Here is a 57671-nt window from a genome sequence, read left to right on the forward strand (position 1 = left end):
ACGAACAACCTCCGGCTAATTTCATTGTATTTTCTTAGCCTAAAAGTGTCCAACTTAATTAGGGGGCTTTATAGAATTGTTGTACATGATGCAACAACTAATGGAAAAAGGTGAGATTTAGGTAGTAATTGTTGTACTTTCTACAACATCATTCAACCGCGAACATGAATTCATTCATCTAGTAACCTCAATTTGCCTATAATGCAATCCCAAATCTTACTTAACCTAGCAAAAATCCGTTGCAAACTACCCTAAATAAGGGAAGCATCGTCGCCTAATCCCAAAATAAAAAAAGGACCTTGTTATCTACACATGTAGACAACAACAAGGTCCTTTTCAGCGCTCTCCCATCTTCGGGAGGAGCTCTTCCACTTCCTAACCCCGATCATCGGGATCGCCGGCAGAGAACACCTTTTTCACATTATCCATGATTTCCTCAACTGCCTCACTCAGCATATCTGTTGGTGTTGTAGCCTCTTCCTCAGGCTGAGTAGGAATCGTATCGTTACATACGTGATCGAAATAATGACTTTTATCCATGCGCTAACCTCCTAATTGTAAACCAGGCTCGTTTGTTTGTTGTTTACTTATTCCGTATCCTTTATTCACCCGAACAGAAACTTTTGAAACATAGGTCTGAAAACCCTTGCCTAAACCCCATTATTGGAGTAAATTAAACCTATATGAACGAATATCAACATAAATAAACCAAATATGAGGAGAGATTAACCGATGGATATCCGCTACGCATCACACCCGAATGAAGTTAAGCAATTTGACACTGAACGCCTGCAAGCTGAGTTTCAAATTAACGCTTTGTTCTCACCTAATGAAATTAAATTGGTTTATTCCCACGTTGACCGTTTCATCATTGGTGGTGTCCTTCCAATTACGGGCGCACTTCAATTGCAAGCTGACAAGAAAGAAATGGCTGCAGATTATTTTTTAGAGCGCCGCGAGATCGGTATTATTAATGTTGGCGGCAGAGGCACGATCACCGTTGACGGTACGGTTTACAACATGGATTCCAAAGATTGCATTTATATTGGTCTTGGCGCGAAGGATATTACGTTTGCTAGTGATAACGCTGCCGAGCCAGCGAAATTCTACTTTAATTCAACACCTGCTCACCAAACATATCCAACGGTGAAAGTCGCCATCAGCGAAGCTACTCCTACTCATTTAGGCAGCATCAATACATCCAATGAGCGCACGATTTACAAATACATCCACACAGGCGGCATAAAAAGCTGTCAACTCGTTATGGGTATGACACTTCTGAAGCCAGGCAACATGTGGAACACAATGCCTTCCCATACACACAATCGTCGTTCCGAGGTTTACTTCTACTTTGACATGCCGGAAGATGCGGTAGTGTTCCACATGATGGGTGAGCCGCAGCAAACACGTCACGTAGTTATGCGTAATGAGCAAGCTGTCATCTCCCCAAGCTGGTCCATTCATAGCGGTGTTGGCACGAACAACTACACCTTCATTTGGGGCATGGCTGGCGAAAATCAAATTTTTGATGATATGGACGCCGTGGCCATGAAAGATTTAAAATAGTCGGTAACCTCTATTTAGAAACGGATGACACCCGATGAACCCTTTACGCAGATATGAAACCATTATGGAAATACTTCTGGCACAGAAAGAAGTAACGGTGAACGAGCTTAGCGAACGGCTGGACGTTACTGGTAAAACGATTCGCGAAGATTTGGCCAAACTCGAAGAAAAAGGGCTGCTTGTCCGCATTCATGGCGGAGCGGTGCTCGCTCAAAGTGATCAGCTTGGCATACTTTCAACGAAAGAGCCGATCATTAAGCATGCCGATCAGAAATCCGAAATCGCGACGATAGCTCTGCGATACATTCAACCAAGAGATATCATTGCCCTCGATGGCGGCAGTACAACACTTGAAATTGCTAGGCGGCTGGAGAATCAGCCGCTTACTGTTGTAACGAATGATCTATTTATTATCTCCGAGCTCTTGCATAAGGAAGAAATCCGTCTGGTTGTTCCAGGCGGCTACCGTCTGCGCAACATGCTCGCAGGTCCTGAAGCCGTGGACTATGTGAATAAGCTCAACATTCAGAAATCATTCATTTCTGCTACTGGCGTTCATTTGCAGCACGGCTTTACCATCTACACAAGTGATCATGCCGATTATAAACGTGCATTGATTAGATCCAGCGCAACGGTTTACGGCGTTGCCGATCATTACAAATTCGGCCAATGTGCCTTACGAACGTTCGCTTCCTTGTCTGAAGTTGCTATGATCCTAACAGACAGTGCCCTACCCGCTGAAATTGCCAAGCAATACCGTGATGCTGGTATTCAGATCGTAACTCAATAGTAAAAAGGAGTAACCTTCATGACACTTTTTAATTTAACAGGCAAAACAGCCTTCGTAACCGGCGCTTCCGGCGGTCTTGGTCAAGCCATGGCCATTGGCCTTGCTGAAGCAGGAGCAAATGTCATTGCTGTATCCTCTTCCGAAAGCGTTCAAACGGTAGAAGCCATCCGAGCACTAGGCGGCAAAGCCGAGCTGATCGCAGCTGACCTTAGCAACGAAGACATCCTTGAGGATGTTGTAAATAAAGCTAACGGTATCTACGACGGCATCGATATTCTCGTGAATAATGCCGGAATCATCCGACGTACGCCGGCTGTTGACCATGCACGTCAAGATTGGCACGATGTCATTGATCTGAACTTGAACTCTGCCTTCTTCTTATGTCAGCTAATTGGCCGTCACATGATTGAGCGCGGCAGCGGCAAGATCGTGAACATCGCTTCCATGCTAACCTACCAAGGAGGCATTAATGTTCCTGGCTACACAGCGAGTAAACATGCTATAGCTGGCGTGACCAAAGCTTTAGCGAACGAGTGGGCCGGGAAAGGTATCCAGATCAATGCCATCGCCCCTGGTTACATGACGACGAATAATACAGCTCCTATCCTCAAAGATGAGAAACGTACACAATCCATTACAGACCGAATTCCGGCAGGCCGTTGGGGCTCTCCCGAGGATTTGAAAGGTCCTGTTGTGTTCTTGTCATCGCATGCATCGGATTATATGAACGGACACGTACTGTGCGTGGACGGCGGATGGATGGCTAGATAGATGGGAATCGGTACGTTAGCCCATACCGTCGGCCATCTTCCATTGAAGCAATTAACAGAGAAGCTAAGCGGACGAGGCATTGACTTCGTTCAACTGGCACTCAGCAAAGCAATCAGTGATTTTGACACCAGCCTCGGTAGGCTCAGCCCTGCTCTGGCCAACCACATTGGCGAGCAATTCCACCGTGCTGGTATCCGGATTGGCGTGCTTGGCTGTTATATTAACCCGATTCATCCTGATCCCCAGCAGCGGCGTCATGAAATCAACCGGTTCAAAGAGCATCTGCGTTTCGCCAGAGACTTTGGTACCTCTATCGTTGCGACGGAAACAGCTGACCTAACGACGTACCTCTCACAGGATTCCGAGCTTTATGAGGCCATGGGATGGACAACCCTCAAGCAAACAGTTGAAGAATTAGCGGAAGAAGCGGAACGTTGGGGTGTCTTCATCGGACTCGAACCTGTTTTCACTCACACGTTGTCTAGTACTGAGAAAATGGTTCGGATTTTGGATGAGATTCCTTCCAGTAATCTGGGGGTTGTGTTTGATCCAGTGAATCTAATGCCACCTACTGCTGTTGAGTCACAAGAAATTTTTCTGGAACAGGCATTTGCTGCTTTCGGTGACCGTATCGTCCTTGCCCATCTTAAAGATGTTGTCATTCAGAACAACAAACGGCAAGAGGTACGATCCGGTAAGGGTATTTTCCAAACGAAAACGTTCTTAGAGATGCTGCACCGGGTAAAACCGGGGATCGACATCTCCTTAGAACAGCTTGCTGATGATACGCTTGATGAAACTTTTCAATATGTAAGAAGCCTTATGAGTTAAAAATAAGCCCTTTTCTCTCTATCATCAGAGGGACTGGGGCTTTCCTTTTTGAAAAGATGCCTATTTCTTTATATCAGGCTCTGTCATGACTTCATACGTGTTACCCAAATAAGACTGCAGCGCCTTTAACGCCGCAACCCCCACCGCAATGTCATCCTCTCCATTCCCTCCACTTACACCGACTCCGCCAATGACACTCCCGTTCACCACAATCGGAAGCCCCCCGACGAAGATAGCAAATTTACCAGGCATCATGGCATGAATACCAAATGCCTCACCATGGATGGTCGCTGGGCCACCGGGTTGATTGAACAAATGCGTAGAGCGCCTGTGACCGCTAGCTGTAAACGCCTTTGCTATGGCGATTTCAGGGCTCGTATTGCGAGCGCCATTCATTCTTTCTAACGCAATTAGATACCCGCCATCGTCTACGATACATATCGTTTCGGCTGCATTCGCTTCTATTGCCGCTTGTATGCCTGCTGCGATCATGACCCTCGCTTCCTCTACTTCAAGCTTAAAAACCGATTTCATAAGTCAATCCCTCCCTGCTTTACTGCCATTATGACGTGCGCAACAAACGCCTCTTCCATTCATATGGGGACGTGAAGGGTTTATGTCATGGTCGTCACTTGAAAAAAGATATTGTATTTCGGTGCGGGCAATTGTAAGATTATAAAAATTAAATCGATGTGTGACTGGCGTAAACATGGATAACCATGAGGGAGCACATCGCAAACAGCCGTACGCCTGGGCAAAGTATTTGATCCTTAATCAAATGCTTTTTTGTGCTTCTATGACAATTGAAAGGTCAGGTGGCTGTTTATGAAAATGGCATTCGTACTATTCGATGGAATGACCACGTTAGACTTCGCTGGCTTCTATGAAGCTATCACATGGATGGGGATTATGGGGGCCAAAGAGAACGTCACTTGGGATTTCTGCTCCAATAAGGAGGAAATTACGGACGACCGAGGCTTAACCGTTAAGGTAACACATGTCTATCCCGATCTATCGGATTATGATCTCTTGTTCGTACCTGGCGGATTTTCAACGAGAAGCCTTAGATTCGACTCTGCCTTCATCACTTGGCTTCAAACCTCAGCTAATGTGACTTACAAGGTTTCTGTATGCACAGGTGCTTTGTTACTAGGTGCAGCCGGATTCCTACATGAAAAAAAAGCAACCACCAATCCTTTCGCCTACGAGTTATTGACACCATACTGTTCCGAAGTCGTTAAAAAACGAATCGTCCGAGACGGAAATCTCTTTACCGGTGGCGGCGTTTCAGCCTCTATTGATTTAGGATTATTCGTCATTGAATCTCTTACTGATTCACTTTTCGTGCAGCAGGTTCAACAAAAGATGGATTACCCCTACTATCAAGCGGGACAGTTGTTTAAAGTGAATTTGGAGTAATAAGGTGTTTGGGTTGGTGTGAAAGTGAGTTCGAGTAAATGTGTATACCTGTAGCCAAGACGTATATGTTCAAATATTTGTTTACTTACTCGCTCATCCATGTAATGTTGTTGCATTTTATACAACATTAAGCGAGGGAATCCACATTTTCCTCGCGATTGTTGCACCAAATACAACAATTCCAGCCAAAAGTAGCATTTTAGCAGGAAATTAGGCTGAATTGTTGTACGAAATACAACATCTTCACTTTAGCCCAGGTGAATGGATAGGAATTGTTGTACGCTGTACAACAATTCTCTCCCCTATTCCCCACATCCACTGTAAACCTGGAAATCCACCCTCACTCGAGCCGAATCCCTATCTTCATCTTCCAAGCAATGGGTAAACTCCACTCCCGCCTGACCCAAAACAAATAAATAAGCCCACCCAACACTCATAAAGTGTCTGGATAGGCTTATCAGCATTATTTTTTAGGTTGTTCACGATTAACACGAACGGGTCTCTCGACCCAATTCTCACGATTCATGCGTTGAACCTGATTAATCGGATTCTTAAGATCGATAATTTCAACTGGTTTACCTTCCGCTTGCATGGTGGCTGCTAGCTTTTCCTTATAACCCGTTCCAGGCGCTGGTCCGCCACCCCCGTTGCGCTTACCCTTGTTCCAAACTTTACCTTTACTCATTTCACCACTCCATTTTTGTTTTAAGTGTAAAGGCATAAGAAGAAAAACGCAAATATTTACTTCCAATCCATTCGACTATCTTTCAAAGCGGAGTACCAACTCCTAGTCCATTCACTTCAAAGGCCCCATGCTTCGTATATTTACCTTAACGGAAATATGAATGTCAGCCTTTGATAGCGCTTCTCCCCAATGTTCCTCTACTTTCTTGTATTTTCTATATTCATGAGCCCGTGCGTTGAGACCAAGCCCGATAGGATCTATATGCTGCTCCTGTATCTTCTTGATGAGGTTCTCGAATTTCTTTTTCACTTGTTCAGAAATCAATCCCTCTAACTCTTTGCCATTCTTTCGCACATCAAAAGGGAACAAAAGTTCAGTAAGATCAACTGGCATTGTAATATTGATATCGAACCTAAACTTGTTCTGTTGGTATGAAGTCTTAACCTTCCTTTTCATGCTTTGAACCATAATACTTACATGGTCTGTTTGGATGGGACCACTCTTTTCACGCCCAGGAATCGTAAGTGTTAAGTTAACAGACTTCTTTGCATTTTTATTCAATATTTGAAGTAAAATGGTTTCCTCTTTGTCCAGAGAAGCTTTATATTTCCCTTTATGATCCAGCAGCGTTGCGCCAGTTAGCATGATCCGTTTGGCCTTGTCCAACTGAATTTCTGAGATATAGGGCGTCACTCCTTTTTCAAACATTTGCCAATGCAGATTCTGCAGCGTTGTTTGTACCGTCTCCGATCTAGCACTCTTCGTATCAATCATCCCCCGAAGCAATAAGGGTAAAATGGGTTGATCTTTCGGATTTAAGTACATAATGTCGGAAATAGGTCCATTAACAGCGATGATCCTTGGTGTTAATGGATTTTTCATATCGCGAAAGAAGACATCAAGCATCTGGAACCAATCTTCGTGCTCGAGGATGCGCTTTCCGATAAGCATGACCTGAACCTTTCTACCTGTAATTACACCTGGTGCTCGTTCATCCTGTTTTCCCCTTGCTTGTCGAATCGTTTGCGACTCTACTTTGACTATTAGATTTTCATTCTTAATACCTCTGCCGTGCACGGGATTATGCAAATAAAAAAGTAAGTTGTCTTCATTATCTAAATCCACCCCTAAGGCGAGATTGTTTGTAGCATTTTCCAAATCTAACCGATCTCTGCATCCAGGGACGAAAGAAACAAGCAAGAAGATGAATATAACATTCAGCATCCGCTTGTTCATAAGTGCTTCCTCCACTTAAATCGATCATGTATACTTACATATAAAAGTAAACAAACAGGGGCTATGTACTCAACACCCAAACCGATCTGACCAAGTAAAGTATTCATCTTTTCACTCTGAAAAACAGTAGGCATAAAGAAAAACGTGCCTACGGCAATGAACACCCATAGCAGCCGTAAATGATTACGGTGGTCTTGCTTTCCGATTAGCCAAGTTGTACAAAAAACACTCATGTACATCGTAGGTATCCAAGACAATGAAAAGATAAGAAGATAAAACGCGATAAATATGACTTCGATCCTTGATATAAATGTAAACTCGATCGTTTTCAATACATTGATCGTAGGTTCGTTGTATTCCATAATTTCATCTGTGCTGAAGTAGGCGAAACAGATAATGGTAATGAATAAATACATAAGCATTGTCAATGTATACGAGATAACAAGACCGATGGAGGCCATCCGCTTATTTTTGAGAAACGGATACAAGATAAACGTGGTTGAGAATCCGATATGATAATAAAAAGTGCTCGGTACCGCCGCGAATACAGGCTCCCATCCTTCCTTAAGTACAGGAAACAGCCGCAGCCAATGGGCATCCTTAAGCGGAAGTAAATACACAATAGGAATCCATAAAGATAGAAGCATAACCAATTCCACATATCTGCCCAAAATGCGAAGTCCGTTTCGCACAATGACATAAGTGGGAATGAGCAGCAGAATCATAATGATATAAGCTGGAGTTTGCTGCAAAAGATATTGTTTAACAATCAATACGGTATATACAAGCCCCGTGTATCCGTAGTAACAGAGATACAGGGCAAATAGGATGGCCACAACTTTGCCTGCCCCTTTACCCAAATACACTGTCACTAAATCCAGCAAAGTCCCGTCAGGATACCTTTTCATCACTTGTACGACGATTAAACTCGCTGCCATGGAAATAACCCAAACGACGATAAGAGCAATCCAGCCAGCCGTACCTGCTTTTTCGGATAATACGCGCGGCAGCGACAAAAAACCGATGCTCAATACCATACCAAAGTTGAGAAAGATATACTGCATGAAGGTGATTTCATTCAAGCCATATTTTTTCACTTGCTGTCCCCCTCCGAGTTAATCTTTTACTTCACTGTTCCCATAGCTCCTATGGTTGTCTTCACGGAAACATGAATGTCAGCTTTGGCCAACGTCTCACCCCAATTATCTTCCACTTTCTTGAAATGGCTATATTCATGCGCTCGGGCATAAAGCCCAAGCCCCATCGGATCAATTTTATCCGCTTGTATTTTGTGTATGAGACTTTCCAACTGCTTTTGTAATTGAATATTAATTTTATTCTCCAAATCTTTTCCTTGACTTCTCACATCGTAAGGGAACGTTAGCTCTGATAGACCAACGCGCATGGTAATATGGATATCGAATTGAAACTTGTCATTTTTGTAGGAAGTCTTGACTTTCGTTTTTATTTTTTCAGCATTTAGACTTAATTTATCTGTGTGGAACGGCCCGATCTTCACTTGTCCGGGAATGGGAAGTGTCAAACTAACCGCCCGCTTTGTCCTATTTTGCAAAATTTGCAGTAGAATACTTTCCTGTATGTTCAGAGAATCGGCGAAATTCCCTTTATTATCCAGCAGTGTTATACCCGTCATCGCAATTTGTTTATTCAGCAAGCGAACTTCGGAGATGTAGGGAGTTTGACCCTTTTCGCGCATTTGATTGTGCAGCTCCTGCAAAGTCGTCTTTACCGTTTCCGATCGGGTATTCTTCGTTTCGACCATATCCCTAAGTAATAAAGGCAGCATGGGTTGGTCTTTCGGATTTAAGTGAATAATTTCAGAAATAGGTCCATCGAAGGCAATAACCCTGGAAGTTAACGGGTTTTTGGGATCGCGAAACCAAATATCGGTTAATTGAAACCAGTTTTCTTGCTGTAGTATTCGTTTGGAGACCAGTACGACTTGAATACTTCTGCCCTGGAAAACGCCCGGCGCATAACTGTCCTGTTTCTCTCTCGACTGACGATTCGTTTGTGGGGTCACCCCAATTTCACGCGTTTTCTTCTCAGCACTTTGACTGAATACTGGTGATGTACTGTAAAGCAATAATTTGTTTTCTTGATCGAGATCAAATCCTACTAATAGGGCGAATGTGGCATCTTCCATATCTAACCGATCACTGCAACCAGCAGAAAGAACGACAAGCACTCCGAGAAGCATATTTTGAAACATCCGCTTGTTCATATGTTCTTCCTCCACTTAAAACGATTATGCGTCCATAAATAAATCAGTAAACAGCCAGGAAATACATATTCGATGCCAAAACCAATCTTTCTAAGAAGCTCATTCATACGATCACTTTGATTAAAAGATGGCATGAAAAAAAACGTGCCCACTGCAAGAAACAACCAGAGTATTCGAAAATGATTGCGGTGATCCTGCTTTCCGAGCAGCCAGCTAGTCGTATAAACACCTAAGTACATAGTAGGTATCCATGCTAATGAAAAAATGAGTAAAAAAAACGCGATAAACAGTATTTCCATCCGTTCTATGAACTTAAATTCAATGGATTCCAAAATATTGACCATGGGTTCGTTGTATTTCTGAATTTCGTCCGGGCTGTAATAGACAAAGCAGATTAACGTAAGGAACATATACCCGAACATTGTCAATGTATCGGAGATCATAATGATACTGGAAGCCTTCTGTTTGTTCTTCAAAAACGGATACAAAATAAACGTTGTAGCAAATCCAATATAAGAAAAAAACGTTGTAGGTACAGCCGAAAATACAGGCTTCCATCCTTCTTTTAATAAGGGAAGCAAATTCAGCCAGTGAGCATCCTTGAGCGGAAGAAGATACACAACGGGTATCCAACAAGAGATTATAACAACGAGCTCCGCATATCTGGCTAAGATGCGAAGTCCATTGCGCGTTATTACATAGGTTGGGATGAGCAGCAAAAGCATGACTATAGATGCCGACGTTTGCGGCAGCAACCATGCCTTCGTAATCAATACAGCCTGGGCGATTCCTGTGTAAGCGTAATAAAAAAGATAGAGGGCAAATAAACTAGCTGCCAACCTAGCTGTCCATTTCCCCAAATATCGTGTAAGTAGATCAAATAATGTGCCATCAGGGTGCTTTTTCATCACCTGAATAACAATTAAGCTTGCTGCCACCGTGATGATCCAGCCTATAATGAGCGCGATCCAGCCATCTGTGCCTGCCTTTTCCGCCAATATTCGCGGCATTGCCAGAAAGAATACACTCATCTGAATGCCGCTATTAAGACAAATATACTGCATAGTGGTGATCTCATTACCTGCAAATCTATTCATTTCCCATCACCCTCTGGACGATTTTCACCTTGCCTCCGCAATTGGGTCGCTTTTACCCCTAGTGGTCGCTTGCCCATTTTCCACAACGGTAAACGAATGAACGTATCTTTCCAATCGGCATAACGAACCGGCGCGAAAGGGGTGCCGTACGGCGTTCCAAGCGATTCGAGTGCAATTAAGTGTCCGATCATCGTCATCAAACCAATAACGATGCCCACTATACCGAACATGGCAGCAGCAATCATCATGACGAAGCGGATAAGTCGAACGGCTGCCACCATATCATAATTAGGCAGGATAAAGGAGGAAATTGCCGTAAAAGCAACGACAATTACCATGGTATTACTGATAAACCCCGCTTGTACGATCGCTTGTCCAATAACAATCCCCCCAACAATGCCAACGGTTTGCCCTACTGGGGCTGGCAATCGCACTCCTGCCTCCCGCATCATTTCTAAAGTCACCTCCATGAGAATCGCTTCAACAAAGGGTGGAAACGGCACCCTTCCTCTGAACTCACCAATCGTGAGCAGTAATTTCACCGGAATAACCTCGAAATTATAGGAGATGACGGCAATGTAGAATGCCGGTAAGAATATGGCGACGAAAAAAGCGAAAATCCGCAGCAGCCGTATAAAAGTAGCAATCGACCAGCGTGTGCTGTAATCGTCGATGTTTTGAAAAAATGATATAAATGACACCGGTGCGATCAACACACTGGGCGAACGATCGACGACAACAGCGAGTCTTCCTTGCAAGATCTGTGAAGCCGCAGCATCTGGTCTTTCCGTCGTTATTAATTGCGGAAATGGGGAGTACGGATTGTCCTCGATCATTTCTGCCAACTCACCAGTGTTAATGATGACATCGACATCAAGCTGCTCAATCCTATCTACAAGTTCTTTCAACATCTCAGGATTCGCAACATCTGCTAAATATAAGATAGAAACTAAACTGTTACCTCTTCGTCCAACGTTCATTTCTATAATTTTTAATTCACGGTTTTGAATATAGCGACGGATTAAAGCAATGTTTTGGGTTCCTGTTTCAACAAAACCTTGATGTGCTCCTTTTAAAGAAGCCTCAACCTGTGGATCTTCAATTGCCCGCTGCGGCCACCCTTGCGTTCCTAAAGCGTAGACTTCCGTTCGTCCGCCAACAAAGAGAATACTGCTGCCATGCAAAATGGCAGACTCAATTTGCTGCCAAGACAACAACGGATTGATTTGACCTACATTTATCGTGAAGCCATATTCCAAATCGCCGCTTCCCGTTTCAAATTGAAGAGGCCGAAGCACATTATTATTGATTGCGTTTTTATCTATGAGTCCATTCAAGTAGACTAGCGCCGCTTGGTCCCCAGACTGTTTGATTATAAAATGCCGTACAACCAGATCGGGAGTTTGACTGAACTGACTTTGTAAATAGGTTATATTTTGCACCAACGACACACTTATCGAGTCGCTAGGCGGCTGATTAATATGCTCTGGAATCGAACGATACTTCTTTTTTCCGAACCAGTTTGAAAATAACAACGAACTTCACCACCTCCCCCTTATTCTTCCTTTTAATATCCAAAATTATGTATTCATGATAAAGGCTGTACGTCATTGAAGCGGAAGTAAGGATACGATACCAATAGAAAAAGCAGCCACCGTTAATCGGTGTGCTGCTTCTGATTTACAAGATTGAGTTTATATCCATACGGCCAAACTTTACGTTAACATTTACCCTTGCAGCTCAAACGCTTTGGCTAATAAACGATAAGAATGAATGCGCGCATCCACATCATGAATCGGAGAAACGACCATAAACTCATCAGCTTTATACACCTCATTCAGCTTGAGAATCTCCGCTTTAACTTGCTGAGGAGTACCCACAATACGCTTGTGTTGGCGACCGCGTATTAGGGCCAAATCAGCTTCTGTATACGGATAATTCATTGCTGTTTCAACGGAAGGGAATGAGGGCAGCAGCGCGCCGCGGCCAAGGGAGAGGAAGAACAAATCCGTACTCGTCGCTAATCGATTCGCCTCTTCTTCCGTATCTGCACAGACAACTAAAACCGCTGCAAGCGAATGAGGCTTATCATTCAAAATAGACGGTTTGAATTCCTCGCGGTAAATCTGCAGCGCTTGTTCACAATCGGCATTGCCAAAAAACTGGGCAAAACCAAATGCAGCCCCTTGTTTAGCAGCAATACTGGCACTGTCATAAGAAGAACCGAGCAGCCAAATTTCTGGTGCTGTCGGAATAATAGGAGACGCGTGCAGCGCGGCAAAGCGATGGCTCGCAGGCAGCGAATCATATAAATACCCTGTCAAATCAGCAACTTGCTGCGGGTATTGATCTACGCTTGTGTATTTCCCCTCTTGCAGCGCTCGCGTTGAGATTGGCATGCCGCCTGGCGCACGCCCAAGACCAACGTCAATCCTTCCAGGATGCAGCGCCTCCAACAAACGGAAATTTTCAGCCACTTTGTATGCACTATAATGCGGCATCATGATACCGCCTGACCCTAAGCGGATCCGATTCGTTTTTGCAGCTAAATGAGCGATAAGTACTTCTGGGCTTGAGTGAGCAAGCGCCTCAGACGCATGATGCTCCGACACCCAGTAACGCGTATAGCCAAGTTTATCTGCCTCTTGCGCCAGCTCGGTCGTTTCAACTAGCGTTTGCGCGGCGTTGCGACCTTCTCCTATTTGTGATTGGTCCAAAATCCCCAATTTTAACATGCTCGATCACCTCCTTTTAACTGTAACATATTTAAGCACAGAATAGCAAAAAACAGCCGGAAGACTCCCGACTGTCTTTACGCATCTAGTTATTGGGCAAGTTGAACTTGATCGAATAAAGTCTTCTTCAGAAAGACTAATGTATCCGTTTCACCTAGCGGCCTTTCGTGAAAGGCTTGATAACCTTTACGTTCATACATCGAAAGCAGCCAAGGATGATTCTTCGACGTTGCAAGGACAACACCGGATGACAACAAGGTATCTCTGACGATGACCTCTTCCACATAAGTCAGAAGCCGATTGCCGACACCTTGATTTTTGAATTCAGGTAAGACAGCAAACCAATACAAAAAAGGCAGATCGGTCAGTTCTGGCAAATTTTTCAATGAAATGGTTGCTGCAATAGAGCCGTTAATTTCCAATACATAGCTTGTATTTTCTAAAAGGTTCTCACGAATCATGTCGATCTCCGCATTCGCGGCTCTAAATGTAATTCCTAGTTCACGAATTGACTCATAGGCGCCATCAATGACTTTGAATTGTTCTTCTGCATCATCAATTGTCGCCAATCGAAAAATCTCACTCATATTGGTCACCTTCCTAGTTGATATGGGCAGCAAGGTCTGCGTTAGCCGAAAACCTGGATAAAGCAAAAGATGAGATCTCTTGCTCGGTTGTGCCTTCCCTTGAAAGATCTGATAAGATCTCTCCAACTACACTTGCGAACTTAAAGCCATGGCCTGAGAAACCGCCCGCCAATAGGACATGAGCATGTTCCGGATGACGATCGATAATAAAATGTTCATCAGGAGTTAATTCATATTTACAAACGGCTCCCCGAAGCACTTGACCCGAAGCTTGTGGCAGAAAGGCTTCCAAGGCTTGCCGCAAATCCTTCTCATCCTCGGCATAATGACCGAACGGTTCGAAGGGCTGCCCTGGCTTCCAAGGCTGACCGGCATCATGCCGACCAATCTTGACGCCGGAACCGTCGATGCTAGGGAAGCCGTAGAACCCGCCATTTTCCGCACCCAATGTAAATCCCGGAAACCTAGCCGAATCATAGAGAGATTCATCTGAGTTGAACCAAGCGACAGCTTTACGAACGGAGCGAATCGGCAGGTGAATAATCGCATTTAACTTACTAAACCATGCGCCGGCAGATAGGATTAACTGATCTGCGTGATAAGCCCCATCTAGTGTTTGTACAGTAACGCCGCTCTTTCCTATTTTGATGCCTGCTACTTGCGTATTGACAAGTAGTCTTGCACCTGCGGCCAAGGCCTGTTGGCGATAGGCGCGTACGCAAGCTTCACTGTACAGAAACCCCGCTTCATGTTCATACAAACCTATGTAAGAATCTGGCGGATTTACGCCCGGCCAACGTTTACGAATTTCATCCGCGTTGAGCTGATCAACTTTTAGCCCAAAAGCAGCAGTAGACTTTAATTTGCTCCCCATATGAAGAGACTTGGCGGCTCCCATGTTCAGAACTCCGCTGCGTACAAGCAGCCGCTGTCCGCTGGCTTCCTCAAGCTCCTTCCACAGCCGGTCAGCTCTAATTGCCATTGCCGTGTAGGAGGAACTGCCTGCGTATGCATGACGGATAAGGCGAGTCTCCCCATGATGACTGCCTGCCGCATGGGGCGGATCAAATTTATCAATTAATAATACTTTCACCTTGTTTTTGGCCAAATGATATCCAGCACTCATGCCCATCGAGCCTGCGCCTATAACAATGACATCATATGAGGTTGGCATAAGTTACATTTCCTTTCTCATACAACCGCTGCGCGTAGTTGTTAACCGAATCATAGGACTCCTCCTCGATTATAGACCGTAACTTTTTTCTCCAAAAATGCGGTGAGTCTTTCTGCTAACAAGGTCAACCCCCAGTAAATAAAGGCTGCGGCAATATATGCCTCGAGAAATTTTAAGCTTACTGAAGCAACAACGCTTGCTTTGCCAAGGAGCTCCATCTGAGACACGGTGAAGGCCAACGATGACGTATGCAGAAATCCAACGAAAATATTGCACAAATTGGGTAAAATAACGCCAATCGCTTGAGGCGCTACGATTCGCCAAATCGCTTGAGGTGTTGTCATGCCAATGGCATGGGCGGCTTCGATTTGACCTCGATCAACCGATAAGATGCCGGATCGAATGATCTCCGACATATAAGCACCGGCTGTTATAGAAAATGCCGTCAACACAATAAGCAGAGAAGGAATCGATGACGATTTGAAACCCCATCCATAATACGCAGACAACCGATCAATGACGAGCGGCAGCCCAAAGTAGATAACAAAAATATGAAGCAGAATCGGCGTCCCGCGTAGAAAGGATACGTAGAAATCTAGGAGACGATGTACATATTTCACTTTGTAGATACGAGCGAAAGCCGTTACTACACCGATGCCGAAGCCGATAACAAGCGGGATGAAGGTCAGCACCAAGGTTAACGGTAATGCCTTTAATATTTGGAAAAAGGCTGTATAAATAAAAACAATATCGATTTTCATGTCCTCACTCACCCCGTTAATGGACGCTCATGCCTTTGCAGCCTGAACTCCGTCACTTTAAAAACTTTTTCCAAAATAAGTACAGTTACGTAATATATGATCGTTAAACTGATATAAACTTCCAACGTATGCGCCGTAGCCGCAATTAATGTTTGCCCACGCCCCATCATATCCATGACCCCAATCGAGAAAGCCAACGACGTATCTTTGAGAAAACTAATCACTGAATTTGCAAAGTTAGGGAAGGCAATAAGTAAAGCCTGTGGCGCAACGATTCGAGAAAAGGATTGCTTACCGGTCATGCCTACTGCATAAGCAGCTTCGGTCTGGCCCCGATCGACGGCATTGACAGCCGCCCGGATGTTTTCAGATTTGAAAGCGGCAATACTAAGGCCATAAGTAATAATCACGAAATAGATCGGATCCCATCGAGATATATTGATATCGATAATCTCGAGCAGCATCGGCAAACCATAGAAAACAAGGAATAATTGGATCAAAATCGGCGTTCCACGGATAAACGATACGTACACGATGGATAGTTGGCTAAGCACTGGAATACGATATAAGCGAGTTAGGGCAATCAGTGTACCCAGCACAAGACCTAATGCAAGTGATGCCACAAGAATGAGAAGGGTTAAAGGCAAGTAGTAGAGCAGCTTCGGCAGAAACTCCGCAACAAGCGTAATATCGAATGATTTCCCCATCTAGCTACCCACGGTATAGTCGGCTCCCAGCCACTGCGTACTTAATTTACCGAGTGTTCCATCTGCTTTGATGGCTTTCACGGCTTCGTCAATCTTCTTTTTCAGCTCTTCTTGATCCTTGCGTAAAATGAAGTAAACTTTGGAGTTGGACAGCGGCTCTCCGACTGTTTTTAGCTGCGCATCTACCGATTTATTAACGAAATCAATCGCAAACTGCGTACTAATCGAGGCATCCGCACGACCTTGCTTAATGAGTGATTTTGCATCCTCGCCTGCGCCTGTATAAACGATATTAATACCGGTGTTGTGTTCTTTATTATATTTTTCAGCCAGTACAGCCGCGTTGCTTGTTGCGGTTACCAATAACTTCTTACCTTTAAGATCATCAATAGATTTAACGGTATTGTTGTCTTTGTGAACGATAATTTTGTTCGGAAAAATATTATAGGCTTCATCATTGAATAGGAATTTCTGCTTTCTTTCCTCATTCACTTCCATTTGGTGTGCAATGAAGTCGATTTTATTCGTCTCTAAGCTCAGCAAAAGGTTCTTGAATTCCATCGTTTTGAGCTCAAATTCATACTCGGGAAGCCGCTTATCGATTTCTTTGACAAGCTCTACATCATAACCCGTAAGGTTGCCCTTATCGTCAATAAAGCAAATGTTCGGGAATTGTGTACCTGTTCCCACCACAATTTTTTTAACCCCTTTTGGCGCTGCTGTAGCTTGAGCTGCAGGTGCTGTTGTAGCAGCGGCTGTGGCTGCGGACCCGGTGGATGGGGACGTGCTGGCCGTTTTAGTTTGAGCCGCACATCCTGCTGCGAATGCAGCCGTAAGAATAAGGGATGAAAGCACCGTGAATTTTTTCATGATTAAATGCCTCCTGAGTACTGATATTAGATTTATGTATATATGACTATTCCTACGTTTTAACTATTTTTTTATCCGAAAAGAAAACGGGGTATTTTTCCCGTTGAAATGAAGACATGCCATGACGAATATTCTTTATATGTTACAGAGGATATTACAGAGGGTAATGACAGGCCGTCCAATGACCTTTCCGCAATTGGAGCAGCTCTGGCTGCTCCTCCCTGCACCTTGCCGTTGCTGCAGGACACCTGGTGTGGAATCGGCAGCCGGATGGCGGATTCGCAGGGGATGGAATTTCTCCTTCAATCGCAAACCATTCTCTTTTCCTCGTGGGATCAGGTGAAGGTATGGAGGATAGCAGCCCCTTCGTGTAGTGATGGGATGGATGAAGGAACAGCTCTTCACTTGGCGCAATTTCAACCAGTTTTCCTAAATACATCACACCGATACGATCCGATAAATGGCGCACAATATTTAAGCCATGGGCGATAAATAAGTAAGTTAACCCCAATTTTCTCTGCAAATCCTGCATTAAATTAACAATTTGTGCCTGTACGGATACGTCGAGCGCAGATACCGCTTCATCGGCAAGAATGAATTGGGGATGAAGTGCTATGGCTCTGGCGATACCAATTCTCTGCCTCTGACCTCCCGAGAACTCATGAGGGAATCGATCATACATGGAGCGATTCAAACCAACTAGTTCCAATAGTTCTTCCACCTTAGCGCGCTTTTCTGCTTTGCTTAATGATTCATGTACATCGAAAGGTTCGCCGATAATATCGCCAACTTTCCAACGCGGATTCACTGAACCGTACGGATCTTGGAAAATGACCTGCATATCGCGACGTGCTCCCTGCAGTCCTTTGGCCGAAAGCTCGGATAAATCCTTCCCTTCGAATAGAACCTTTCCTTCCGTCGCCCTCTCCAGCTGCAGCAGAACCCGGCCTAAAGTAGACTTACCACTGCCGGATTCGCCTACTAAACCGAAGGTCTCACCTTTCTTAATCGAGAATGACACGTCGTCAACAGCGCGAATATAGGTCTTTGAACGGTTAAACGTCCCTTTCCCTACTGGGTAAAATTTACTTAGCCCTTTTACCTCGAAAAGCTTCTCTGTAGCTGTCTCCTGTTCTCCTAACTCAGGAATGGTCAGATCATTCTTACCAGATTTAATAGCCGTATCCGCTGGCGTTGTATGCTGCTGCCAATCTTCGAGTTTGACTAAATCCTCCGAATACCAACAGGCGGCTAGCCGTCCATTCACAGATTGAAGAGGCGGGCTATCATTCTTACAACGATCCGTCGCAAAAGGACACCGAGGATGAAACCGACATCCTGTAGGGAGATCCGATAAATGAGGTATCGTTCCTTCAATGGAGAATAATCGGGAAGTACGATCACTATCCATCGTCGTAATCGAACGAAGCAATCCTCGTGTATACGGATGATGGGGTTTCGTGAACAACTGCTGAACGGTCGCCTGTTCCACGATCTGCCCTGCATACATCACGATAATGCGATCAGCCATCTCAGCCGCAATCCCCATATCATGTGTAATCAGGAGAATCGACATGTTAAACTCATCTTTAAGCTCCTGCAGCAGGTGAAGAATTTGCGCTTGAATCGTCACATCAAGCGCCGTTGTAGGTTCATCCGCAATAAGCAGCTGTGGATTACAAGAAAGAGCCATGGCAATCATTGCCCGCTGCAGCATTCCCCCAGACAGCTCGCCGGGGTATTGGTTCATCCGGATTTCAGGCTCAGGAATGCCGACACGCTTCAATAAATGAACGGCCCGCTCCCAGGCTTGTTCTCGATTGCCCTGTTTATGCTGAATGATAACCTCCGTGATTTGACTGCCAATTGTAAACACGGGATCAAAAGCAGCCATTGGCTCTTGAAACACCATCGCCATCTTCTTCCCACGTAATGCCCGAAGCTCTTTCTGTGACAAAGTGGCCAAATCATCACCATCCAGCACGATTTGACCGCCGGAAATCACACCATTCTCATAATCAATTAATCGCATGACGGATTTGGAAGTCACCGATTTGCCGCTGCCGGATTCTCCCACTAGACAGACAGTTTCTCCTGCACCAATGTTCAGCGTAATGTCTTGAATTGCCGTGAACGACCCTTTATTCGTTGTAAATTGAACACTTAAATTCTCAATCTCAAGCAGTTGTTTCAATTTGCGCCGCCCCCTTGCTATGCCCTTTTCTGCTTTGGATCCATGGAGTCGCGCAGTCTATCTCCAATTAAATTAACCGATAATACAAATAAGGTGATCGCTAGTCCTGGAAACGTACATATCCACCATGCCACCGTCAGATAGCCTCTTCCCTGTGATAAGAGTGTCCCCCAATCAGGAATCTCTTTGAGCACCCCCAGTCCAAGGAAGCTTAGCCCTGCTCCAACCAATATCGATGATCCCAGACCAATCGTAGACATAACCAAGAGCGGCGACCAAGCATTCGTCAAGACATGGCGGAAAAATATTCGCACATTAGATGCACCTATCGATCGCGAAGCTGTAATGAAGGAGCGACTCTTGATACTCAGAATCTGACCGCGCATGACCCTTGCATATTGTGGAATGGACGCTGCTGCAACTGCAAAGATAAGATTGAATAAATGAGGACCAAGAGCGGCAGCTATGGCTAACGCTAATAGGATTCCGGGAATTGTCATCAGAACATCAATGATCCGCATGAAGAGCGTATCGATGACACCACCGATATATCCAGCTACCGCACCAATGAGTCCGCCTATTAAACCTCCTGCAAGAACAGAAGCAAATCCAATGAATAAGGAGTCACGACTCCCATACACGACAACACTAAAGACATCTCGGCCAAAATAGTCCGTACCAAACAAATGAGCTTTACTTGGCGCGCTCAGAATTTGATCGGTGAGCATCGCCGTAGGGGGATAAGGAGCAATCCATTGCGGAAAAAGTGCACATCCTATCATAAACAAAGTCACGATAGCCGCTAAATAAACGAGTATTTCCGTGGCGCTAATTTTACTAGATGCTTTCGGAAATTGTAGATGCCATTTACGCCTCTGCCAAATAGCCCTCGTGGAAACCACTTCTTTCATACCCAATCTCCTCCCCAATATGGTTTCATTTAGACCTTATGGTGTTCGACGCACCCGTGGATCGATGAATACATAAGAAATATCCACAAGCAAATTCACAACGACGTAGATGATGGCTGAGAAAAAGACAACGCCCTGAACAACCGGCAAATCTTTGGACATGATGGCATCCGCGAGAATTCTCCCAATCCCCTGTCTAGAAAATACGGTTTCGATCACAACGGTCCCTGCCATCAGGTCTCCAATATGAATACCGATAATGGTAATAGCAGGTATTAACGCATTGCGAAGCGCATGTCGATACATCACTAATCGTTCCGATAGTCCTTTCGCACGCAAGGTCACGATGAAATGCTCATTGATGACTTCCAACATCGAGTTCCGTACCATGCGAACGATAAATCCGGCCCCAACAAAGCCAAGTGCGAGCGAAGGAAGGACAAGAGTAATCAACCCTTGGGACCCCATTGCCGGGAACCAGCCTAAGGATACAGAAAAGATGAGAATCAACAGGATCCCCGACCAGAAGGTTGGCATTGATATACCGAACAGCCCTACGATACGGGCTAGAACGTCGATCCATCGGTTGCGGTGTATGGCGGAAAGTACGCCTAGCCCTACACCAATAATCGTGGAAATGAGTGTACTAGCTAAAGTTAGTGCCATTGTAGCTGGGAGATGTTTAATAATTTTGGGCAGCACAGGTTCACTGTTCAGTAAAGACTTACCAAAATCCCCGTGAATCATAGCTAGAAAATAGCGGCCAAATTGGACATAAAAGGGCTCATTCAATCCCAGTTGATGCCTTAAGTTGGCAATAGCCTCCGGGGTCATGGATGAAGGATCGATCATCGAGAGTACGGGATCTCCCGGAAGTACATACAAAATACAGAAAACAAGGATTAAGGAACCAAGAATGACCAGCAAGGAAACCACAAGCCGCTCCGTTATTATCCTGCTCATATCGATTAGCTCCCCTATGTCTTTATTTTTGAATAAACGTGTCATTGAAGAGCGGATAACCTAGGGAATCGAATTTCAATCCTTTAACGGTTTTCGATGCGGCTACTGTATAGGGGAATACATAGATTGGAATGATGACCGCATTATCGATAATCGATTTCTGAACTTGTTTATACAGTTCCACACGTTTTTTATCGTCTGTTTCGATAGCACCTTGTTCAAGCCACTCATCTACTTGCGGATCGGCCAGACCTGGAAGACTTGGACGGGCTTTCGGATCACTCGTATGGTAGAAGGCGTAAAGCGCATTCGGATCCGAGTTTACCTGGCTGTTCCCGTAGATATCATATTCGCCTTTGGTATATACAACATTGGCTACATCTTTGGTAATCTCAACTTCGACAACGATGCCGACTTGTTTCAGCTGTTGTTGAATAATAACCGCAATATCATTGCGTTTTTCACGATTCGGCGAGCCATCTACATAATGTAAAGTCAGCTTTTTGCCATCCTTCACACGGATGCCATCCGCGCCTTTCACCCAACCTAGTTCATCCAGTAATTTGTTCGCTTTAGCGACATCAGGTTTGATTCCGTTTTCCAGCGATGCATCATAGCCGACAACGCCAGGTGAAAGCGGTGACCAAGCACGTGGATATGTCCCTAAATATAGCGTTTTGACAATCGCATCTACGTCAATAGCCGCTTGCAGCGCTTGCCTTGCTTTCACATCGCTCCAAGGTGCTTTCCGCTGATTAATAAACAAGGTATAAGGTAAACCCGTTGTATTCACTTGGTGAACTTGAATGCTTGCATCTGATTTCAAGGAAACGACATTTTGTGGAGGAATGGTTTCGCCTGCGAGTACTTGTTTGCTTTGAACACTGCCAATACGAGTGGCCTCTTCTGGAACGATACGAAATGTGATTTGATCCAAATAGGACTTTCCTTTATTCTCCACGATTTCGGGAGCTGAGTTGTAATCAGGACTGCGCTTAACTTGAATGGATGCATTCTCTTCCCATTTCACAAAGGAAAAGGGGCCGGATCCTACCGGATTTTTACCAAACTGATCCCCATACTTTTTAGCTGCTGTTGGTGATACAATCCCAAGTAAGGCTTGACTTAGGTTGCCCAGGAAAGCTCTGGATGGTGTTTCCAGATTTATTTTTATCGTGAATTCATCAATGACTTCTGAGGATTTATAGGGCTTAATGAGGGCTACGGAGTTAGCCGCTTTCGTTGTTGGATCGAGAATACGATCATAGCTATATTTGACAGCTTCCGCATTAAATGGGGTACCGTCTTGGAATTTCACATCTTTACGCAATTTGAAAATGTAGCTCAAACCATCAGGCGCAACGGTCCATTCAGTGGCTAGCCAAGGTTTGATCGAGCCATCGGGCAGTTGAACGACTAAACTATCGTAAATGGTACGAAGTACCCGAACGGCAACGGCAAGACCGCTGCGATGTGGATCTAATGAATCTGGCGAAGTCGCGAGTGCATAGGTTAGCTCTCCACCTATAACGGCCGTCTGCTTATCCTCTTGCTTGGCATTTGGTGATTGTGCTGCATCCCCGCTGCTGCTTTTTGCTGAACCGCATCCCGTCAAAGCTATGACGAATGCTAATGATAATGTACTTAACTTGACCCATTCTTTTGATCTACGCAAGATAAACACTCCCCCATGTATGTTTCAACGAATTAGTTGGCAACCTTTTCTTTCGTGTAGCGATTAGCAGGAATAGGAATTCCCAAATTCCCGCGCAGCGTGTCCGTTTCATACTCTGTGCGGTAAATACCGCGCTCTTGCAAAATTGGAACAACAAGGTCAACGAAATCATCCAATGCTCTAGGCACCGTCGTGCGAATGACAAACCCATCAGCCGCTTCTTCGTTGAACCACTGTTCTACTAAATCAGCAACCGCCTCAGGTGTTCCTATAAAATTGCCTCTAGGCGTGGCTGCTCTTATGGCCGCTTGACGAAGCGTCAAATTGAGCTCTTTCGCTTCCTTTTTTATTTTATCCGTCGTGCCTCGGAAGCTATTTGCCCCGAAATCACCCAAATCCGGAAATGGTTCATCGAGTGGGTATTGCGAAAAATCATGATGCTCGAAATAGCGGCCCAGGTAGTCAAGCGCGCTTTGGATGGTTACGAGATTAGCGACTTCTTGATACTTAAGCTCAGCTTCTTCCTGTGTACGTCCTATAATCGGATTGATTCCAGGGAAAATTAGCACTTCATCCGATTCACGGGCATAAGCGGCTGCTCTTTGTTTAATGTCTTGATAAAACAGCTTCGCTTCCTCGATATGTTCATGCCCTGTATAGATGGCTTCGGCCGTTCTAGCCGCCAAATCTCTGCCTGATTCTGAAGCTCCTGCTTGGAAAACAACAGGATGCCCTTGTCTAGAACGGCCAATATTCAGTGGTCCTTGAACCGAGAAGAATTCACCTTTATGATTCAGAGTGTGCAGTTTGCCCGGATCAAAGAAAACACCGGACTCCTTATCTCTTACGAAAGCATCGTCTTCCCATGAATCCCATAGGCCTTTCACAACCTGGACATACTCTTCAGCAATCCTGTAGCGCAGCTCATGGGCCGGATGTTCGCCCTTGCCGAAATTTTTGGCTGAGCCTTCAAGTGGAGACGTCACAACATTCCAGCCTGCGCGACCTCCGCTAATATGATCCAGCGAGGAAAACTGACGGGCGACGGTGAACGGCTCACTGTACGAAGTCGATAGTGTGGCGACGAGTCCGATTTGTGAAGTCACAGCTGCTAATGCGGAAAGAATGGTAAGCGGTTCGAAGCGATTCAGGAAGTGAGGATTTGATTTCTCATTGATGTACAAGCCATCCGCGATGAACACAAGATCGAACTTTCCAGACTCAGCTTTCAATGCTTGCTGCTTGTAGTAATCGAGACTGACACTTGCGTCCGTCGAAACATCCGGGTGTCTCCATACAGACATGCTGTTGCCGACACCGCTGATATTAACGCCAAGCTTCAATTTTCTTTGTTTTGCCATTCAATATCCCCCCTATCGTTGGTTGACAATGCGCATAAATTAAGTCGGAATTAAAGCCTATTGGTGCGTCACTTTTTCTTTCGCATAGCGATTTATTGGAAAAGGGAGTCCTAGATTTCCGCGAAGTGTATCAGTTTCATACTCCGTACGATATATCCCGCGTTCCTGTAAAATCGGAATGACCAAATCCACAAAATCGTTCAAACCATTCGGAACACCAGAACCCACTATGAATCCGTCTGCGGCCCCACTCTCGAACCATTCCTGAATGCGATCTGCGATCTGAGTTGGTGTACCTATGAACAGTGGACGCGGTGTGGCCGATTGGAGTGCGACCTGCCGAAGAGTCAGACCATGTTCCTTCGCATTCTGTTTAATGCGATCTGTCGAGCTTTGGAAGCTGTTTTTGCCCAAATCGCCTAGTTCAGGGAATGGGGCATCCAAGTCGTACTGCGTAAAATCATGATGCTCGAAAAAACGTCCCAAATAAGCGAGTGCTTCCTGAATGGTTACTAAATTCGCAACTTCCTGATACTTGCGTTCTGCCTCTTCTTCCGTTACGCCGATAATTGGTCCTATGCCGGGCATTACAACAATCTCATCAGGATTTCTGCCAAAACCTGCTGTTCGGCCTTTCACATCGTCATAAAAGCGCCTAGCATCTTCGACGGTTGGATGTCCAGTAAAGATCGCATCTGCTTCTTTGGCAGCCAAGTTTTTGCCATCCTCAGATGAGCCTGCTTGGAAGATAACGGGTCTGCCTTGCTTGGATCTCCCAATATTAAGCGGTCCTTGTACAGAGAAGAATTCGCCCTTGTGGTCCAATCGGTGCAGCTTCTCAGGATCGAAGAACACACCGGTTTGTTTATTCCTTACAAAAGCATCATCTTCCCATGAATCCCATAACCCTTTGGCAACCTGCAGATATTCAGAAGCAATTCGATACCGCTTGGGATGATCAGGATGATCCTCCAGCTTCTTATTGTAGTTAAGAGCGGAGCCCTCCAGCGGGGAAGTGACCACATTCCACCCTGCTCGGCCATCGCTGATATGATCCAGTGAGGAGAACTGCCTCGACACTGTGAATGGTTCACTGTAGGACGTAGATAGCGTACCGACTAGACCAATTTTCGAAGTTACTGCCGCCAAGGCCGATAAAATCGTTATCGGTTCGAAGCGATTCAAGAAATGGGGAATCGATTTATCATTGATGAACAATCCGTCTGCGATAAACAACAAATCGAATTTACCAGCTTCCGCTTTTTGTGCTTGCTGTTTGTAATAGTTGAAATTCACACTCGCATCTACGATCGCATCCGGATGTTTCCAAGATGACATATTACCGCCGACTCCATGAATGATAGCTCCGAGCTTTAATTGTTTTTGTTTGGGCATGTTTTTTCCTCCTAAAAGTTTGGCTTTCATAATTTAACCCTTACAGTGCATGCATTCCCCTTAATAACGTATAAACAATAATTCCAATTGGTTTTGTCGGTTTAAATTCCTACTTACTGTATCACCGGCTTATTAGGCGGTCAATTTGATATTAAGATGTTCTATTATCAGATAGAATTGTTCTATGGAGAACTTATTTTCAATTTCATCTCTTTCAATGCTTCTAGGCACACATGCGTGAAATCGTTGGCCGCTTCCTTGAGTGAAATGAGATTAGTCCGAAGCGACAATCCTCCTAGAGCAGGGATATGGATAGGTACAAGTAAGCCATCCTTCACTTCTTGACGTACGCAGAGATCGGGTAAAAAAGAAACCCCCATCCCACTCACGACCAGCTTCTTCGCCGTTTCAAGATTATCGATCTGGTATTCGATTTGGGGCGGACGGTCAAGTGTGGCGAATAAGCGATGTATCTTTATCCAATCGAGAGAGCCACACTCGAAAAACACTAGGGATTCCCTGCTTACATCCTCAATCGTAATTTGTTCTTTCTTCATAAAAGGATGACGCTGATGTACGAAGAGTCGAATCGGATCTTCATAAAACCCCGCACAATCAACATGCGGATGCGTCACGTTTCGCACAAAGCCGATGTCTATTTCCTTATTCAACAGCTTCTCCAGAATCGTTTCGGTGGGAGCTGTCGTTAATTTAATCTGCAGGCTTCGGTACTCCTTTTTGATGATGGGAAGAATATCTGGTATGACATAATTGGAGACAGAAACCGTGCACCCTATTCTTAATTCATTTGGAGTCGTGTTTAAATTCTGCAGCTGTTGTTTTCCCTTCTTGTAAGTTTGGAGAATTTGCTGAGCATACGGCAGGAACTGCTTCCCTTTCTCTGTCAGCGTAAAATTCCTCCCTTCTCGATCGAACAGCAATGTATTCAGTTCTCGTTCTAACGATTGAATTCGGGCCGTCACTGATGGCTGGGATAAGAATAATGCATCAGCAGCCTTGTTGAAACTATTGAAATGTATGACATAGACGAAAGCTTCAATATTTTCAATATTCATGACAATAAACTTCCTCTCTAACTTGCAAGCGACTAGGAACTATGCGAATAGGCCTTTTGTATACTGTGATCCGTGCTTTGTAAGTACACAGATACTTTTTCAAATGCTTCCTGTGCATCAACGCCATCTAATTGCAAAACAATAACCGACTGATTGCCTAGTGTTAGGCTTAGGGAAACAATGCCTAGTAAACCCTTTGCATTCAGCATTTTCCCACTTACACCTACATAAATATTGCACGAATACCGATTAGCTATGGTCACAAAATCCAACACAAGATCAATCGTCCAAGGTTTGTTCCTCGTAAAAGTCCATTCGATTTTCATTCCTATTCCTCCTAGAAAGTGTTACAAAATAACTTGCATCGTAAGCTATAGATAGCATTTGCTGATTATGAATGAAAAAAGGAGACGAATTCACCCCTTAGGATGAAGCATCTCCAGTTGTCTGGTTGATTCATATTATTCCGATAAAATTACTTGTATTTAGATTATAGTGAATCCAACCATATTCTGTCAACGTTTAAAATTGAAATACCTAACCTACATGCAAATGGCATTTCCGGCTAAGCGGAAACCCGCGCAGAGAACAATTTGCACCGTATAGGCAACAGAAAAGAAGCAATTAACCATATTTACATGCAATTAGTCAGGAATAGACAATTTCTATCAATTTACACCTCTACCAAAATTGCTCGTTTGATGATAGTTTAAGATATACATCCAAGCGAGGGAGAGATCAGAATGAGAACCATTTATGAGAATTACCGAGGCTTTAAAATCAGCAAGCAAGAAAGCACCTATAATGCGATTTCTTCAGATCATATTATTTTTAGCCGTTGGCAGCTAAGCCAAGTTCTAGATACGGTCGATAGTTATGTGGAATTCGCGGATAATAATTCGAGTCCGGATGCGGAATCCGGTATGCCGCAAAACTAATCGTATCCATTTGAAATAACGAAATGTTCATTAACCTAATCTCTCCGATTTATATGGAGTGGACTCATAGAGGAACGTGGATGCGCTAATTACTGAATAAACGCCGGTTTCGCGAGCTGGAGGACTACGATCCTTTATTACGTCATTTTGCCCTAAAGAGCATTGATTTCACCCAAATTGCGCATTCACGTTCTGTTCAATCAAATTACAGGCCACATTTCCTACAAATAACGGAATGAAGTTCCGTTCGTTCAAATTACAGGCCACTTTCCCTTCAATACGGATTGTCGTTCCTCGACGTAGGTTAAGTTCACTGTTTCCTTCATCTATGGACTTAGTTGTTGTAATTTGTACAACATTTCATTAACGAATTCGCGTATTCCCCGGTTAGTGTTGCAGAACATACAACATTTCCTTCCCAAAACAGCTTTATCGCATAAAATAAGTCAAAATTGTTGCACTACATACAACTTCAACAGCCTATAGCGAAGAAACGTAACGTAATTGTTGTACGTAGTACAACATAACTTGCCTTAAAAAGCCCGCCAATGGCGGGCTTTAACAGCTTTAACAACTTTAACATCTTTAACAGCTTTAACAGCTTTAACAGCTTTAACAGCTTTAACAGCTTTAACAACTTTATAAAATCACATGGTTCATCTTCATCAGCTCTGCGACCTTCTGGAACATGGAAGCATTATGACCAATGGACATCGCGCAGTGATGTGTCGGCGCCTCGGCGAACCAGCGCGTCATGTACGCGTCTGGATGATCGCGGAACTTCACCGGCGTCTGCGTGTTGCCGATTCTCATGATCGGCCCGTTCGTGGACTCGCCTTCGCTGGAGATGAGCTTCAGCCGACCATCGCCGGTCTGCGTCACATTCAGGGTCGTGATCGCCCCCGTCTTCACCTTCGCCTCGACGGATACGCCCGTGCCTTGCTTCCCGTGATAAAGCCCCATCCCGCGCAGAATCGGCTTTCCTTCGGAAATCGCGATATGGAACGGTCCGTCATGACCCAGCAAGATCGTCTCGTCGATATAATCCACGACGACGATTTCCGAGAAGCTGCCGCCGACGCCAAGGATGTCGCTGATTTTCATCGAGACGGCCGTCTTGAGGTCCCCTTCGCCGGAGCACGGGATACCGCGTGCGGTGAGCAGCGAATGGCCAACGATGAAGCCGCCCTGCAGCTTCTCGTAATCGCCCCCCGGCGCACCGTGGTAGTAGTAGGACAAGGCATCTAGATCGTACGCTCTGACGAGCTTCTCCTGCGCTGCCCCCACTTTACAAGACGGGTGTGACTTTAGAGTTATCGATAATCCAAATTACTCATTAATGACTCCTTTTTTCAAAATAACATTGGCGTATAAAGCTTTCTCACTCGTTGCAACGATCGCATAGGCTTTCTTCGCTCGCTCATAAAAAGCGAATCGCTCCATATACTCAATTTGTGGTTGCGTTTGGGTACGAATGATCTCTTCGTATGTCGCCCAAATTGGTGTTTCCACTTTATCCCCTGGTACTTTGGCCATAAGTGCTACAGGTTGTTCACTGTAAGTATCCAGTGGGAATAACGATAAAACCGCTTCCAATAATTCTGGTACACCATGGCCATCGCTGCGCAGCAGGCGATTCGTATGACTGGCAGCAGGGAAATTGCCATCCGCTAGAATAATTTCATCCCCATGCCCCATTTCCATCAGCACCTTCAAAAGCTCCGGCGACAAGATGGAAGGAATACCTTTAAGCATATTCAAGACCTCCTCAAAATTAAGTGTTATCGATAACCCAAAATTATCAATTTTAAGCCTTGCTGTCAATCCTTAATTTCTATACAATAGACGAATAGGATGAGATAAAAAGGTGACTCAACGTGATTACAATTTATGATATCGCTGAAAAAGCCGGAGTTTCGGCAATGACCGTTTCACGGGTTATTAATAATACAGGTCGTATCAGCGAAGCAACGCGCAAGCGGGTAAGGAAAGTAATGGAAGATCTCCACTATATTCCGAATTCGATGGCACGCAGTCTGGTACTTCAGAAGACGAAAATTCTTTCCCTGCTCATTACGGATATTACAAATCCGTTCTATACTACGCTTGCACGCGGTGCAGAGGATGCAGCTAAACGTGCTGGGTATCGGCTGCTTTTTGCGAATAGTGATGAAGATTATGCGAAAGAGAAAGACTACGTTGATATGATTCTATCAACCCGTGTGGATGGCGTTCTATTCGCCCCGACGGGCGATCATTCTGTCGAGAATCTTGGGCAACTGCAGAAGCATAATATCCCCTTCGTTGTTTTGGACCGTGAAATACCGGGAATTGAGGCGGATGTGGTACTCGGGGACAGTAAGGAAGGCGCGAGGAAACTTGTTGAGCATTTAATTGGTTTGGGACATCACCGAATCGCTATGATTAACGGTTCACAAGATGTCTCTACAGCCCGCTTGCGTTACACGGGGTATTGTGAGGCGCATCTACTTAGTGGATTATCCATAGATGACACGCTCGTCGCACATCTAAACTATCGTGATTTCCACGATGAATCCGCATTAGATGCACTCCTTAATCTTGCAGATCCACCTACAGCTATCTTCGCGGCTAACAACATGCTCGCCGTCGGTGTCATTCAATCATTGAGACAGCGCGGCTTGCAGGTGCCAGATGATCTATCGGTCGTCTGTTTTGACGATTTCGGCCCAGCAGGTGCGATTAGCCCTTTTCTAACCCTGGCTTCACAGCCTGCCTATCAATTCGGCTTATTAGGCATGCAGCTGTTGATTGAACGCATTGAAGGCGAAGCCGTTCATGAGAATCGGAAGATCATTCTGCCTTCGGAGATGATTATCCGAGCTTCTACGCAGGCGTTGAAGTGATGGCTGACATTGCGGTTAACAGGGGAAGCATATGGTTTAAAAGGTCCCGACTTTGCAAGATCATCCGAGTCCGAAGAACCGCGGATCTTTGCCGCTAATAGCGAAAGCCTACAGATTAGCAATCTCTAGCCCTTCGAGAAAGTGCCTTGCCATTAGGTTTGAATGACATGTTGTAGTTTCTACAACATTTCGTTAAACAAATAAGCTGAATGAAATGATTGTTGCATAATGTGCAAGATTATCACCTTAATAAGCTGGATTAGGTCTGAATTTAGAAAAAATGTTGTACATCGTACAACATTCATTGGCTTTTGAACTAAATGAAGGAATTATGCTGTACGGTGTACAACAATCCACTTGTTGTTGCTGCTGTAGAGTTTTTCCATCCCCCATCATGTCAATTCATTAGAAAAAATGTTAAAGCACCCTATGAATCTTAGGAGATTAGAATGAACCCAATCGTAGAGCAAGCCTTACAAACCACGCTAAAAAACTGGAATGCCATGTCGGCATCACGAGGTGATGAGCAGGAAGCTGTCGCCGATCAATTCCAATCTTCTTTTTATTTATTTATCGATGCAGTCCGTGAATGGGTTTATGAGTTAGAACCGCGGCCTCAAACCATTGATGAGTTATTAGACATGGACATGATACAGGAAATCTTCGATCTCCTTCCAGCACCGCTTCATTTGAACTTCGAGACGGAACTTGAGCTTATGGTGGATAATGTGGTTAGAATCGACGATGATAAGTATGATTAAGATTTCCCATAATTACGAATCATCGCTGCTCTAACCGTCTAATCTCTAGCTGGCTCATCACGCCTAAGCAGCAAAAAAGCCCAATGTCGAATTGGGCTTTTTTCATCGTTTATGAGATTCCTGTCGCGCTATTACACTTATCCATATTCCATGTCGCCTTAACTTATGTTCCATCACGCGCATTCTGTACTTACAACATGCTCCAGATCGCGCTATCTGTTATTAAACCGTTTTATCCACAAACGTAACCTGGTTCTGCTCAGCAAATTTCTTTAATCTAGCAGCCATGGCCGTTACGTCGAATCGATTCAGAGATTTATTGTACACCCAACGTGGTGACTTCCCATTCAGGTCAATGACCACTTGACCTGGGGAGTATACGATTTCTTTAATTTTATCGGCATTAAGTACAAGCTCTCTGGCAAAACCCCTCTTCGAGATACTCGTCTTACTAACCTTTAAATAAGGACGGCGAATAAAATAAACGAACAGTCCAACCGCCATGTAACTGAGTGTCGTATACCAGTACATCTTGTCCCCGTCTGTTTTGGTCAAAGTAACCAATAATAAGATGGAAATTAGAACAAAAAATAAAGCTAACATAATGCTTCTACCCTTGAATACTTCCGATCGGTCCGGATCCGAAGAAATCGGAGCTATCCCCTGTTTGGAGCGATTCTTGTTTACAGTTTTCGTATTTTTGCTTACCATTCTTTCCCACTTACGAGACATTCATTTCACTCCTTGGTTTATTCGTACTTACACAAATACATCCTTCTTCATTTCAATAATCGATTCAAAACGCCTTCATACCATCTCCATGGCAAAAGACTTCTCGCCCTCAGCCCCGACCTTACACCACGTCCCATTGGATAACGGAGCTTTGGCCGCGGGTTGTCTACAATTCGTGCAATTAGGTCGGCTACTTCCTGCGGATCGGGTGCAGTCACGGAGGCTTTCCTTGAGTAGTCAAGCATTTTACTAAGCCGTTTCCAATAAGGAGAAGCTTCCGTGGTATGGATCGCCTCGAAACCTTTACGCCAAATCTCTGTCTTATAGGCACCTGGCTCTACAAGCACGACGCGTACACCCAGGGGCATCATTTCCAAACGAAGCGATTCACTAAAGCCCTCAATAGCAAACTTCGAAGTGCTATACGGGGCATAGCCAGGAAATGCCGATAGCCCGCTCACACTGCTTACATTAACAATGCAACCAGATTGCTGTGCGCGCATGTGCGGCAGGACGGCCCTCGTTGTTGCAATGACACCGAATACATTCGTTTCCAGCTGAGATCTCCACGCTTCCATCGGTACATCTTCCACATACCCCCCGACAGCAAAACCCGCATTGTTAATGAGAACATCGATTCTGCCATACTTGTCCATAATATCAGAAACGACTTGTTCAATCGAGTCATGAATCGTTACATCAAGAGCCATGATTACGAGGGCATTTGTTACGCCAGCTTGTTCAGCATTCGCGAGCAAATCTTCACTTTTATCTAGGTCACGCATAGTTGCGATAACGTGATACCCCTTTTGGGCCAGAGCTATTGACGTTAATAAGCCAAATCCGCTAGATGCGCCAGTCACTAATGCTGTCGGCTTTGTGAATCTCATCCAGACTGCCCCCTATTTATCCAACTCACATTCATAATCCCATACAAAAGCCATAATGTCGATATATAAAAGAGGACAATTGGTTCGAGCAGGAGCTAATCTCCTAGTGAATGCCCATTTATGGCTGATTCTATCCAATCACATGTAAAAAAACCTGAGGCTTTGCCTCAAGTTAACTTATCGACTTATCATCATGCGCTGAGGCGAATGAATCGTTAGTTTCCTTCAAACCATCCAAAACCTGAGGCGGAACGTCGATTCGCTATTTTGCTTGAATGAGGTTATATGGCTAGCCTAACGGAAGGGCGATTCGTTATTTTCGCTTTAAGAGCCATATTTCAATCCAAACGGCAAATTAACGCATCTACGTTCTCCTCAACGCTCAAAAAGGCAGCTTTTTCGATAAATAGCGCATCGTAGTTCCTCTCCATGGAATTGATGGAAGATTCATATTGAGCAGACTATCATGAAATGATTGTGTAAATCCATTGCTTTTCCTGTGTTTTTTTCACATCCAAACTATACAAGACTCAAAAGAGTGAAAGAAGGTTAATTCGTTGTACAGAAGCGCAAAAAAGCCTGTAACGAGATGCTCTCCTCCAAAGAGAATAATCACAGATACAGGCTTTCTGAGCTTCGTTTATACTTTCGCCTTCTCAAACAGCTTATCAGCTGGCTCTACATGTTCAGGTGCTTCTTTGCCCTCGGATACGAGTTCCCTCGCAGAGTTTTTGAACTCGTGCAGCGTGCGTCCCACTGCGCGACCAAGCTCTGGAAGCTTGGAAGGACCAAACAAGACTAAGACAACAACTAAGATTAACATGAGACCAGGAAAGCCAATATTTTGCAGCATAGGAATCAACTCCGTTTCATTAGTTTTGATTATGATGCTTCGGATATACGGCTACAGCTTCGATCTCTATTAGCCAATCAGAGTTAACCAGTCCTGCCACACCAACCGTAGAGCGAGCTGGCTTAACCGGATTCGCTTCATTGCCAAAAAATTGCACATAAGCATCGAACCAGCCTTGATAGTCAAACTTGCCCTCTTTGGCCGCATCCGCTGTAAGATAGACACGGAGATAAGTGACGTCAGCCAAAGTCAATCCCTTATCCTTCAATTGCTTCTCTATCTCTTTAAGTATTCCGGTACCTTGCATTTTAGTATCGCCATAGCGCTCATAAATCGTTTTCCCCTCTTTATTAAGAACAGGCGGCACCGTTCCGCTTGTGAATAAGTAAGAAGAGTCTGCAGGTACGGACACTCCGGCAGAGATCGAGGACGCTGGGTTACCATAGAATTCCACTTCATTAATTGGCTCTGATGGGTATTTACTAGTTTTTTCCGTTCCGGCTGCATAGGCGCTGACACATATGAGGCATGATCCTAATGTGACGGCTGCCATGGTTTTCACTTTCTTCGTTATCATCATCGTTCATCGCTCCTCATCATCTACTCTTTCATTACGCGCTCATGAATTTCAGTAACCACTTTCCTTGCGGATTCAATCGCCCCTGCCTGCCAAGCGGTAATATAGCTAATATGCTCCCCAGCCAAATAAATGCGACCGTCCGGCTTACACAAGGTAGGGTAATACGTTTTGCGGTCATCAGCCGTATACGAAGCCCATCCGCCTTGATTATATTTGATCTTCTTCCAATCTACGGAGAAAGAGGCCTCGAACTCTTTATAATATTGCGGATGAATTTTCGCCCCTTGGCTTAATGCGTAGTCTTCCCTTTGGGCAGGTGTCATTTTACCAATCTTGTCAGCGTTACCCCCGAATGCATAATAACCTAAGAGGAGTCCCTTTTTGGCAAAATAATCAGTCGGCGGGTAATAAATACTGGAAATGTCCATATTGGTCAGTGAGCTTCCGCCAAAAATAAACTCATCTTCCTCCCAGAATCTACGTTTAAACTGGAGCCCAATTTTACCGGCGGATGCGTAGTTAATTTTAGAAATAGCCGTCGACATGTCTGCGGAGAAATCGGCCTTAATATCCTTAAGGACAGACAAAGGAATCGTACAGATACAAAAGTCTCCGGCAGCTTCCTTGCTGGCGCCGCTATTCAAGTCCTTATACAGGATACGAACACCGTCGGAGGATTGCTTAATTTCTTGTACTTCTGCATGGAATTCAATTCGGTCCCCCACTCGCTTCTCAAACGCTTTAGCAATTTGGTCCATCCCGCCTACCGGATGAAACATCATCATTTGTTGATCATAACTGTATTCGCTGCTAAAAAATTGCCCAAAACCGGAATTTATGATCGCTTTTAAACTAAATGGATCTCTACGTACGCCCGCGTCGAATTTACCGCCTGGCTCCTCGTTATACCCTGCTCTTTCCGAACCTTTATAGAACAGATCTGCGTTCAAATCCCCTTCGGTTTTCAAATAAGTGACAAGCTTAGCTTTTTCTTCTGTTGTAAGAGGGAGATCCAGTGCTTTCTGATTTACCGCTTTAGCTAGCATTTCGGCGACATAGCCCCTAACATCTGCCTTCGCTTGGCGCTTCGGAACTTTCACACCCGACAATTCGCCCACATTTTCGTTATAATAGTAGCCGCTCTCGTTCACATTGTTGAAGGGCTCGATCGCGACACCAAATTTACGCGCATATTCCAACGTTACATGAAACTGGGGTATCCGCATCGGTCCCGCATTAAAATACATCCCATTATCAAAGCGTGCAACCTGCTTGCTGCCACCTATTTCCGAAACAGTCGTACCTCTGCGAACCGTCCAAGCTCTACCGCCGGAACGAGCTCTCGCTTCTAAAATTGTGCACTGATATCCGGCCATTCCCAGCTCGTAGGCAGCCGTCATACCGGCTATCCCTGCGCCTAGAATGATCACCTTTTTCCCGTTGCGGTTCGTTGAAGTGAGATCCCTGCCTGAAGGCGGAGTATAATCTGCCGCTTTCATCGTTTCTGGGGATAAGAGCCCCAGAGTCCCCATAACACTAAAGAGTGCGGCTGACCCTCCTATTTTGCCGACAGTAGTCAAAAATTGTCTGCGTGTAATTTGATCTTCTTTGATCGGTGTCTTCTCCATGCTCCCATCTCCTCGTTCAAGTTTGGATAAACCGCACCTTAAACGTACCAGTAGGACATGTATTAGTCACTAATATGTGTTAGGTTATATTACATAAATATTACTTATATCGGGATAAAAATTGGTTATTTGATCAGATATAGGCATGGTGATAGAGTTAACTTGTAACAAATGTCATGTAAATGTTAATCTATCTAACATGTCTAGGAGGTTGGATGATGTCGATGACGAAGAAGAAAGTGATTCAAATTGGTGTGGTAAGTGAATTAACCGGGTTATCGGAGAGGCAGATTCGTTATTACGAAGATCGCAAACTTATTTTCCCAGAGAGAAGTAAAGGAGGCGTTCGTAAATATTCATTTGAGGATATTCAGACCATCATGGAGATCCACACGAAGCTGATGGACGGCTTCCACACCGTTGAGCTTAAGCGCATGCTAGCGGGATCTTAAGTCAATGACGATCATACATAGCTTTGGAGGTGTTTTCCATGCCAATAAAAGAAATGATGTCTCTCGTTGAACATCTGTCCGAACTGCGAACACGTATTATTCGAGTTCTAATCGTCATAATCCTTACGATGATTGCCGGCTTTCTTGCCGCCCAGAAGCTCCTCCTGTACTTGAAGCAAACACCCCCGGCATCCGACATGACATGGCATGTATTTTCCCCCATGGATAGTATTCGCCTCTATATGATGATTGCGTTCGCGATATCCCTAACGGTCACTTTGCCTTTTATCCTCTATCAGATCTGGGGATTCGTTAAACAAGGCCTAACGAAGGAGGAGCAGTCAGCCACACTCCGTTATATTCCTTATACCGTCCTGTGTTTTATCATCGGTTTAACCTTTGCCTACTTCGTTGTTTTCCCCATGTGCATGACGTTCACTACCCAAATTTCCGATAATCTTGGATTAACCCCGACGTACGGTGTTGCCCAATATTTTAGTTTCATGCTGAACATTGTGCTGCCTTTGTCGATTGCCTTCGAACTCCCCATCGTCGTCATGTTTCTAACTAGACTAAAACTGCTGAATCCAAAGCTCCTGAACAAATTTCGCAGATACGCTTATATCGTTCTGGTTATATTAGCTAGCCTAATTTCACCGCCTGATCTCATCTCACATCTGATGGTGGCCATCCCCTTATTTGCTTTATATGAAATCAGCGTCGTGCTATCACGTTTCGTCTTCAACGGACAAATGAAGGAGCTAAGCAAACTGAATGTTGAGTCCGGAGCCTCTTAAAATAGGGCTTCCCTATCATTGCCTATCATCCGCTTTTGGGATATATTTACGACATAAATCGCTTCCCAAAAAGGAGAACTATGCGGATTGAACAACTTCTCTATATCATTGAAATCAATCAAACCGGTTCGATCTCACTAGCTGCCGAAAAGCTTCATGTCTCCCAACCAAATATCAGTCAGGCTATCGTGAGTCTGGAGGAAGAGCTTGGGGTGAAGCTATTTAAGCGTTCGCGCTTCGGAGCCATTCCTACGGAAGATGGGAAATTAATTATAAGCAAAGCGGAAGAGATCATAAAAAAAGTAGAGGAACTCCGAGAGACGGCAGGTTTTCATTCCAATCAGCTCTCAGGGTTCCTTTCCATCGCATCTGTGCCTAGCCTATGCTTGAGTGTTTTACCCTCAACTTTGGCGATTTTCAAAGCAAAACATGCTGGTGTAGAGCTTGAAATGTTGGAACTTGATTATCCGCAAATTAAACAAGAAGTCCAAAGCGGTAAAGTAGATATTGGTCTAATCGCCGTATCCCGGAATTATGAAGAGCCGAATAAACAATTGATCACTGAGACGTTGATGGACAGCAGAGTGATGGCATGCGTGGGGAAAAACTCCCCACTGTCTCTTCGCCAAAGCATCTCCATAGAAGAACTTGTTCATCAACCGATCCTCCTGAATTCTGAGTATCTGATAAGTAAATTAAAAAAATATGGAGAGCCGAATATTTTATTTAAGCTAGGGAATTCAGAGGCTGCAAAACGAGTGATTGCCGAAGGAATTGCTATTGGATTTTATACGGAAATCGGTCTGAAATACGACCCCTATGTCCAAACAGGCAGTATTGTTGCATTAGAGATCACCGGAGAGGATATGGATATTTCCTTCTGCTCTCTACGTCTAAAGAATCGCCATCAGTCCCTGCCCTCCAAAGAGTTTACAAAAGAACTGAAAACAATTATTGCCACAATTTGATATCACGACTATCATTTGCAACTGCCTTTGAAGCATGTTTATTTATTCGGCGTTTGCCTACAATCATCACATAAACGATGCTTGCTGCGAAAAGCACCATGTTACCTACAATTAATGGAGCCGACAATCGGCTGAGGAGTAAATAGCCTTGAAAGGCCAGTAAACCAACGGCAATGATGACGATGGTGTAAAGCAGACTCGGCTTCATAGTGAAAGGTGCATTGCGATAAAGCTCAGGGCACTTGCGTGGAAGTTGTACGGCAGAAAGAACGGGGAAAATGCTTGAAATGAGTAAAATACCAACCCCTAGCTGGGATATCGTGGTCAACGATACTCCTGTCACAATGGGTATAACCCCAAGCAAATAGTAAAACGTGAGCAGCCAATGCGGTGTACCATACCTTCGATTAACGGCGCCGAACGATGCTGGGAGCCAACCATCGCGACATGCTACCAGCATCCCCCTCGTCACCCAGGAAAATGTCACATTAAGTGTAGAAGCCAGAGCAAACATGGCCCCTCCTATGATAAAAAATAGGAACAATGGATTGGGCAGTATCGTCCTCGCCACATCTGAAAGCGACTCTCCTGCAACATCAGAAATCGGCAGCACTCCGGTTGCTACGATGCCAATGCCTATATAAAGCAAGGCAACTATGCCACTACTGATGAAAATGGCAAGCGGAATATCTCTCTGCGGCCTCTTCATTTCGCCTCCGAGCTCAACTACGGCATAAGCACCTCCAGACGCAAAAGATGTGATGCCAACCGCTGTAAGAAAGCTCCACATGCCCTGAGGAAAAAACGCTGAGGGATGAAACACCGTATAGTCGACCTTCGAAATTCCCCATACGATGAAAACAAGAAGTGACAGCAGCTTAATCGCTACGAGCCCCTTTCCTAAGGATGACATGAACTTGATGCCAAACAGATTAATGAGATAGAAGAAAGTCAGCACAATGAAAGCAACAAGCATGATCGGCGTACCGGGCATAATTCCCTGCAAATATTGAGCGAATGAAATGGCATACACAGCGATGGTCAAATGACCGAATGTGAAAAGGATTAGATAGACAAACCCTGCATTCGGAGAAAGTAAACGACTCGTGTATGTGTACATGCCTCCAGTTGTAGGAAGAACTGAGCCTAATACGGCAAGAGGAATCGTGATGATCAGCATAAAAACAGAGGAAAACACGAAAGCCAGCGGTACACCAATCCCTGTTAATGCAATAGCGATGCCAGTTATTGACATAATACCTGCTCCAATGATTTGTCCAAGGGCAATACCAATCGAATCTCGCAAGCCTAACACCTTCTTCAATTCCCCTTCTTCATTCACCATTTTCAACAGCGCCTCCCTCTCAACTCCACTCATACATCTATACTCTCATCTTCTGCATAAGCCAAGTATTCCCTGCTTCTTCATGAAAATAAAGTTAATAATTATTTATTGTAAACAGTCATAATCGATCTTTATTCCACATAGAGTATATAGTTGCTTATTGCTGAAAGCCGAATGAAAGTTTACTGAAATCCAATTTACACACTTGAAGGGATGCTGATTTCGTATTATTACATTAGAACAAATTCATTTTATCGAAACTCGCTGTATCAATCCGCAAGATGCCATCATCGTTCGTTTACTCACAGAGGGTATTGCCTCTCACGAAATTGTTTATTTGAAAAAGAACTCATTAGATACCAAAAATCAAATGCTAACTGTTACAGACGCTATGGGTGCAAAGAGGCAAGTACAAATTACACGAGCATGTGCTGAACTGTATCAAAGCGCTCTTGCGCAAACGAAGTACATAGTCAACTACGGAGAACTTCCCAATAAACAATTGATAACCGATCTTCGAAATAGCGATTTTCTCATCAAGGTGGGCATGCGAGATTTCATTGCAAATCGCAGTATGATCACAGAGATGGATTCCGTTATTTTGCGAACGATATATATGAGGCTTCGGCGATTAGCTGACTTTTTCTCAACACCGGAACTCACGTATTTAACGACTGGAAAACTTGAATTTAAACAATTAGCACATGCATAATGGATGGATGCGAAGGCTCTTAGCGCCTCTTATTATGGAAACTAACGTTGAAATGAATAGAGGCTGTCCCTCCGGTAATCATCCTACCGTTGGTGACAGCCTCTTTTTATGTATTACTCCAACAACTCGTCGAAGATCCCCCTGAACTGATCCGCTACTGAGGAAGAACCTTCTTCCAACTCTTCTAGATTGAAAAAGTAGCGATGATGAGACTCATCCGTATCCAACATATCCGAAAGAAATTCTTTGAAACCACGCGTTTTACGATCGAACTCTAGGATAATCTCTACACCGTCCTTATCCGGGTAGAAGATGAGTTCAAGTTCATCCACCGAGCTGCGGTACTCGCCATTTTGATTAGGAACAAATTCAAACTTTTGAATAAACGGTAAATGATAATCTCGTTGTAAATAATACTCATTCTCCGCTTGATGCAAATGAAATCCCATTTCTTCCAGAGCTTCAAAAATAACCGCAGTATGCGGATGTGCCTGAACTTCAATATCATCACGATCCGAAGGATCAACCGCATTATCAATATCCAAGCCTGTGCGCACCCAGATCGGGCTGACACCGATTGAGATTGGCGTTTCATGCGGCAGTACGAACTCAAAAGGAATTTCAATTGTTTCCCCCGGCGCAATCACGAGGCTTTCACCAAGCAGTATATTGGCAATAACGATGGTTTCATTCTCCATACGAGTTTCAGTTCGCCCATCGCGATTAGCATCTATCTCCACAGGCTTCTTATATTCCGTCATGATTTGAAAGTAGATTTTATCCACCTTCTGCTCCACTTTTCCGCCTTTGGCAATAACGACCCCTTCAACCATCTCCCCCGGAATAAAATCCTCCGTATGAAACTGCGTGTCGATATCGATGTTCCCAATCCCAACGCGTGCTAACATTTTCTTGAAAAATGCCATTTCTGATTCCCCCAGTTGCTTAATTGTTAATGTCTTCCTCAAACAAAGCCCGAAAATAGCGCTCTCTGTGATTTAAAAAGTCTCTCGTCAGAGTAAAATGATCTGTATCTTCATACGCGATTGGTTCAATCGTCGTTTCAGAAAATTGTAGAATCTTCGCGTTTGGGTACGCCATCAAAATCGGAGAATGAGTAGCGATGATAAACTGCGCTTGGCCCAACTGCTCCAATTCCCATATCATTCGCAAGAATGCTAATTGGTTTTGCGGGGATAAGGCCGACTCTGGCTCATCTAAGAGATATAATCCCTTACCGCTTAATCTATTTTTCAAAAAAGTTAAAAAGGCTTGTCCGTGCGACTGCTGATTCAACGATTTCCCACCATAAGGTGCATACGCTGATTGCCCTACGTAGGGGTCTTTCGAGAGTTCATCAATATAACCGGCAAACGTATCAAATGTCTCGGCACGGAAAAAGAACCCCTCCTTAACCCTAGGGAGCCAAGACAGCCGCATAATACTCGCTAAAGATACATCGTCTTTTTCCTTCGAAATCGTTAAATCCTTGCCGCCTACAACGCTGAATCCGCAAGATACGCCAATTGCCTCAAGTAAAGTAGACTTCCCTGACCCATTATTGCCAATAAAAAATGTGACGTTAGATTCAAAATTGTATTCATTGAAGGATTGAATGGTTGGTATTTGGTATGGAAATTGTTCTCTATCCTCTGGTTTCAACTGGGACCAATCCAGGGAAATTCTTTTTAAGAATGGCATTTGAGCTTCCTTTCTTTACACGATCAGAAACGAGGTTGGTTCCACATACGTCGTCTTTCCACTTCCGGCGCCTCCAGAGATGCCTATGCCAAGAGGTTTTTTCATGCTTGTTGTCATTCACGATTTTTCTTAATTGAAAGTATACACCCCAACATTCCTGAAAGGGCTATCCCAAAAACAAAGCTATTTACATTGAAAAAAATGGTGTTTGTATACTGATTGAACCATCCCCACCTATAAATAATTGAATTCGAACTGTTAGGTCCTCCATTCAGTGTATCAAGATGCCATTTGACTTCATTGATCTCTCCTAAAACACAAAAAACTAGGAGTAAGCTTATAAAAAAGATGATCAAACCTTTTTTTATCCTAGTTACACGCTTAACGTTATAAAAAAACATCGAAGTCATAACTAGCAACACTGCATATATGGGAATTGCAACAAGTATGATGATGATCGCGGGATTACCATTCCCTGAAATTGCGCCACTTGGCCTTGCTCTAAATGTCATTAGGTCTATCAAATAAAAAATTGAAGCACTAATGAACAAAAAAGTGAGTAACCAAAAATAAAAAGAACTACGTCTCATATTATCTCTTGTAGATACTTCAGAATCTCTTGATTATCTTTAATAATAATCCTTTTCGCTGTATGTTCGTTGGTCAATTTCATAATTTGAGGAATTGCTTAATGACACGATAGGATTTCACGCTGCCACAAGCTCCAACAATTCGAATTTTGATTAAATCCACTCCCTTGAGCCTTTACATAATATGGGTTGTCTCCATTAACTTTACATGATAATTGATCCTTTCTCTACGAGTTTATGCAATTTTAATGTTTGCAAAAAAACAAAAGCCACCCCGCGTAGATCAATCTACATCAGGATAGCTTATTTTTTTAGACTAAAGATCGAATCAAAATATCTCTGACTGTTTCCCTCGTCATCTTTTTATATTGCCCCACATTGTCCTTCATGAATGATTTATGGACTAATTCCTCTATCCTGGAATCATCGATTCCATAATCCCCTAACCGTTTTGGCGCACCAAGGGAATTCCAGAAACTTCGCAGCGCGTCAATCCCTTCGAGTGCAATTTCATGATCCGTTTTATCTGATGGATCGATACCGAAGACTGCAATCGCCAGTTTCTTCATCCGTGTAGGATCGTCCTCTGCACAATGCTTCATCCAGTTCGGGAATACAATCCCAAGCCCTCCGCCATGCGGAATATCATAAACAGCGGATAGGCCATGTTCGATCTGATGCGATGCCCAATCTCCACCATCTGTGCCACTGGACAGCAGCCCGTTAAAAGCAGTCGTGCCCGCATACATGACCGTTGCTCTATGCTCATAGCTGGTAAGATCGGCAAGCAGCTTCGGCGCAGCTTCTATGACTGTCAAGAGGACTGACTCCATGAATCGATCAATCATAGTTGTGTTTTCCGTAAGATGGAAGTACTGCTCCAGCACATGCGACATCATATCCACTATGCCGTAAACGGTTTGATCCTTAGGCACAGAATAGGTGTACGTCGGATCTAAAATTGAGAAAGCCGGATAAGCGAAAGGACTGCTCCAACCACGCTTTTCATTTTTCTCCCAATGTGTGATGACGGAAATATTATTCATCTCAGAACCTGTTGCCGCAAGTGTTAAAACCGTTCCGAAAGGAAGAGCTTTGTGAGGCACAGCTTTCCGGGTAATGATGTCCCAAACATCCCCATCATAATAAACGCCCACGGAAATCGCTTTGACACAATCAATCACGCTCCCCCCGCCAACGGCCAGAATGAGCTCGATTTGCTTATCGCGGCAAATATCTATGCCCTTACGAACAGTGGTAAGCCGTGGATTAGGCTCTACATCGGACATTTCAAACACTTCTGCTTGCATATGTATAAGCTGTTCCATAACAGCATCGTATACGCCATTTTTCTTAATGCTTCCACCGCCATACACAAGCAATACTCGCTTGCCAGTAGTACCAAGTTCCTGATGTAGCTGCTCAATTTGACCCTGGCCAAACCATAATTTCGTTGGATTAAACTGTAGAAATGATTGCATGTCTGTTTCTCCTTCGGTGACTGATTCTACAGCAGTATATCACATGTAAGTTTCAATATCTAAATCGTTCCATTTTACATAGTATAGATCGAGGTGACAATCCTATGCCCAATTACCGAATTATTGTTGATCTTTCTGACTTTCAATTATATCTTTTGGATGTAAACATCGTTGTACGTGGATTCCCAGTTGGTATTGGTAAAATGTTAACCAATACACCGACGGGTGAATTTTTTATTATCAATAAACAACCCAATCCTGGAGGCCCATTCGGCGTCTTGTGGATGGGTTTAAGCAAACCTCATTATGGTATCCACGGCACGAATGATCCTTCTTCCGTAGGAAAGAGAACATCACACGGCTGTATCCGCATGTACAACGAAGATGTGCTTGAATTAGCCGCACTTGTGCCCATTCACACCAGAGTTACCATTCGACCTTAACCCAAAAAACCGTATACCGCACACTGAATCATGTGAGGTATACGGTTCTCGGGGCTTAAATTCGATGCACTGGTAACGAGAATGAGATGCTGCATCCTTTTCCAAGGCGGCTTTCCGCCCAAATCTGGCCACCGTGATACTGTACAATCTCCTTAGCAATCGCAAGTCCTAGACCACTGCCGCCAGACGTGCTGCGTGATTTAGAAACTTTGTAGAACCGCTCAAAAATATGTGGAAGATCCTCTTCGCTAATCCCCACGCCGGTATCGGTAACCCGAATCACTAACTCTCTCGGCTCATCCTTGATTGCCACGTGAACATCAATAAATCCGCCTCTAGTGGAAAATTTAATTGCATTGTACAAAATATTTGCATACACCTGTTCAATACGATCTGTATCTACCGTTAAAAGCAGTTCTTCGTCTTCCGAATGTGCCATGTCTAACGTATAGGTAATTCCAGCATTCGCTGCATCCAGCTCATACTTCGCAAAAAGCTGACGAACCATCGTTCCGCATGAGGTTGGAGCTAGCTGAAAATGGAACTGTTTCGTCTCAAGTCGACTTAACTGATACAGATCCGTAATGAGCCGCTGAATGCCGACAATCCGCATATGAACGACCGAAAGGTACTTTCTCTGTTCCTCAGGCTCTTGAATAATCCCATCCAGAATAGCCTCTACATAACCCTGAATGGACGTGAGTGGGGTGCCCAGATCATGGGAAATATTAGACAGCAAGTCTCGGCGGGACGTCTCCATCAAGATCAATTCGTTCGTCCGTTCTTTGACTTTGGCCTCCAAATCATTATAGAGTCTTGCATTCTCGATCGATATTGCCGCCTGTGCAGACAATAGCTTGATAATATCAAGACGGTCTGATGTAAAGGCATTACGTATCAAATTATTTTCAAGATAGAAGACGCCAACTAGATTGCCCTGATGCAGGATCGGCTCGCAGAATATCGATTTACTCTCCGTTGCACGAATATACGGATCATGTGTAAAGAATCCCTTATTTTCGGCATCATCGAGAACTACGCCTTCCTTGGTTCTTGCAACGAATTGAATCACAGCGGTTGGGAGATCTTCTCTTGTTTCTAGTAGAACAGAGCTTACGGTACAAGAATCCTTGCCGTCGATGGCTAGCATCTCAGCCTCCACGAATAAGCTGTCACGTTCCTTTAAGACAAGGATGCTTCTCTCCGCGCCAGACGAATAAGTTACAATTTCCATTAACCGTTTAATCAATTGCTCCAAGTTAACTTCACTCGACAACGACCTAGACGTATTCATAATCGTCATAAAATCAAGCGCCTGCAGGGAATAGTCACTTATTTTGGTTGTGCCCCAATCCTTCGACTCCTTAAGTGATGTTAAATAGCCCGGATAACGCAGCATTAACTCCTCGGCCTTTGCCTTGGCACCCCAGCTTAGATAACCGTAATACGCATCGACGAAAAAGGTTTTGGCAATCTTTTCACGTCCCGCTTCCTTGTACATCTTCCCTGCCAGCTCACAGGCAATCGCCTCATGCTGAATAAACCCCTGCTCTCTTGCTTGCCGGATTGACGTTTCGTATTCTTGCTCCGCTTTCTGGAAATGGCCCATAACACGGTTCCACTCCGCATGCATTAAAAGACTAATATGCAAAAAGTTTTCCGGACAATGGGCAGCCCATTTATCCATCTTGCGAAGCATCTTTCTCATCTGTTTGGCGAGCATCTTCTGCTCTAGGATCACAGCCTCTTTATATTTTGCAGCTATAGCTAAAGCAAAGTAGAAATAGTTCTCAGGAATATGAAACAGACCGAACGAAACAGACTGCATAGGTTCCGCATCTTTACCAAACTTTAAAGCTTCGTCATATTGACCAAACAAATAATACAGCATCATTTTCTTTACCGTATACTCATGAATAATAACTTGGTTCGGGTGGACCTCCAGTTTACGGACAAATTGATTTTCCTCTTCCTCATCCTTGCCAATAATCAGGGGATTCTCAGACTTCCCTTCCAAATTATGAATGACCATACGGAGCATTTCTAACATGAGTAGGGTGTCATGATGATTGGTCTGTTCCAATATCCGATAGTTTTTAGCTAGATCTTCTTGTACTTCCGAAAGGACAACACCTTGAAAATCCTTTACTAAAACCTGATACGTTAGGGCATAACCTGCGAAAACCAAGTCGCCGTCTTCGATCCCGCTTCGGAACGATTCCTTCAAATGCTCTAAACACACCTGCAAAGGCTTTACCCAAGGCGTCACGAACAAACCAAATGAGAAATGGCTTTTGCTGCGGAATTGATGAGATTGAAATCTGGCATTCATGCGGTCGCCAAGCTGCCCATATTGGTAGCCCAGCTGATAATCCCCGAAGCCCGAGCCCAGAATCAAGCCATAGGATCCATATACATAGGCCATCATGGGGGTATTGCCATACTTCAAGGCATGCTTCGTCATAATGAACATGAACAAAACGAATAAATTCGTATTCACGAAATAGGCGGAGATGGCAATACTCATCATTAAGTTCATTAATTTGGTTCTATATTCATCTTCCATAATCGGTAAATCGTACAGCTGAAGTGTATTCTTCCGCCCAATCATTGCTTTCAGCTTCATATATTCGAAAAAAATGTTCACGCCTGTAGGTTCTTTAGATACACGGATGCCTTGTTCAGCTAATGCTTTCAATCCGACTTCCACACTTTTATGCTGCTTACCGACGTTCGTGTATAGAATCACTTGTAAGTTATAAACTTCCAACTTAAGTTCGTTCGTACGGGCATCTATAAGCAGCTCTTCATATGATATCTCGGCTTCATCCGCCTGACCATTCAGATAAAGCACTTCTGACTTCTCCAGTCGAATGGAAAAGCTAAGGTCATTTAATTCCGCACTCTCTACCAACTTCAGCAAAGCTAATGCTTTATTGTAGTACTGCAGTGCTGAACGATAAGCATTCGAGGATTTAGCCTTGCGGCCTGCACTGAGATTAAATTCTAGAAGCTGGATAAGTTCCTTCCGCTCCGTTAATAAGTTAGAGCCGATATTCATATGGTTGACGATATCGAACAAACGGGGCTCGGCCTGATCTTCAGTTAAATGCTCCAGCAGCTGATGCGCGATGTTCAAGTGCATTTCTGGCAGCATGGATTCCTCAATGGATCCATAGACGGCTTCTTGAATGGAATCATGCACGAACATAAAACGTATGTCCCGTGCAGTTGAGTTCCCTTGGATCTCGATAAAAAACTTATAATCTGTACCAACTGGTATCATCAATCCGTTTTGGATAGCAATTTCCAACTCTTGCAGTATATCTGTAAAGGACATCTTAGCAATAATACCAAGCGCTTCCAGGTCAAAGGAGGCCCCCAAACAAGCAGCAAGCCGCAATAAGTATTGCGTTCTAGGTGGCATTCGCTGCAGCTTTTCAGCTAGGAGGAACATAAGATTATCGGTAATTCTAAGCTTCTGAATTTCACTAATATCCCATATCCAACGATTAATTTCATAATTAAAGGTGAGTAAATTTTGCTCGTGTAAAGCCGTTAAAAATTGTTTGACGAAAAAAGGATTCCCTCCGGTTTTTTGCAGAACGAGCTGAGCCAGCTCAACAACCTGCTGCTGTTCGGTTTTCAACGACTCCGCAATCAACTGCCCGACATCCGCAATTTCCAGTGGCTGCAAAATAATCCGTTCCGTAACAAGTCGCTCTGGGAGCTTGTCCAGCAATTGAACACGGGTTGATGAAAACCAATTAGTGTCGTACTCGCTTCGATAGGAACCTATGAAAAGGAAATACTTCATTTGTGAATCGTTCAAAAGCAGATCAAGAAACTGTAAGGATGCCGCATCTGCCCACTGCAAATCATCTAGAAACAACACGATGGGCCGGTCTTTCACACAGAAGATTAGCAGAAATTGCTGCAATAAGAAATGCAATCGATTCTGTGCTTCTTGAGGAGGTAGCTGCTTCGCAACGGGCTGCTTACCGATTAGGAGCTCAAGGTCCGGAACGAGATCCGTCAGCACTTTCCCACTCGTTCCCAGTACCTTCAGCAATCGTCCGCGATACTCTTCGATTTGATGATCTTTCTCCGTCAGAAGCTGACGGACTAACTGACGCAGTGCCTTAGACAACGCATGATACGAGACATGCTGTTTGTTCGGCTCGAATCTGCCGGATAAGAACCAGCCATTGTCCTTCATGATCGTCTTCATCGTCTCGGCGATGAGAAACGATTTGCCATAACCAGATTCCCCGGTTACCCAGACGGCCTCCAGCGATCCATGCACCGCACGTCCGTAAACATGCAGCAGATTTTCGATTTCCTGAGCTCGTCCGTACAACCCTTGAGGTATCTGGAACATGTCCGTCATGTCATAGAGCCCAACCGTAAATTCCGTCATTTCTTCTCCGGAATTGCTCAGCATCAAGATGTGCTCGAGATCCTGAATAATGCCGTAGGCGCTCTGATATCGATCTTCCGCATTTTTAGCAAGAAGCTTCATGACAATATCAGATAGCGGCTTTGGTATGCCCATCCGCAAGCTTTCGGGAGGAGTCGGCGTCACGGCAAAATGGCAATGAATCAGCTCCACCGGATCTTCCGTTTGAAACGGAAGACGTCCGGTGAGCATTTCATAGAACGTGACCCCTAAGGAATAGTAGTCCGTTCGGTAATCGATAATACGATTCATACGACCAGTCTGCTCAGGTGACATATAGCTTAGCGTTCCTTCTAGCATCAACGGGTCTAGCATTTCTTGACGCTCTCTCGTAAAAGAGGAAATGCTGAAATCAGCCAGCTTCATGATCTGCTTATCGGGATTAATAATAATATTGCTAGGCTTAATATCCTTATGTATAACGTAACGCTGATGAATATCCCCAACTATTTTAACCAATTGAATAGCTGCTATGAGAAAAGCTTGTATGGACTGACGAAACATTGGGAAATAAGCTGATAAGGTCTCACCGTCAAAGTCTTCCAATATGAGAGCTAGGCTGTTTTGATGCTTGGGCAGCGCCAATGGCTTAACAATGCCGGGAAAGTCCAGCATTTTACCTATTTCATACTCTCGTTTCAATCTAGCGATATCTGCGGAAACAGGAAAGTCTGAACGCAAGGTCTTGATAACTACTTTTTCCATAGTCGGCTTATGAACTGCGCGATAGAGTACAGTCCGTTCGCCTTGATAAATTTGTCTGATTAACTCGTATTCCGGCAAAATTAGCATAAAATCCTCCTAGTAAAACTAGCTGCTAGGTATTCCTAAAAAAGCTCTCCATCCCAAGGAAGCCCCTTCTCAAACCGTCGCTTATCATGATGATGATATGGTTTCAATAAATCGATATGCATAAACTCAAATGTGTACATTTCCCATATTTCACAAGGCTCTTCTGCCGACCCATCTTGTTTCAGTATGGCATTAACTGCACGTCGTGCCGCTTCGTTAGCGCCTTCCATCGTCGCAAGGTTCGTATTCGTACGCACATAATCAGCAGCCAGGAACAGATTCGGAATTGCGGTATAAGCTTCTGGACGGTCATCCCAAGTACCCACGCGATTAATGAGCAGCGGCTCCATATTCGTACATGCCTGATCAGGATTCTCAAATTGAATATCCGTATCCAAGAACCAAGAATGCAGAACATCGTCTTCTAGGATAACGGCACCATCCACATTCAAGCTTAACTTCATCTGTGCCCATACTTCGGCTTTAATTTCTTCAGCCGTGCAAAGTGTAGCCGATTTACCGAATAATACCCCTGGTGTGTCCCAATCCGAAATGTCGACGGATAAAACGCCCTTCACTGTGCCATCACCATATTGAGTAAGGTCGACATCCGGCCAAAATTGTTTCTGGGATACTGAAGTCAGCGACCAAGGTGCATCTAAGTATATAACATGTCCATGTGTGATAGGCAGCTCTTCCTTCAAATAATACTGAATGCCATTCATCCATGCGACGGAATCAACAAGCTTCTGCACACCTACAAGAGTAGGGTCGGCTTGCACCATAGCGTCGGTAATGAATTTACCCATCACTTCAACCGGGAATGCAGCTATGTAATAATCAGCTTCGACATCGAAGGTCTTACCGTTCTCTGTCACCTTCGCACTGCGAATAATGCCATCCACGCAGTCGATGCTTTCAACTTTTGCCTCTAAATGGTAATCAACTCCCTGATCTCGTAAAAAAGTTAGCCAAGGGTTCACCCATTTGTCATTCGTTGGACCGTTCAAGAGACGAACGAAGCTCGTGCCTGGTGTGGTGATATCTAGTGTCATTTGAACAGCAACAGGGCCGACAGTTTGTGTGTTTGCAATTTTGGATTGACAAGCAACGAGGGTTTTGGTGAATCCAGCGAATATTTTTTGAAAGGCAGGGGATTGTTGATCCGCCTCAATGAAATTCCACCAATCGATGAGGTTATATTCCTCGCGAATGCGTTCATCACAGCTCGTCATGACTTGCCATAGCTTACGTCCGTATTGCTCTAGATCATCCATACTTAGACCTAAGCCATTATCGAATAAATCTCTGATGACCACCATAAAATTGTCTAAACTAAATTCAATCTTGGCCAGCAGCGGCAATAGCGGTGCTGTGTAGGTGGCAATATCTAACCGCGTCACTTCTGTTAAGTTATCATATACGGTTCCGTTCTCATAGGGAATTCGTTTCAATGTATCAATGACATGTCTGTAAAAGCGAGGAAATAACCTAAAACCATGCTCGCCTGGAAGATCTTTCCTCCCGTCAATTCCACTGCCTACAAAAGGCATACTTCTCGCTTTCCCGCCTGGAATACTTTTAAACTCGTAGACAGACACCCCATAGCCTCTGACGATCAATTCATGCGCGGCACTCATCCCGGCAACACCGCCGCCCAAAATAACGACTTTTTTCAACACAGTTCCCCCTCATATTGGATCAAATTGTAAAAAAATCTGTAAAACTATCATATCATCTAGGCCATTTGAATCATAGACTTTTAGCTCTGCGAAGTTAGAAAAAAGCCTAAATCAGCTGAATCTTGTCAGCTAGAAATGGCTTCATAGAAAATTCGGGTTCTTTATATTGGCGCGCAGCAGCTTCTATACCTTTCAACTCATTTTTCTCAAGCTTATTCCAAAACTGAGAAAAAAAGTGTACAGTAAAATAAATGAAATAACTGCTATCTGCCTCAGGATCCAGACTCAACTTTGATATTCCCTCGACTTCTTCAATAAGCTTTACAACAAGCAGTTCCAATTGCTCATGTTGAAGCTCATAATACGCTTGACTCAAATCTTTTCCACTTGATGAATTGACGCTAAAACCCGATCTATTTGATCTTGATTTTGCTTGATGTCCTCTCCTTGAGGAGCTTGAATGCCTTCCAAAGCATGTAGACTCCGACCATATTAATCCAAAGAAACCATCCATTCACCCAGATCTTGCTGATTCCACCTCGATTGGCGTCAGTTTATCTAACAATATAAAGCATTTATTCAAGAACTTTACTATGAATTCCACCTTCAGACTCTTGTTTATACCCATTTTGATAAAATCCAACAAAAAATTCGACTATTTATGTTATTTTTCATAACAAAATACCTAAATTCCTATATCCCGCCGAATCATATATAATAAAGGCAACTCCCAATGATGCCATCAAGAGAGAGGATGGATATTCCATGCATAAAAAAATGGGTACGCGCTATGTGCCAGATTCACAGATCGTCGCTTTACCTCATGGTACTTTGCATTATGGTGATGATTTATTTCTAACTCGAAAAGTTCTCCTTTATCAAATAGAGCTTCAACCTGGGCAGGTCGGTGAAGATTACATTCGAACCCTTCATCATAAAGCAGCTTTCATACATGACGGGTTTCAACATATCCTGGATACAGCTGTAGAGGAAGATTCGGTTACGATCATTCTGCAAGCCAAACCAGGCTCACTATTCTCCAACCATGTTAACAAGAAAGAAATGTCCTTCCATACCATCATTGCAATGATTGCTGATCTAGGGGTTTCCTTGCTTGACGCAATGGAAGAACGTATTACAGGATTTACAGTAGGCGCTGAGAACTTATGGTTAGATGATCACGGCAAACTTTCCGTCATTAATTATTGGGACAAGGGCGATCCTCAGGCACAAGGGGCCATCGGGCTTTGTCGGTTGATGATTCAGCTATTTACTGGCGCGGAGACGATTAGTGGTGCTTTTGAAGTGATGCATACGCATCTGGAGCGTACGCCGATCCCATCTGCGACATATGAGCAAAAATTGGCTTTAATTAAGCTGATTAAGCTCGTCTGCCATGGTCACGCATCACTTTCTTCGTTGATTTTTGGATTGCGGAGTTTACCATATTCCGGTCAAAAGCAGGACGCGGGGCCTATCCACACGCAAAATCATTATCAATACCCGAGTAAAATTCAAAAGCACGTGGTGGATGAAGTTGATGAGGTGGACGAGGCTGCACCCGCTGCTGATAAGCGATCACAATCATTGAGCGCTCTAAGTAAGGCAGGGATAGGAGCAATTGCTATTTTAGTCGTCGTCTTGGTCACAGTTTGGGCGCTTTGGCCATCTCCCAAAACGGAGTCTGTTGTCGTGGTACCTATCCCCACCGCCACACCTACCATGTCGACAAATACGCCTGTCCCATCAACAACGAAGCCCCTCGGAGATTCGAACAAACAAGCCGAGGAAGTGGCCATACCTAACCTGGTAGGTCTATCTCAATCTGATGCCGAAGCGCAAGCCTTGGCTGCCGGTCTGCATTACAATTTTTTGATTGAAGCAAACGATCAGCCTAAGGGAACCGTCATTAAACAAGACCCAAAGTCAGGTGCCAAAGGCTTGCAGGGGGACAATGTTACGTTTTGGGTTAGTAAAGGGAGTCAGTGATGCTTAGAAGCGTTGACAGCTAAAACAGTGACTCCTATGAGCGGAACCCCTAAGAGGGGAACTCCTAGTAGCAAAGAAAAGCAGTACACCTGAAGAGTAGAACACCAAATAAGCAGAGCACTTAAAGAGCAGAATTCCTAAAGAACAGAACTCCTAAGAGGGGCACTCCTAGTAGCATAATACCTAATAAGAAGAACACCTAATAAGAAGAACACATAGAGGCAAGTTGTACTTTGTACAACTTTTGTCGAGTAAACCAACCATTTCCCATCTATTGTTGCAAAACATACAACAATTTCGCTTGAAAATGCCCTAAAAGGAATAATAACGTCCAAATTGTTGTACGAAATGAAACAAATTCCATTTTTACGATAAAAATCAAGGAAATTGTTGCATTCCGTACAACTTGCAAAAAATGAAACCACCCATATCTTCCCAACGCGTTCGAATCCCAGGCGCTCGTCGTAGCTCAGCCTCATGACGTTTGGCAAAACCAACTCCTTCTGGTTGGCAAAATCATAGTTCCCAAAGTTGGTATTCCTAATTACCGCCACATTGAAATTCACTCACTTACCACTTGGATAAATGTGAGAAACTAATCGCCTTTAAGCTGAAGGATCCCCTGCAGAGCTTGCGATTCCGTATTTCATTCGCAATTAAGCCGTTCCTAAATGCAAAAAGACCTCCCATTTTCATGAAATGGCAGGTCTTTTCTATTTTCACCTTTTACAAAATAATCCATCAACTCTGCAAATACGCAGCCGTCTTATCCTTTCACGGCAGACCCTACGGTTAGCGCCTTCTCCACTTGCTCACTAAACAGCACATACACAAGCACAGTCGGCAAGCTCGCGATCGTCATCGCCGCGCCCATTGCTCCCCAATTGGTGGTGAACTGACCTTGGAAGAAGAGCAGTCCGAGCGGCAAGGTTTTCAAGGATTCTTTGGTAATCAAAATTAATGCCATTGTAAATTCATTCCATGCCGACAAGAAGACGAAGATCACCATCGTTGCAATCGCTGGTTTAATAATCGGCAATATGATGGTATAGAAGGTCCGGTAAATGCTGGCACCATCCATACAAGCTGATTCTTCCAACTCAACCGGAATACTGCGGAAAAAACCATAGAAAACCATACTGGAGAATGAAATATTGAAGGCAATATAAGGAACGATCAGCGCCCAATACGTGTTCGCCAGATGGAACTCACGTACGAGAATCGCCAGCGGAATCATGATCACTTGCACGGGAATGAACATCCCAATCACGACATAAATACGAGCGGCTTCCTTCCAGCGCCATTGCATTCTGGCAACGGCATAGGAAAACGTAACCGAAAGTACAATCGTACCCACAACGGTCGCCGCTGCTACCAACAAGCTGTTACTGAAGTAGACGGGTACATTGAACCTTGACCAAGCATCCACATAGTTCTCGAATCGTAGATGAGTCGGAAAGCCGAATGGATTCGTCACGAAGATTTCATTGTTATTTTTAAGCGAATAAAAGACCATCCACAGCAGTGGATACACTGACAACCCCGCATATACCCATAATAAGATGCCCAGGAGCGGATTCTTTTTACGCAATTTGAGTATTCCGTTCATCTGTCATCCCCCTTAAAATGTAATCCGTTCTCTTGCGATCAGTCGGTTAATAGCCAAAGTCACAATCAAGCATTCGATGACCAGGAAAGCAGCCGCGGCGCTTCCATAACCGAATTCACCAACACGGAACGCAGAGCGGTACATCAAATAGGTCAATGTGTACGTAGAATTCCCTGGGCCCCCGCCGGTCATAATGAACATATTAGCGAAAGCATTAAATCCGCCTGTAATCGCTAGGACCAAACAAAACTTATATGTTTCAGCTAGCATGGGTATCGTTATCGCCATGTGCGCTTTGAATTTGGAGGCTCCATCAATACGTGCCGCTTCTAAGTATTGCTCTGGAACGGACTTTACAGCCGCCAACAGCAATGCGAACTGGTAACCCATATACTGCCAAGCATTCACGAACGCAATGGCGAAAATCGCTGTTTTGTTGTTCGTCAACCAATCCTGGCGATACGAGATGCCGAGCGCTTCAAAAATTTTATTAATCAAGCCGTACTCACTGTTATACATCGCCAGCCACAGCTGACATACTACCGTAATAGAAAGAACCACAGGAATGAAGTAGCTAATTCTTAGAAACTTGCTTCCTCTGAACCCTTCTGCGACGGCAAAAGCAAGCACGCTGCCGATTCCGATTTGAACGACAGCCAAAATACCGGCAAAAACGAAACCGTTATATAGCGATGTGTAGAAAATACTATCTTGAAACAATCGAATATAGTTATCTAGAAAAATAAAAGTGCCTTCGCTTAATCCATCCCATTCGAATGTACTGCGATAGAAAGTTTGCAAAATCGGATAAAACACAATCACTGTATACAAAAGGAGTGCCGGCAGTGTGAAAAGCATAATAGCCGCCTTATTTCCCATGAATTTGCGCATGTCATCACTTCCCTTTTTTAGTAGAAAACTCACACCGGCGCATAGCGGTCCAGTGTGAGTCTCCTTTTCCATAGAAACTTCGGTTATTTCGCTGTTACTGCCGCTTTATTCAAGTCTTTCGCGAATTGATCCGCTGTATAGTTACCTGTCAACAGGTTTTGTGTGGCATCTTCAAGCGCTGCTTTGAACTTAGGATTAGACAATCCCCATGAGAACGCTGTTGTGCTTGTGATTTTCGGAATATCTTTGGATAGTTGTTCCATCATAGGAGGGAACTGTTTCACAATCGGCTTGTCTACTTTGGTAGCTACGATTGGATTGCTGCGGTTTGTGAACTTGTACTCCGCATATTTCAAGGAAATAAAGGATGCCACTTTTGCTGCAAGTTCTTTATCCTTGGTGTTGGCTGATACGGCATATCCACCAGGACCGCCGCTGCCGCTGAATGCTGTTTTACCTTTTTCATAAGCTGCTGCATCAGCAGCTGGAATGTACATGTAGCCTGCTTTGTCACCGAGCGCTTTCGTAGCCGCTTCGATTTCCCACTGACCGTTAATAAACATCGCTGCTTTACCTTCATGGAAGAGCGCTGCTGCTTGATCGTAATTTAAGTTCGTTGCGCCTTTTGGCAGCATGCCTGCTTTAACCAGCTCGATGATTTTCTCTGCAGCTGTTTTGTAAGCAGCATCATCTGCTTTGGCAAGGCCTTTATCAAGCTTCGTCACACCAGCTGGTTCAGCGCGTGAAACGAACATGTCATAAAGGGCTACGCAAGGCCATTTTTCTTTAGCGAAAATGGAAAGTGGCGTAATGCCTTTCGCATTGAACGCTTTAACTGCCGTCATCATTTCATCATAGGTAGTCGGCACTTTCACACCATTTTGTTGGAACAAATCTTTGTTGTAGTAAAGCAGTGCTACTTCATTACCCGCATAAGGGAATGCGTAAGTGTGGCCGTCATCGGTTACAAGTGTATTCAATGCGCTTGGTTGCATTTTGTCTTTGAAGCCAAATTTAGTTACGTACTCATCCAGAACTAGAATATTATTGGATTTCTTAAACGTATCGATAATGTCTAATCCTGCTCCGAAAATGTCTGGCAGATTGCCTGTAGCTGCATAAGTCTTCAGCTTCTGGCCATCATCTTGCGCTTGAATATCGAGCTCTAGCTCAACATTCGGCATTTCCTTCTTCAATTCCGCAACGGCATAATCATAAGGTGTTTTCGTATCTTCATCTGCGTATTGGGCATAAATTCTAAGTTTGACCGGCTTTGCATCCGACTTCACGGGTGCTGCTGTTGCTGCAGCCGTTGGCGCGCTAGTTGCACCAGCATCTTTTGTTGTGTTTGTAGTTCCGCAAGCTGCAAGGCTAGTAGCCGCGAGCAAGCTTACAAGAGTAACTCCCATTTTTTTCATTCGTTGGACCTCCCAGGCATCATGTG

Annotated in this window: 53 protein-coding genes, 1 pseudogene and 1 riboswitch; of the genes and pseudogenes, 14 read left to right on the plus strand and 40 right to left on the minus strand. The window is 44.2% G+C overall.

Annotated features, from left to right (window positions below):
* Window positions 1-375: 375 nt before the first annotated feature.
* Window positions 376-540: a hypothetical protein gene (locus ASD40_RS37390; RefSeq protein WP_156390148.1), complete on the minus strand. Its 165-nt coding sequence runs from the start codon at window positions 538-540 to the stop codon at window positions 376-378.
* Window positions 541-732: 192 nt separating this feature from the next.
* Here ASD40_RS37390 and kduI point away from each other — a divergent pair, with 192 nt between their 5' ends.
* Genes kduI through ASD40_RS21820 form a run of 4 tightly spaced genes read left to right on the plus strand, consistent with a single transcriptional unit; the run spans window position 733 to window position 3958 of the window.
* On the plus strand, window positions 733-1566 hold the full coding sequence (gene kduI, locus ASD40_RS21805) for a 5-dehydro-4-deoxy-D-glucuronate isomerase (protein WP_057305272.1): 834 nt from the start codon (window positions 733-735) through the stop codon (window positions 1564-1566).
* Window positions 1567-1600: 34 nt separating this feature from the next.
* Window positions 1601-2356 (plus strand): DeoR/GlpR family DNA-binding transcription regulator, encoded by a 756-nt coding sequence (locus tag ASD40_RS21810; protein ID WP_057305273.1) that lies wholly within the window; start codon window positions 1601-1603, stop codon window positions 2354-2356.
* Window positions 2357-2374: 18 nt separating this feature from the next.
* Window positions 2375-3127, plus strand: coding sequence for a 2-dehydro-3-deoxy-D-gluconate 5-dehydrogenase KduD (gene kduD / locus ASD40_RS21815; RefSeq protein ID WP_057305274.1), 753 nt, complete (start codon window positions 2375-2377; stop codon window positions 3125-3127).
* The gene (locus ASD40_RS21820; protein ID WP_057305275.1) at window positions 3128-3958 is read left to right on the plus strand and encodes a sugar phosphate isomerase/epimerase family protein; all 831 of its coding nucleotides are present in this window, start codon (window positions 3128-3130) and stop codon (window positions 3956-3958) included.
* A gap of 60 nt (window positions 3959-4018) precedes the next feature.
* Here ASD40_RS21820 and ASD40_RS21825 read toward each other — a convergent pair whose 3' ends face one another.
* Window positions 4019-4492: a GlcG/HbpS family heme-binding protein gene (locus ASD40_RS21825; RefSeq protein WP_057305276.1), complete on the minus strand. Its 474-nt coding sequence runs from the start codon at window positions 4490-4492 to the stop codon at window positions 4019-4021.
* 150 nt (window positions 4493-4642) lie between these two features.
* Window positions 4643-4721, plus strand: a riboswitch (ZMP/ZTP riboswitch).
* Between the two features lie 62 nt (window positions 4722-4783).
* Between ASD40_RS21825 and ASD40_RS21830 the strand changes: the two genes are divergently transcribed.
* On the plus strand, window positions 4784-5377 hold the full coding sequence (locus ASD40_RS21830; RefSeq protein ID WP_057305277.1) for a DJ-1/PfpI family protein: 594 nt from the start codon (window positions 4784-4786) through the stop codon (window positions 5375-5377).
* A gap of 463 nt (window positions 5378-5840) precedes the next feature.
* On the opposite strand, the gene ASD40_RS21835 is transcribed toward ASD40_RS21830, so the two are convergent.
* The 20 genes from ASD40_RS21835 to ASD40_RS21930 form a co-directional block, all read right to left on the minus strand.
* Window positions 5841-6062 (minus strand): hypothetical protein, encoded by a 222-nt coding sequence (locus tag ASD40_RS21835; protein WP_057305278.1) that lies wholly within the window; start codon window positions 6060-6062, stop codon window positions 5841-5843.
* Between the two features lie 111 nt (window positions 6063-6173).
* The gene (locus ASD40_RS21840) at window positions 6174-7298 is read right to left on the minus strand and encodes a Ger(x)C family spore germination protein (protein WP_057305279.1); all 1125 of its coding nucleotides are present in this window, start codon (window positions 7296-7298) and stop codon (window positions 6174-6176) included.
* Window positions 7295-8395 carry a GerAB/ArcD/ProY family transporter gene (locus ASD40_RS21845; protein WP_057305280.1) on the minus strand — a complete coding sequence of 367 codons (1101 nt, stop codon included), beginning with the start codon at window positions 8393-8395 and terminating at the stop codon, window positions 7295-7297. The genes ASD40_RS21840 and ASD40_RS21845 overlap by 4 nt, the downstream gene beginning before the upstream one ends.
* 26 nt (window positions 8396-8421) lie before the next feature.
* Window positions 8422-9543 carry a Ger(x)C family spore germination protein gene (locus ASD40_RS21850; protein WP_057305281.1) on the minus strand — a complete coding sequence of 374 codons (1122 nt, stop codon included), beginning with the start codon at window positions 9541-9543 and terminating at the stop codon, window positions 8422-8424.
* Window positions 9540-10640, minus strand: coding sequence for a GerAB/ArcD/ProY family transporter (locus ASD40_RS21855; RefSeq protein ID WP_057305282.1), 1101 nt, complete (start codon window positions 10638-10640; stop codon window positions 9540-9542). The genes ASD40_RS21850 and ASD40_RS21855 overlap by 4 nt, the downstream gene beginning before the upstream one ends.
* On the minus strand, window positions 10637-12175 hold the full coding sequence (locus ASD40_RS21860; RefSeq protein WP_200957454.1) for a spore germination protein: 1539 nt from the start codon (window positions 12173-12175) through the stop codon (window positions 10637-10639). Before ASD40_RS21860 ends, ASD40_RS21855 begins: the two co-directional genes overlap by 4 nt.
* A 192-nt stretch (window positions 12176-12367) precedes the next feature.
* Window positions 12368-13375 (minus strand): LLM class flavin-dependent oxidoreductase, encoded by a 1008-nt coding sequence (locus tag ASD40_RS21865; protein WP_057305283.1) that lies wholly within the window; start codon window positions 13373-13375, stop codon window positions 12368-12370.
* A gap of 89 nt (window positions 13376-13464) precedes the next feature.
* Window positions 13465-13962 carry a GNAT family N-acetyltransferase gene (locus ASD40_RS21870; RefSeq protein ID WP_057305284.1) on the minus strand — a complete coding sequence of 166 codons (498 nt, stop codon included), beginning with the start codon at window positions 13960-13962 and terminating at the stop codon, window positions 13465-13467.
* 13 nt (window positions 13963-13975) lie between these two features.
* Entirely contained in the window at window positions 13976-15136 is a 1161-nt protein-coding gene (gene solA, locus ASD40_RS21875; RefSeq protein ID WP_057305285.1) for an N-methyl-L-tryptophan oxidase, read from the minus strand.
* Window positions 15137-15186: 50 nt separating this feature from the next.
* Entirely contained in the window at window positions 15187-15897 is a 711-nt protein-coding gene (locus ASD40_RS21880) for an amino acid ABC transporter permease (protein ID WP_057305286.1), read from the minus strand.
* Between the two features lie 8 nt (window positions 15898-15905).
* Entirely contained in the window at window positions 15906-16604 is a 699-nt protein-coding gene (locus ASD40_RS21885; protein WP_057305287.1) for an amino acid ABC transporter permease, read from the minus strand.
* Entirely contained in the window at window positions 16605-17474 is an 870-nt protein-coding gene (locus ASD40_RS21890) for a transporter substrate-binding domain-containing protein (RefSeq protein WP_063860123.1), read from the minus strand.
* A gap of 154 nt (window positions 17475-17628) precedes the next feature.
* Window positions 17629-19668: an ABC transporter ATP-binding protein gene (locus ASD40_RS39265; protein WP_057305289.1), complete on the minus strand. Its 2040-nt coding sequence runs from the start codon at window positions 19666-19668 to the stop codon at window positions 17629-17631.
* A gap of 17 nt (window positions 19669-19685) precedes the next feature.
* The gene (locus tag ASD40_RS21900) at window positions 19686-20579 is read right to left on the minus strand and encodes an ABC transporter permease (protein ID WP_057305290.1); all 894 of its coding nucleotides are present in this window, start codon (window positions 20577-20579) and stop codon (window positions 19686-19688) included.
* A 36-nt stretch (window positions 20580-20615) separates the two neighbouring features.
* Window positions 20616-21542 (minus strand): ABC transporter permease, encoded by a 927-nt coding sequence (locus ASD40_RS21905; RefSeq protein ID WP_057305291.1) that lies wholly within the window; start codon window positions 21540-21542, stop codon window positions 20616-20618.
* A 22-nt stretch (window positions 21543-21564) separates the two neighbouring features.
* Window positions 21565-23217: an ABC transporter substrate-binding protein gene (locus ASD40_RS21910; protein ID WP_057305292.1), complete on the minus strand. Its 1653-nt coding sequence runs from the start codon at window positions 23215-23217 to the stop codon at window positions 21565-21567.
* Window positions 23218-23249: 32 nt separating this feature from the next.
* Window positions 23250-24578 (minus strand): LLM class flavin-dependent oxidoreductase, encoded by a 1329-nt coding sequence (locus ASD40_RS21915; protein WP_057305293.1) that lies wholly within the window; start codon window positions 24576-24578, stop codon window positions 23250-23252.
* 57 nt (window positions 24579-24635) lie between these two features.
* Window positions 24636-25973, minus strand: coding sequence for an LLM class flavin-dependent oxidoreductase (locus ASD40_RS21920; RefSeq protein ID WP_057305294.1), 1338 nt, complete (start codon window positions 25971-25973; stop codon window positions 24636-24638).
* Window positions 25974-26155: 182 nt separating this feature from the next.
* Entirely contained in the window at window positions 26156-27049 is an 894-nt protein-coding gene (locus ASD40_RS21925; protein WP_057305295.1) for a LysR family transcriptional regulator, read from the minus strand.
* A gap of 32 nt (window positions 27050-27081) precedes the next feature.
* Window positions 27082-27375 carry an HPr family phosphocarrier protein gene (locus tag ASD40_RS21930; RefSeq protein WP_057305296.1) on the minus strand — a complete coding sequence of 98 codons (294 nt, stop codon included), beginning with the start codon at window positions 27373-27375 and terminating at the stop codon, window positions 27082-27084.
* A 417-nt stretch (window positions 27376-27792) separates the two neighbouring features.
* Between ASD40_RS21930 and ASD40_RS21935 the strand changes: the two genes are divergently transcribed.
* Window positions 27793-27987 carry a hypothetical protein gene (locus ASD40_RS21935; RefSeq protein WP_057305297.1) on the plus strand — a complete coding sequence of 65 codons (195 nt, stop codon included), beginning with the start codon at window positions 27793-27795 and terminating at the stop codon, window positions 27985-27987.
* A gap of 639 nt (window positions 27988-28626) precedes the next feature.
* On the opposite strand, the gene ASD40_RS21940 is transcribed toward ASD40_RS21935, so the two are convergent.
* Both ASD40_RS21940 and fucU read right to left on the minus strand, forming a co-directional pair.
* Window positions 28627-29226 carry a hypothetical protein gene (locus tag ASD40_RS21940; protein ID WP_235549344.1) on the minus strand — a complete coding sequence of 200 codons (600 nt, stop codon included), beginning with the start codon at window positions 29224-29226 and terminating at the stop codon, window positions 28627-28629.
* A gap of 90 nt (window positions 29227-29316) precedes the next feature.
* Window positions 29317-29742 (minus strand): L-fucose mutarotase, encoded by a 426-nt coding sequence (gene fucU, locus ASD40_RS21945; protein ID WP_057305298.1) that lies wholly within the window; start codon window positions 29740-29742, stop codon window positions 29317-29319.
* A gap of 122 nt (window positions 29743-29864) precedes the next feature.
* Between fucU and ASD40_RS21950 the strand changes: the two genes are divergently transcribed.
* Together ASD40_RS21950 and ASD40_RS21955 are read left to right on the plus strand one after the other, a co-directional pair.
* On the plus strand, window positions 29865-30872 hold the full coding sequence (locus ASD40_RS21950) for a LacI family DNA-binding transcriptional regulator (RefSeq protein WP_057305299.1): 1008 nt from the start codon (window positions 29865-29867) through the stop codon (window positions 30870-30872).
* A gap of 449 nt (window positions 30873-31321) precedes the next feature.
* The gene (locus ASD40_RS21955; protein WP_057305300.1) at window positions 31322-31633 is read left to right on the plus strand and encodes a hypothetical protein; all 312 of its coding nucleotides are present in this window, start codon (window positions 31322-31324) and stop codon (window positions 31631-31633) included.
* A 222-nt stretch (window positions 31634-31855) separates the two neighbouring features.
* Here ASD40_RS21955 and ASD40_RS21960 read toward each other — a convergent pair whose 3' ends face one another.
* The 5 genes from ASD40_RS21960 to ASD40_RS21980 all read right to left on the minus strand — a co-directional run bounded on the left by ASD40_RS21960 (window position 31856) and on the right by ASD40_RS21980 (window position 36316).
* Window positions 31856-32365, minus strand: coding sequence for a hypothetical protein (locus ASD40_RS21960; protein ID WP_057305301.1), 510 nt, complete (start codon window positions 32363-32365; stop codon window positions 31856-31858).
* Between the two features lie 47 nt (window positions 32366-32412).
* The gene (locus tag ASD40_RS21965; RefSeq protein ID WP_057305302.1) at window positions 32413-33255 is read right to left on the minus strand and encodes an SDR family oxidoreductase; all 843 of its coding nucleotides are present in this window, start codon (window positions 33253-33255) and stop codon (window positions 32413-32415) included.
* 640 nt (window positions 33256-33895) lie between these two features.
* A complete protein-coding gene (gene tatA / locus ASD40_RS21970; protein WP_057305303.1) occupies window positions 33896-34108 on the minus strand; it encodes a twin-arginine translocase TatA/TatE family subunit in 213 nt (70 codons plus the stop codon).
* 19 nt (window positions 34109-34127) lie between these two features.
* Entirely contained in the window at window positions 34128-34688 is a 561-nt protein-coding gene (locus tag ASD40_RS21975; protein ID WP_235549345.1) for a RidA family protein, read from the minus strand.
* 20 nt (window positions 34689-34708) lie between these two features.
* Window positions 34709-36316, minus strand: a complete 1608-nt coding sequence (locus ASD40_RS21980) for a flavin monoamine oxidase family protein (protein WP_057305304.1) — start codon at window positions 36314-36316, stop codon at window positions 34709-34711.
* A 218-nt stretch (window positions 36317-36534) separates the two neighbouring features.
* Between ASD40_RS21980 and ASD40_RS21985 the strand changes: the two genes are divergently transcribed.
* From ASD40_RS21985 to ASD40_RS21995, 3 genes are all read left to right on the plus strand, one after another.
* Window positions 36535-36768 carry a MerR family transcriptional regulator gene (locus tag ASD40_RS21985; RefSeq protein WP_029193642.1) on the plus strand — a complete coding sequence of 78 codons (234 nt, stop codon included), beginning with the start codon at window positions 36535-36537 and terminating at the stop codon, window positions 36766-36768.
* A 38-nt stretch (window positions 36769-36806) separates the two neighbouring features.
* Window positions 36807-37565, plus strand: coding sequence for a twin-arginine translocase subunit TatC (tatC, locus tag ASD40_RS21990; RefSeq protein ID WP_057305305.1), 759 nt, complete (start codon window positions 36807-36809; stop codon window positions 37563-37565).
* 80 nt (window positions 37566-37645) lie between these two features.
* Complete coding sequence (locus ASD40_RS21995) at window positions 37646-38533, plus strand: LysR family transcriptional regulator (protein WP_057305306.1); 888 nt, start codon at window positions 37646-37648, stop codon at window positions 38531-38533.
* Here ASD40_RS21995 and ASD40_RS22000 read toward each other — a convergent pair.
* Window positions 38517-39911: an APC family permease gene (locus ASD40_RS22000; RefSeq protein ID WP_082562367.1), complete on the minus strand. Its 1395-nt coding sequence runs from the start codon at window positions 39909-39911 to the stop codon at window positions 38517-38519. The genes ASD40_RS21995 and ASD40_RS22000 overlap by 17 nt on opposite strands.
* Before the next feature lie 304 nt (window positions 39912-40215).
* Here ASD40_RS22000 and ASD40_RS22005 point away from each other — a divergent pair, with 304 nt between their 5' ends.
* Complete coding sequence (locus ASD40_RS22005; RefSeq protein WP_057305308.1) at window positions 40216-40590, plus strand: hypothetical protein; 375 nt, start codon at window positions 40216-40218, stop codon at window positions 40588-40590.
* A 113-nt stretch (window positions 40591-40703) separates the two neighbouring features.
* Here the strand turns inward: ASD40_RS22005 and ASD40_RS22010 are convergent, their stop codons facing one another.
* The 3 genes from ASD40_RS22010 to ASD40_RS22025 form a co-directional block, all read right to left on the minus strand.
* Entirely contained in the window at window positions 40704-41516 is an 813-nt protein-coding gene (locus ASD40_RS22010; RefSeq protein WP_057305309.1) for a sporulation protein, read from the minus strand.
* 19 nt (window positions 41517-41535) lie between these two features.
* Complete coding sequence (locus tag ASD40_RS22015; protein WP_057305310.1) at window positions 41536-42291, minus strand: AAA family ATPase; 756 nt, start codon at window positions 42289-42291, stop codon at window positions 41536-41538.
* Window positions 42292-43192: 901 nt separating this feature from the next.
* The gene (locus ASD40_RS22025; protein ID WP_057305312.1) at window positions 43193-44362 is read right to left on the minus strand and encodes an iron-containing alcohol dehydrogenase; all 1170 of its coding nucleotides are present in this window, start codon (window positions 44360-44362) and stop codon (window positions 43193-43195) included.
* Between the two features lie 104 nt (window positions 44363-44466).
* Here ASD40_RS22025 and ASD40_RS22030 point away from each other — a divergent pair, with 104 nt between their 5' ends.
* Entirely contained in the window at window positions 44467-44805 is a 339-nt protein-coding gene (locus tag ASD40_RS22030; protein ID WP_057305313.1) for a L,D-transpeptidase, read from the plus strand.
* Window positions 44806-44860: 55 nt separating this feature from the next.
* Here ASD40_RS22030 and ASD40_RS39460 read toward each other — a convergent pair whose 3' ends face one another.
* From ASD40_RS39460 to ASD40_RS22045, 4 genes and pseudogenes are all read right to left on the minus strand, one after another.
* Entirely contained in the window at window positions 44861-45313 is a 453-nt protein-coding gene (locus ASD40_RS39460) for a sensor histidine kinase (protein WP_442952720.1), read from the minus strand.
* Between the two features lie 54 nt (window positions 45314-45367).
* A pseudogene (locus tag ASD40_RS22035) lies at window positions 45368-50056 on the minus strand (AAA family ATPase); the annotation flags it as partial.
* Between the two features lie 35 nt (window positions 50057-50091).
* Window positions 50092-51738, minus strand: a complete 1647-nt coding sequence (locus tag ASD40_RS22040) for a hydroxysqualene dehydroxylase (RefSeq protein ID WP_082562368.1) — start codon at window positions 51736-51738, stop codon at window positions 50092-50094.
* Window positions 51739-51844: 106 nt separating this feature from the next.
* Window positions 51845-52114, minus strand: a complete 270-nt coding sequence (locus ASD40_RS22045; protein ID WP_057305315.1) for a hypothetical protein — start codon at window positions 52112-52114, stop codon at window positions 51845-51847.
* A gap of 389 nt (window positions 52115-52503) precedes the next feature.
* Here ASD40_RS22045 and ASD40_RS22050 point away from each other — a divergent pair, with 389 nt between their 5' ends.
* Window positions 52504-53727, plus strand: coding sequence for a PASTA domain-containing protein (locus tag ASD40_RS22050; RefSeq protein WP_057305316.1), 1224 nt, complete (start codon window positions 52504-52506; stop codon window positions 53725-53727).
* A 766-nt stretch (window positions 53728-54493) separates the two neighbouring features.
* On the opposite strand, the gene ASD40_RS22055 is transcribed toward ASD40_RS22050, so the two are convergent.
* The 3 genes from ASD40_RS22055 to ASD40_RS22065 form a co-directional block, all read right to left on the minus strand.
* Window positions 54494-55336: a carbohydrate ABC transporter permease gene (locus ASD40_RS22055; protein WP_057305317.1), complete on the minus strand. Its 843-nt coding sequence runs from the start codon at window positions 55334-55336 to the stop codon at window positions 54494-54496.
* Window positions 55337-55348: 12 nt separating this feature from the next.
* Window positions 55349-56227 carry a carbohydrate ABC transporter permease gene (locus ASD40_RS22060; RefSeq protein ID WP_057305318.1) on the minus strand — a complete coding sequence of 293 codons (879 nt, stop codon included), beginning with the start codon at window positions 56225-56227 and terminating at the stop codon, window positions 55349-55351.
* 83 nt (window positions 56228-56310) lie between these two features.
* Window positions 56311-57645 (minus strand): ABC transporter substrate-binding protein, encoded by a 1335-nt coding sequence (locus tag ASD40_RS22065; protein ID WP_057305319.1) that lies wholly within the window; start codon window positions 57643-57645, stop codon window positions 56311-56313.
* Window positions 57646-57671: the final 26 nt, after the last annotated feature.

This window comes from Paenibacillus sp. Root444D2 (assembly GCF_001426375.1).
Lineage (GTDB): Bacteria > Bacillota > Bacilli > Paenibacillales > NBRC-103111 > Paenibacillus_E.

What these genes read in the sequence shown, in the direction of transcription:
- tatA (WP_057305303.1), bottom strand. Translation starts at nt 34,108, where the DNA reads ATGCTGCAAAATATTGGCTTTCCTGGTCTCATGTTAATCTTAGTTGTT.
- fucU (WP_057305298.1), bottom strand. Translation starts at nt 29,742, where the DNA reads ATGCTTAAAGGTATTCCTTCCATCTTGTCGCCGGAGCTTTTGAAGGTG.
- ASD40_RS21915 (WP_057305293.1), bottom strand. Translation starts at nt 24,578, where the DNA reads ATGGCAAAACAAAGAAAATTGAAGCTTGGCGTTAATATCAGCGGTGTC.
- ASD40_RS21965 (WP_057305302.1), bottom strand. Translation starts at nt 33,255, where the DNA reads ATGAGATTCACAAAGCCGACAGCATTAGTGACTGGCGCATCTAGCGGA.
- ASD40_RS21920 (WP_057305294.1), bottom strand. Translation starts at nt 25,973, where the DNA reads ATGCCCAAACAAAAACAATTAAAGCTCGGAGCTATCATTCATGGAGTC.
- ASD40_RS21855 (WP_057305282.1), bottom strand. Translation starts at nt 10,640, where the DNA reads ATGAATAGATTTGCAGGTAATGAGATCACCACTATGCAGTATATTTGT.
- ASD40_RS21930 (WP_057305296.1), bottom strand. Translation starts at nt 27,375, where the DNA reads ATGAAAATCGAATGGACTTTTACGAGGAACAAACCTTGGACGATTGAT.
- ASD40_RS21825 (WP_057305276.1), bottom strand. Translation starts at nt 4,492, where the DNA reads ATGAAATCGGTTTTTAAGCTTGAAGTAGAGGAAGCGAGGGTCATGATC.
- ASD40_RS22010 (WP_057305309.1), bottom strand. Translation starts at nt 41,516, where the DNA reads ATGGCATTTTTCAAGAAAATGTTAGCACGCGTTGGGATTGGGAACATC.
- ASD40_RS21995 (WP_057305306.1), top strand. Translation starts at nt 37,646, where the DNA reads ATGCGGATTGAACAACTTCTCTATATCATTGAAATCAATCAAACCGGT.
- ASD40_RS21905 (WP_057305291.1), bottom strand. Translation starts at nt 21,542, where the DNA reads ATGAGCAGGATAATAACGGAGCGGCTTGTGGTTTCCTTGCTGGTCATT.
- ASD40_RS21980 (WP_057305304.1), bottom strand. Translation starts at nt 36,316, where the DNA reads ATGGAGAAGACACCGATCAAAGAAGATCAAATTACACGCAGACAATTT.
- ASD40_RS39460 (WP_442952720.1), bottom strand. Translation starts at nt 45,313, where the DNA reads ATGGTTCGTCAGCTTTTTGCGAAGTATGAGCTGGATGCAGCGAATGCT.
- ASD40_RS22015 (WP_057305310.1), bottom strand. Translation starts at nt 42,291, where the DNA reads ATGCCATTCTTAAAAAGAATTTCCCTGGATTGGTCCCAGTTGAAACCA.
- ASD40_RS21885 (WP_057305287.1), bottom strand. Translation starts at nt 16,604, where the DNA reads ATGGGGAAATCATTCGATATTACGCTTGTTGCGGAGTTTCTGCCGAAG.
- ASD40_RS37390 (WP_156390148.1), bottom strand. Translation starts at nt 540, where the DNA reads ATGGATAAAAGTCATTATTTCGATCACGTATGTAACGATACGATTCCT.
- ASD40_RS21985 (WP_029193642.1), top strand. Translation starts at nt 36,535, where the DNA reads ATGTCGATGACGAAGAAGAAAGTGATTCAAATTGGTGTGGTAAGTGAA.
- ASD40_RS21865 (WP_057305283.1), bottom strand. Translation starts at nt 13,375, where the DNA reads ATGTTAAAATTGGGGATTTTGGACCAATCACAAATAGGAGAAGGTCGC.
- ASD40_RS22065 (WP_057305319.1), bottom strand. Translation starts at nt 57,645, where the DNA reads ATGAAAAAAATGGGAGTTACTCTTGTAAGCTTGCTCGCGGCTACTAGC.
- ASD40_RS21900 (WP_057305290.1), bottom strand. Translation starts at nt 20,579, where the DNA reads ATGAAAGAAGTGGTTTCCACGAGGGCTATTTGGCAGAGGCGTAAATGG.
- ASD40_RS21880 (WP_057305286.1), bottom strand. Translation starts at nt 15,897, where the DNA reads ATGAAAATCGATATTGTTTTTATTTATACAGCCTTTTTCCAAATATTA.
- ASD40_RS21835 (WP_057305278.1), bottom strand. Translation starts at nt 6,062, where the DNA reads ATGAGTAAAGGTAAAGTTTGGAACAAGGGTAAGCGCAACGGGGGTGGC.
- ASD40_RS21935 (WP_057305297.1), top strand. Translation starts at nt 27,793, where the DNA reads ATGAGAACCATTTATGAGAATTACCGAGGCTTTAAAATCAGCAAGCAA.
- ASD40_RS22055 (WP_057305317.1), bottom strand. Translation starts at nt 55,336, where the DNA reads ATGAACGGAATACTCAAATTGCGTAAAAAGAATCCGCTCCTGGGCATC.
- ASD40_RS22000 (WP_082562367.1), bottom strand. Translation starts at nt 39,911, where the DNA reads ATGAGTGGAGTTGAGAGGGAGGCGCTGTTGAAAATGGTGAATGAAGAA.
- ASD40_RS21890 (WP_063860123.1), bottom strand. Translation starts at nt 17,474, where the DNA reads ATGAAAAAATTCACGGTGCTTTCATCCCTTATTCTTACGGCTGCATTC.
- kduD (WP_057305274.1), top strand. Translation starts at nt 2,375, where the DNA reads ATGACACTTTTTAATTTAACAGGCAAAACAGCCTTCGTAACCGGCGCT.
- tatC (WP_057305305.1), top strand. Translation starts at nt 36,807, where the DNA reads ATGCCAATAAAAGAAATGATGTCTCTCGTTGAACATCTGTCCGAACTG.
- kduI (WP_057305272.1), top strand. Translation starts at nt 733, where the DNA reads ATGGATATCCGCTACGCATCACACCCGAATGAAGTTAAGCAATTTGAC.
- ASD40_RS21820 (WP_057305275.1), top strand. Translation starts at nt 3,128, where the DNA reads ATGGGAATCGGTACGTTAGCCCATACCGTCGGCCATCTTCCATTGAAG.
- ASD40_RS21925 (WP_057305295.1), bottom strand. Translation starts at nt 27,049, where the DNA reads ATGAATATTGAAAATATTGAAGCTTTCGTCTATGTCATACATTTCAAT.
- ASD40_RS21975 (WP_235549345.1), bottom strand. Translation starts at nt 34,688, where the DNA reads ATGATGATAACGAAGAAAGTGAAAACCATGGCAGCCGTCACATTAGGA.
- ASD40_RS22060 (WP_057305318.1), bottom strand. Translation starts at nt 56,227, where the DNA reads ATGCGCAAATTCATGGGAAATAAGGCGGCTATTATGCTTTTCACACTG.
- ASD40_RS21840 (WP_057305279.1), bottom strand. Translation starts at nt 7,298, where the DNA reads ATGAACAAGCGGATGCTGAATGTTATATTCATCTTCTTGCTTGTTTCT.
- ASD40_RS21870 (WP_057305284.1), bottom strand. Translation starts at nt 13,962, where the DNA reads ATGAGTGAGATTTTTCGATTGGCGACAATTGATGATGCAGAAGAACAA.
- ASD40_RS21830 (WP_057305277.1), top strand. Translation starts at nt 4,784, where the DNA reads ATGAAAATGGCATTCGTACTATTCGATGGAATGACCACGTTAGACTTC.
- solA (WP_057305285.1), bottom strand. Translation starts at nt 15,136, where the DNA reads ATGCCAACCTCATATGATGTCATTGTTATAGGCGCAGGCTCGATGGGC.
- ASD40_RS21850 (WP_057305281.1), bottom strand. Translation starts at nt 9,543, where the DNA reads ATGAACAAGCGGATGTTTCAAAATATGCTTCTCGGAGTGCTTGTCGTT.
- ASD40_RS21960 (WP_057305301.1), bottom strand. Translation starts at nt 32,365, where the DNA reads ATGTCTCGTAAGTGGGAAAGAATGGTAAGCAAAAATACGAAAACTGTA.
- ASD40_RS22025 (WP_057305312.1), bottom strand. Translation starts at nt 44,362, where the DNA reads ATGCAATCATTTCTACAGTTTAATCCAACGAAATTATGGTTTGGCCAG.
- ASD40_RS21955 (WP_057305300.1), top strand. Translation starts at nt 31,322, where the DNA reads ATGAACCCAATCGTAGAGCAAGCCTTACAAACCACGCTAAAAAACTGG.
- ASD40_RS21810 (WP_057305273.1), top strand. Translation starts at nt 1,601, where the DNA reads ATGAACCCTTTACGCAGATATGAAACCATTATGGAAATACTTCTGGCA.
- ASD40_RS22050 (WP_057305316.1), top strand. Translation starts at nt 52,504, where the DNA reads ATGCATAAAAAAATGGGTACGCGCTATGTGCCAGATTCACAGATCGTC.
- ASD40_RS22030 (WP_057305313.1), top strand. Translation starts at nt 44,467, where the DNA reads ATGCCCAATTACCGAATTATTGTTGATCTTTCTGACTTTCAATTATAT.